Here is a 57,671-nt window from a genome sequence, read left to right as displayed (position 1 = left end):
ATAACCACCGCTCCAGCTCGGGATATCGGTGTGGTTGTCGTATTGCGTGAAGTGCAGTTTGAACAGCGTGCCTTTGGCGCGTCCGTCCTGGACGGTGTACATGGCATCCAGGCTGTAGGCTGACTCTTCCAGACGGGTGTCCGCGTTGTAATAAGCGTCCGGCGTGGACATTCTGCCCGGCTTAGCATCCCAGGCGTAAACATATGATGCGCCAAACGCCCAGCCCGGCATGTTCCAGTTTTTCATGTCATACATCGCGCCGAAGAACACCGCTTTTTCGCCGTTGGCGTTGAAGTCAGAGCGGTTATCCCACCACACATCAAGACGACCGTTGGACGACGCATAGGTCGGGGTCATACGCTGCAGGAAGTAACCCTGCTGGCCGTCGGCTTTCACCCAGGTCCCTTCCAGACGCAGATCGAGCACATCAGCGACCTTATAACCGAAGGTCAATGCCTGCAGCCAGGCGGTGCCGTCGTAAATATCGTTGCTGCCGCCGTTGCTGACTTTGTCACGCGTACCGTAGAACTGGTAGCTGGTGTTTAACGGCGTGCCGGCAATATCAAATTTGTAGCTGGCTTTGGCAAAATACTGGTCGATATAGCCTTCAGCCTGGCCAAACGCCGCTTCCAGCACGAGGTCATTTTTGAAATCGTATTTGGCGCCCAGCGAGTGCAGATAATCGACTTTGGTTTTCTTGTCGTTCTGATAGAACTCATCCATTTCGATGTGCCATGGCGCTTTGTATTCGTTCGTCCACATGTAGGAGAAACTCAGCGCACCGGCGTCACCGTAATCAAAGTTGGCCCCGGCTTCAGCACCCTGGTAAGTACCCGGCATAAAGCTCCAGTGCGGAGCCAGCAGCGTTTGCCCGGTTGGCTGGATATAACCGGCACGCGCCCATACCGGGCCGTATTTAAATTTCGCCGCAGCCTTATACAGGCTGATCCCGCTCTTATCGCCAGAGTAATCTTCGTCATACGTTTTATTTCGTGAAGAGAAGGCAATTTCGTTCGGGTGTCCGCTTTCGCTGCTTTCCGCCATTTCGATGGCGGTGAAGGCCGCCACGTCAAGACCGAACATATCGGCAGCATAGCCGGACTGGAAGTCGAGGTTGGCGTTCCAGGTGGAGTGAGAAAGGTTGGTTTTGTACTGATCGCCGTCGGTCACATCTTTACGGTCACGCTCACGCTGCCAGTAATAGATACCGCCGGTTAATGTGGAATCATCAATAAATCCTGCTGCGCTGGCCTGCGGAACAACGATCCAGCTCGACATCGCGGTGACGGCGGCAATAGCCAACGCCAGCGTACTACGTTTGCCACTAAACGTACGCATGTGCATATCCTCTTTGACGTTTTAAAAGCGGTGCCAAGGGCAAACCGCGAAAAAATAAATAAGACTGCTAAAAAGTGGAGCGGTAAAAATCCGCCTGACCACTATTGATAGACTATTTTTCGTGACGCGAATTATCAATCTCTTTCGCCGACCAAAGCTTAAGATTATGACAAAGCGCACATATTCTATTTCTTTTTGTTACAATATTAGACGTCATACTTTTATCGCGGAAGTGTTTGCAAAATCAGGATAAAATAGAAAATGAAAGCGCTTACAACGGTTTTTCACGCCACTATCGCCGACAGACCAGACGCGAAATTCAACCAGCTGCAAACAAGATTAATTCGCATCACGAAAATAACCAAACCTGCTTTCTTGAGCGTCGCATTAGCGGGAATATTTGCCGTCCCCTCCTCCCTTCGAAATTCAATGCTCTACAGTTAATCTCATCACTGTCTTATAAAAGTTATTCATACCATGCGTTTTGAGTTAACGAGCTATTTTCAGGGGCGATTCTGGCTGCTGCTGGCGGTTTGCGCGGCGCTAATAAGCTATTTCTTACTGCCGCGAGGATTGGGGATGATTCAGCGCGCGTTGATTAGCTGGAACGTGCTGGCGTGGCTGTATTTGCTGTTTATGTGGTTGCGAATGCTGTCAACCAAAGTCAGCGACATACCGCGTATCGCCAGACGACAGGACCAGAGCGCGACTCTGGTATTAACCCTGATGATACTCGCCTGTTCGGCCAGCATCATTACCATCCTCAGCGAGCTTTCCACCCTGAAAGCGCTGACCGGTGGCACCCGGGTACTGCACCTGGTGCTGACGGCAAGCACCCTGATTGCCTCCTGGACTTTATTACCCAGCTCTTTCGCCATGCATTACGCGCACCGGCATTACCTGACCCTCAGCGATGAGGTCACCCCGATGATTTTTGCAGAAAAGCCCGACGCGCCGGGTTATTGGGATTTTCTCTACTACTCCTTCACTATCGCCGTCGCCTCGCAAACCGCAGATGTCGCTACGGGGACCACCGACATGCGTAAAATAACCCTGCTCCAGTCGGTTATCTCATTCATCTTTAATCTCATTATTCTTGGTCTATCGGTAAATGTCGGGGCCGGATTATTAAGTTAGCGACGGAAATGGCCGGCAGGATGCGCCAGACAACGCCTGAGCGGCTGTTGTCAGCAAAGAGGTCGTGACAGGTGAGATAAAAAAACGCCGCTTAGCGCGGCGTTTTTGATGGCGATATGCGACGCGGATTTATGCGCCGATTTTTGCCCAGGTATCACGCAGGCCCACGGTGCGGTTAAACACCAGATGGGTCGCGGTAGCATAACGGCTATCGAGGCAGAAATAACCTTCACGCTCGAACTGATAGGCTTTGCTGGCCTGTGCTTCCGCCAGGCTCGGCTCCGCGAAGCCGTGCTTAATCACCAGCGATTCCGGGTTCATAACCGTCAGGAAATCGTCTTCTGCGCCCGGGTTCGGCACGCTGAACAGACGATCGTAGAGACGGATTTCAACCGGCAGCGCGTGTGCTGCGCTGACCCAGTGGATCACGCCTTTCACCTTACGGCCATCGGCAGGATCTTTGCTCAGCGTATCGGCGTCGTAGGTACAGAAGATGGTGGTGATGGTACCTTCGGCATCCTTCTCTACGCGTTCGGCTTTGATCACGTAGGCATTGCGCAGGCGCACTTCTTTGCCCAGCACCAGACGCTTGTACTGCTTGTTGGCTTCTTCACGGAAGTCGGCGCGGTCAATCCAGATCTCGGCGCTGAACGGAACGTCACGGCTGCCCATCTCCGGCTTGTTCGGATGATTCGGCATCGTCACCATTTCGCTGCCGCCCTGCGGGTAGTTTTCGATTACCAGTTTAACCGGATCGATCACCGCCATCGCACGCGGGGCGTTTTCGTTGAGATCTTCGCGAATGCAGGATTCCAGCGACGCCATCTCAATGGTGTTGTCTTGCTTGGTCACGCCAATGCGCTTGCAAAACTCGCGGATGGACTCGGCGGTATAGCCGCGGCGACGCAGACCGGAAATGGTCGGCATACGCGGGTCGTCCCAGCCTTCAACGTGCTTCTCGGTCACCAGCTGGTTCAGCTTACGCTTGGACATCACGGTATATTCGAGATTCAGGCGCGAGAATTCATACTGACGCGGGTGAACCGGGATGCTGATGTTGTCCAGCACCCAGTCATACAGGCGACGGTTGTCCTGGAACTCCAGAGTACACAGCGAGTGGGTAATGCCTTCCAGCGCATCGCTGATGCAGTGCGTAAAGTCGTACATCGGGTAGATGCACCACTTGCTGCCGGTCTGGTGGTGATCGGCGAATTTAATTCGGTACAGCACCGGATCGCGCATCACGATAAACGGCGATGCCATATCGATTTTCGCACGCAGGCAGGCTTTGCCCTCTTCGAAACCACCGGCACGCATTTTTTCAAACAGCGCCAGGTTCTCTTCCACGCTGCGATCGCGGTACGGGCTGTTTTTGCCCGGCGCTTTCAGCGAACCGCGGTATTCGCGAATTTCATCCGCCGACAGTTCGTCAACGTAGGCCAGGCCTTTGTTAATCAGCTCAACGGCATACTGGTGCAGTTGATCAAAATAATCAGACGAGTAGCAAACTTCCCCGGACCAGTGGAAACCTAACCACTGCACGTCGTTTTTAATCGACTCAACGTATTCGATATCTTCTTTCACCGGGTTGGTGTCATCGAAACGCAGATTGCATTGGCCTTGATAATCCTGAGCAATACCGAAGTTCAGGCAAATAGATTTTGCATGGCCAATGTGCAGATAACCGTTCGGTTCCGGTGGGAAACGCGTGTGAACGGTGGTGTGCTTACCAGTAGCCAGATCTTCATCAATGATCTGACGAATAAAGTTAGTCGGGCGGGCTTCTGCCTCACTCATCGTGGGTTCCTCAAAGCGTAAACAACGTATAACGGCACATGATCTTACAAGCAGGACGTAGTGACAACTATTAGTTACGCAAAATCGCTGTCTGAAGATGATTATGGGGTCATTTGCTGTAAAAAAAAGCGGCGGAGGTTTCCCCCCGCCGCTCAGGCATAAACTCTACTCAGGAGCCTTACTTGCCTTTAATCTCATACAGTGGCGTCTGGCCAGCGATAACCTTACCGGTCGCCAGAATCACCAGCGCGCTGTAATCGTCGCTGTTGCTGCAGACGACCGGGCTGATCATTGAGCGTGCATTGGCATTCAGGAAGTCGAGATCCATTTCCAGAACTGGCTGGCCGGCTTTGACTTCCGCACCCTCTTCGACCAGGCGTTTGAAGCCTTTGCCTTCCAGCGCGACGGTATCGATGCCCATGTGGACAACAATTTCCGCGCCGTTTTCGGTTTCCAGACAGAACGCGTGGTTGGTATTGAAGATCTTAACCACTGTCCCTGCCGCTGGCGCAACCACGGTTTTATCCGTCGGTTTCACCGCCACACCGTCGCCGACGGCTTTGCTGGCGAAGGCTTCATCAGGTACCTGCTCCAGCGCCACGATATCACCGGTAATTGGCGATACCAGCGCCTCGATGGTTTTGGCATTCGCTACGGCCTGCGGTTTTGCGGCAGCCGTCGCTGCGGGTGCGCTTGTCGTGGCTGCTGCTGCGGCAACCGGACCGGTAGTCTTCATGGCGTTAGCAATTTTTTCAGCAACGAAGCCAACGATGATCTGGACGCTGGTTTTGTTCAGGCGAATCACGCCAGAAGCTCCCAGTTTTTTCGCCAGTGCTTCATTCACTAATGCGGAGTCTTTAACGTTCAGACGCAGACGGGTGATACAGGCGTCGATACCGGTCAGGTTGTCAGAACCGCCGACGGCGGCAATGTACTGACGCGCCAGACCTGCAACATCCTGCTCTTTATCACCGCTCACATTCACATCCTGACCATCCGCTTCGCTGCCGGCAACCGCCAGTTCACGACCCGGGGTCATCAGGTTGAATTTAGTGATGGTGAAGCGGAACACCACGTAGTAAATCACGAAGAACACCAGACCCTGCGGGATCAGCATGTACCAGTGAGTTGCCAGCGGGTTACGGGTGGACAGGAACATATCCACCAGACCGGCGCTGAAGCCGAAACCGGCAATCCAGTGCATGCTCGCCGCGATGAATACGGAGATCCCCGTCAGTACGGCGTGGATGAAATACAGCACCGGCGCCACGAACATGAAGGAGAATTCCAGCGGTTCGGTGATACCAGTAAAGAAGGCAGCAAATGCACCCGCCATCATAATACCCAGCACTTTCGCTTTATTCTCAGGACGCGCGCAGTGATAGATAGCCAGCGCCGCACCCGGCAGACCGAACATCATGATCGGGAAGAAGCCCGCCTGATAACGACCAGTGATACCGATTTCCGCTTTACCCGCAGCGATAGACTGTGCGCCACCGAGGAAGTTAGGAATATCGTTGATACCTGCCACGTCAAACCAGAATACGGAGTTCAGCGCGTGGTGCAGACCAACCGGGATCAGCAGACGGTTGAAGAACGCATAGATACCTGCGCCCGCAGAACCGAGTTTCTGGATGTGCTCACCGAAGTTTACCAGACCATCAAAAATGACCGGCCAGACATACATCAGGATGAACGCGACGACAATCATCACAAACGAGGTGAGGATTGGCACCAGACGACGGCCGCTGAAGAACGACAGCGCTTTCGGCAGTTCAACGCCGCTGAAGCGGTTGTACAGTTCGGCGGAGATAATACCGACAAGGATACCGACGAACTGGTTGCTGATTTTACCGAAAGCAGCAGGAACCTGGTCCGCAGGGATCTTCTGGATCATCGCGACCGCAGCAGGAGAACAAAGCGTGGTCAACACGAGGAAGCCCACAAAACCGGTCAGTGCCGCAGCACCATCTTTATCTTTGGACATACCGTAAGCCACACCAATGGCGAACAGTACAGACATGTTGTCGATGATGGCAGAACCGGACTTGATGAACAGCGCCGCAAGAGCGTTGTCGCCACCCCAGCTAACCGGGTCAATCCAGTAACCGACACCCATTAAGATCGCTGCCGCTGGCAGCGTGGCGACCGGCACCATCAGTGCGCGACCAACCTTTTGTAAATAGCCTAGAATGCTCACTTTATTCCCCCTATTAGACCCCGTAAGGCTCGTGTAAAGCCATTTTTTTATTGTGTAACCAGGTCAGATTTTTAACTTACTGGTAAAGTGTGTTGAAAATTAATTCGTATCGCAAATTAATTACGTATTTTTTGTGACTATAATCACCAAATATCGTATTAACCCCTCCCGATGACTGGCTAACTTCGAAAACTTATTTTATCATTCAAAAAATCAACACGGATTGACCCCGGTCGGCGTAGAGACTGCAATACTCTTAATAGTATGCTGGCGCCAATCCGCCAGGTTCTAATTTAACTATAGAGGTGAAGAATGAGACTGATCCCCCTGGTAACCGCTGAACAAGTCGGCAAATGGGCCGCTCGCCATATCGTTAATCGCATCAATGCGTTCAAACCGACAGCAGACCGTCCGTTTGTCCTTGGTCTGCCTACCGGTGGCACCCCTCTGACCGCTTACAAAGCGCTGGTTGAGATGCACAAATCAGGCCAGGTCAGCTTCAAACATGTTGTCACCTTCAACATGGACGAATACGTTGGTCTGCCGAAAGAGCATCCGGAAAGCTATCATAGCTTCATGCATCGCAACTTCTTTGATCACGTTGATATTCCGGCGGAAAACATTAACCTTCTGAATGGTAACGCGCCAGATATCGATGCAGAATGCCGTCGTTATGAAGAAAAAATCCGCTCTTACGGCAAAATTAACCTGTTTATGGGCGGCGTAGGCAACGACGGACACATCGCGTTCAACGAACCGGCTTCTTCTCTGGCTTCTCGTACCCGTATTAAAACCCTGACCCATGACACCCGCGTGGCAAACTCCCGCTTCTTCGACGGCGACGTTGATCTGGTACCAAAATACGCCCTCACCGTTGGCGTGGGTACTCTGCTGGATGCCGAAGAAGTGATGATTCTGGTGCTGGGCCATCAGAAAGCGCTGGCGCTGCAGGCGGCGGTAGAAGGCAACGTCAACCATATGTGGACCATCACCTGTCTGCAGCTGCACCCGAAAGCGGTTGTGGTCTGCGACGAGCCGTCCACCATGGAGCTGAAAGTGAAGACGTTGAAATACTTCAATGAATTAGAAGCCGAAAACGTCAAAGGGCTGTAAGGTAGTCTGGTCCTGCGGCCTGTCCGCGGGACATTTCATTTTTTTGATGCGCCCGCTCCCCTCGCGCTACCCAGGCCTGGCCTGGAGAAGCCAGCGGCAGGAGCGTGCGTGAACCGGGGGTCGTAATGTATGCATTAACCCAAGGCCGGATTTATACCGGTCATGAAATTTTGGATGACCATGCGATTGTTATCGCTGATGGCCTTATCGAACGTATCTGTTCACTGGCTGATTTACCGTCTGGGATTGAGCAACGCTCGGTCAATGGCGCCATTCTTGCCCCCGGTTTTATCGACGTCCAGCTGAATGGCTGCGGCGGCGTGCAGTTTAACGACAGCCCTGATGCGGTCACTGTCGACACGCTGGAAATCATGCAAAAAGCCAACGAACGTTCTGGCTGCACCAGCTATCTGCCGACGCTGATCACCTCCAGCGACGAGCTGATGAAACAGGGCGTGCGCGTGATGCGCGAATACCTGCAAAAACATCCGAACCAGGCGCTGGGCCTGCACCTCGAAGGCCCGTGGCTGAACATGGTGAAGAAAGGCACGCACAACCCGGATTATGTTCGCAAACCGGATGCGGCGCTGGTCGATTTCCTGTGTGAAAACGCCGATGTGATTACCAAGGTGACGCTTGCGCCTGAGCGCGTCGGTAGCGAAGTGATTCGCCAGCTGGTCGCGGCCGGGATCGTCGTTTCCGCCGGGCATTCCAACGCCACATTGAAAGAGGCAAAAGCAGGCTTCCGCGCTGGCATCACCTTCGCCACGCACCTGTATAATGCTATGCCGTATATTACCGGGCGTGAACCGGGCCTGGCAGGCGCGATTTTCGACGAGCCGGACGTCTACTGCGGTATTATCGTCGACGGGATGCACGTCGATTATGCTAACGTGCGAAATGCCAAACGCCTCAAGGGTGACAAGCTGTGTCTGGTCACCGATGCCACCGCCCCGGCGGGTGCAGAGATTGAGCAGTTCATTTTTGCTGGTAAAACAATATACTACCGGAATGGGCTGTGCGTAGATGAAAACGGAACCCTCAGCGGGTCTTCACTGACCATGATTGAAGGTGTCCGGAACCTCGTCGAACATTGCGGTATTGCGCTGGACGAAGTGTTGCGGATGGCAACCCTCTACCCTGCGCGCGCGATTGGCGTAGAACAGCAGCTCGGCAGCATCGCACCGGGAATGGTCGCTAACCTGACCGCCTTTACCCGCGATTATAAAATCATCAAGACCATCGTTAATGGTAACGAGGTCGTCACTGAGTAAGTAAAGTATGACAGCAGGCGGACATGCTCAAATTGGTAACGTTGATCTCGTAAAACAGCTGAACAGCGCGGCCGTGTACCGGCTCATTGACCAGCACGGCCCTATCTCGCGCATTCAGATCGCGGAACAAAGCCAGCTTGCCCCTGCCAGCGTGACCAAAATCACGCGTCAACTGATTGAACGCGGACTGATCAAAGAAGTCGATCAGCAGGCCTCCACCGGAGGCCGCCGCGCCATCTCTATTATTGCGGAAACCCGCAATTTCCACGCGATCGGGGTACGTCTTGGCCGCCATGACGCCACCCTGACCCTGTACGATCTGAGCAGTAAGACGCTGGAAGAAGAACACTTCCCGCTGCCGGAGCGCACCCAGGAAACCCTGGAACATGCCCTGCTCAACATCATTGCTGCCTTTATTGAACGCTGTCAGCGCAAAATCCGCGAGCTTATCGCCATTTCGGTGATTCTTCCTGGTCTGGTTGACCCGGAAAGCGGCGTGATCCGCTACATGCCGCACATTCCGGTGGAGAACTGGGGGCTGGTCGAGGCGTTAGAAAAACGTTTTAAAGTTACCTGCTTTGTGGGGCACGACATCCGTAGTCTGGCGCTGGCAGAACACTATTTTGGTGCAAGCCAGGACTGCGAAGACTCAATTCTGGTGCGCGTGCACCGCGGGACCGGCGCGGGGATTATCTCCAATGGCCGTATTTTTATCGGCCGTAACGGCAACGTTGGTGAAATCGGCCATATCCAGGTCGACCCGCTCGGCGAGCGCTGCCACTGCGGCAATTTCGGCTGCCTGGAAACCGTGGCGGCAAATGCTGCCATCGAGCATCGCGTGCATCACCTGCTCGAACAGGGTTACCAGAGCCGGCTGACCATCGATGACTGCTCGATCAAAACCATCTGCAAAGCCGCCAATAAGGGCGATGCGCTGGCTTGTGAAGTGGTCGAACACGTCGGGCGCCACCTCGGGAAAACCATCGCGATTGCGATTAACCTGTTTAACCCGCAAAAAGTGGTGATCGCCGGCGAGATTGTCGAAGCGGAGAAAGTGCTGCTACCTGCCATTGAAGGCTGTATTAATGCCCAGGCGTTGAAGGCGTTTCGCAAAAATCTACCGGTGGTGCGTTCCACACTGGATCACCGTTCTGCCATCGGCGCTTTTGCGCTGGTGAAACGCGCCATGCTCAACGGTATTCTGCTCCAGCGTTTGCTGGAAAGCTAATGCAGCTATATAGTTTCGCCTTTCTTTTAATGATGTCGGACAGTCGATGACCATTCAAAACGTAATCTGTGATATTGACGGCGTGCTGATGCACGACAACGTGGCCGTACCGGGCGCGGCTGAATTTATCAAACGTATCCTCGATAAAGGGATGCCGTTGGTGATGTTGACCAACTACCCTTCCCAGACCGGGCAGGATCTGGCAAACCGCTTCGCGACCGCCGGGATCGATGTACCGGATAGCGCCTTTTACACCTCCGCGATGGCGACGGCGGATTTCCTGCGCCGTCAGGAAGGCAAGAAAGCCTACGTCGTCGGAGAAGGCGCGCTGATCCACGAACTGTATAAAGCCGGCTTCACCATTACCGATGTTAATCCGGACTTTGTTATCGTCGGTGAGACCCGCTCCTTTAACTGGGAGATGATGCATAAAGCGGCCTTCTTCGTCGCTAACGGCGCGCGTTTTATTGCCACCAACCCGGATACGCACGGGCGCGGTTTCTACCCGGCCTGCGGCGCGCTCTGTGCCGGTATTGAGAAAATCTCCGGGCGCAAACCCTTCTACGTGGGCAAACCCAGCCCGTGGATTATCCGCTCTGCGCTGAATAAAATGCAGGCGCACTCCGAGCAGACGGTCATCGTCGGCGATAACTTACGGACCGATATCCTGGCGGGCTTCCAGGCGGGCCTGGAGACAATCCTGGTGCTCTCTGGCGTCTCGACCCTCGACGATATCGACAGCCTGCCGTTCCGGCCGTCGTGGATCTATCCCTCCGTCGCCGAAATTGATGTTTTCTGAAAAAAACCACGTCTCAGGACGTGGTTTTTCATTTATACCCCACCGAAAACCATCCCCATCTAATAAAAAAGGCTTATTACTGAGGATTCATCAATAAACCAGCTCAAAAGATGTGCTTTTTTTACTATTCAACAATCGTCATTGCGTTTTTTCTTTTAGTGACCCTAAATCCCTTGCGCCCCTCTCTCCTTTGCGGCATTTTCTTATCCATGCACTAAGACATCGCAGTAAGACGACGTCTGCACAACATCACAACACGATAGGGTAATGGAGAAGGTTATGTGTTCAATTTTCGGCGTACTGGATATTAAAACTGACGCGGTCGAACTGCGTAAAAAGGCACTGGAACTTTCCCGCCTGATGCGCCACCGCGGCCCTGACTGGTCTGGTGTGTACGCCAGTGACAAAGCGATTCTGGTCCATGAGCGTCTGTCTATCGTCGACGTTAACGCCGGCGCCCAGCCGCTGTACAACCAACAAAAAACCCATGCCCTGGCGGTCAACGGTGAAATCTACAACCACCAGGCGCTGCGTGCAGAATACGGCGACCGCTACACCTTCCAGACCGGCTCCGACTGTGAAGTGATCCTCGCGCTGTATCAGGAAAAAGGTCCGGCATTCCTCGACGATCTGCAGGGGATGTTCGCCTTCGCACTGTACGACAGTGAGCAGGACGCCTACCTGATTGGCCGCGACCATATCGGTATTATTCCGCTGTATATGGGCCACGACGAACACGGTAACTTCTACGTTGCTTCTGAAATGAAAGCGCTGGTGCCGGTTTGCCGCACCATTAAAGAGTTCCCGGCAGGCAGCTACCTGTGGAGCAAAGACGGTGAAATCCGTGAGTACTATCAGCGCGACTGGTTTGACTATGACGCGGTAAAAGACAACGTCACCGATAAAAACGAACTGCGCCAGGCGCTGGAAGAGTCGGTGAAAAGCCACCTGATGTCCGACGTTCCATACGGCGTGCTGCTGTCTGGCGGTCTGGATTCATCGGTGATTTCTGCTATCACCAAAAAATTTGCCGCACGCCGGGTTGAAGATCAGGAACGCAGCGAAGCCTGGTGGCCGCAGCTGCACTCCTTCGCCGTCGGCCTGCAGGGTTCACCAGACCTGAAAGCCGCGCAGGAAGTGGCAAACCATTTGGGAACCGTGCACCACGAAATTCACTTCACCGTGCAGGAAGGCCTTGATGCCATCCGTGACGTTATCTATCACATCGAGACCTATGATGTGACCACCATCCGCGCCTCCACGCCGATGTATTTGATGTCGCGTAAAATCAAAGCCATGGGCATCAAAATGGTGCTGTCCGGCGAAGGTTCTGATGAAGTGTTCGGTGGCTATCTCTATTTCCACAAAGCCCCGAACGCCAAAGAGCTGCATGAAGAGACCGTGCGTAAACTGCAGTCGCTGCATATGTTTGACTGCGCACGTGCCAACAAAGCAATGTCGGCCTGGGGTGTGGAAGCCCGCGTACCGTTCCTGGACAAGCAGTTCCTTGATGTGGCGATGCGCATCAACCCGCAGGATAAAATGTGCGGCAACGGCAAAATGGAAAAGCATATTCTGCGTGAATGCTTTGAATCCTACCTGCCGGCCAGCGTCGCCTGGCGCCAGAAAGAGCAGTTCTCTGACGGCGTAGGTTACAGCTGGATCGATACGCTGAAAGAAGTTGCGGCGAAACAGGTCACTGACCAGCAGCTGGAAACCGCCAGCTTCCGTTTCCCGTACAACACGCCGTCATCAAAAGAGGCGTACCTGTACCGCGAAATCTTTGAAGAGCTGTTCCCGGTTCCTAGCGCCGCGGAATGTGTACCGGGTGGTCCGTCCGTAGCCTGTTCTTCCGCTAAAGCGATTGAATGGGACGAAGCGTTCAAAACCATGAACGATCCATCAGGACGCGCCGTCGGCGTTCACCAGTCAGCCTATAAATAAGCATTTTGCATCGACAACGGACCCTCAGGGGTCCGTTTTTTTTATGGTTTTTTTTCGCGTAAAAAACGAGAAATAACTAATAATTGCCGATTATTGCATCACGCTGTTCGCAACCTAACCAAACAGTCACATTCCGGCGATTTTCCGTGAAAAAGGGGTTGACGCTCGCAGGCCCAATACGCATAATGCGCCCCGCAACGCCGATAAGGTAACGCGAAAAAAAGATGGCTACGTAGCTCAGCTGGTTAGAGCACATCACTCATAATGATGGGGTCACAGGTTCGAATCCCGTCGTAGCCACCATCTTTTTTTGCGGGAGTGGCGAAATTGGTAGACGCACCAGATTTAGGTTCTGGCGCCGCAAGGTGTGCGAGTTCAAGTCTCGCCTCCCGCACCATTCACCCAAAGCGTTGCACGGATGGGGTATCTCCTGGTTGTAAGATAGCCATAAGGCTACCGGCAATAAGTTTGTAGATACCACTTCCTGGCAGTACAAGATTTTCTGTTGGGGTATCGCCAAGCGGTAAGGCACCGGTTTTTGATACCGGCATTCCCTGGTTCGAATCCAGGTACCCCAGCCATATTTCTTCGATATTTGCGGTTCACCGCGACGGTCATTGGGGTATCGCCAAGCGGTAAGGCACCGGTTTTTGATACCGGCATTCCCTGGTTCGAATCCAGGTACCCCAGCCATCGAAGAATATGATAGTATCTGGCTACGTAGCTCAGCTGGTTAGAGCACATCACTCATAATGATGGGGTCACAGGTTCGAATCCCGTCGTAGCCACCATATAAAGTATTTATTGATTCAGTTCGATAAATCTAAAAAAATTGTTGGGGTATCGCCAAGCGGTAAGGCTCTGGTTTCTGATACCAGCATTCCGAGGTTCGAATCCTCGTACCCCAGCCAATTTAAAAAGTCGTTCACATGTGAGCGCACCCGTTGGGGTATCGCCAAGCGGTAAGGCTCTGGTTTCTGATACCAGCATTCCGAGGTTCGAATCCTCGTACCCCAGCCACTTATTGTAAAAAAGCTCGCTTCGGCGGGCTTTTTTGCTTTCTACGGTCGGTGATTTTAGCGAGCCCCGACGGCGCACAACGCCAGCCGGGGGCTCGGGATCACAACCCTAGCGCATACTTCAGTGCCCGACGCTTAACGACGCCAGCGCGCGCCGCAGCCATTAAACCGATATTACGCAGCACCCGTACAGGCGCCAGATCGTTGCTGAAGCCGGCGTAGAACAGATCCATCCCCGACTGCATCATTAAATTATCTGCCCGACGTCGCGCCTGATAACGCTCAAGCACGGATAACCCCGCCCACGTCTCGCCGTGGCTTTTCGCCTCAGCCAGCACGTCCAACAGCGCATCGACGTCCCGATAGCCCAGATTAACGCCCTGTCCTGCCAGCGGATGAATGGTATGCGCCGCATCCCCCACCAGCGCCAGCCCCGGCTGCACATACTGCATCGCATGGCGGCGGGTCAGTGGAAATGCCCCGGCGTTAAGCGGCGTCACCTGCCCAAGTCGCGAAGGGAAATGACGCATAATCTCCTGCTGTAGCTGCGGCATGCTCATGGCCTGCAGCTGGCGAATGCGCGCGGGCGTGTCGTACCACACCAGCGACGCCCAGTGGTCAAACAGCGGCAGAAAGGCCCGTGGACCCGTTGGCGTAAACTGTTGCCAGGTGCTGTCGCCGGGGTCGTTGGCACACTGCACGCTGATGAGCATGCAGGATTGCTGATACTGCCACGCCTGCACGCCAATGCCCGCCAGCTGACGTACCTGCGAATTTGCGCCATCCGCACCGATCACCAGCGCCGCCGCGCACTCGCTGCCATCGCTCAGACGCAGCGTCGTGCCCGTAGGCTCGCGCTGTATCGCCTGTAACGCAGCCCCTACCCGCAACGTGACCTGCTGATGCGCCTCCAGCGCCTGCCACAAGGCGAGCTGCAGTACGTTGTTTTCAACCATGTAGCCCAGCTCCGGCAGCTTTAGCTCCGCGGCATCAAACGTCACATGGGCGGATTCCCACTCCCAGGTCTCGAGACGACGATAGGCATGCACGCGCATCGCCCGCATCGCCTCCCAGACGCCGAGGCTTTTGAGCAACGCCACCGATGAGGCGCCGATGGCAGAAATACGCACATCCGGCGCTGCTGAAGCGTCAAATGCCGGCGGTGTCGACGGCTCAATGACCGTCACCGTAAACCCGTGTTGAGCCAGCCCCAACGCCAGGGCGCCGCCCACCATTCCGCCACCGACAATGGCGACATCTGTTGCATGAATTGTCATGGTGATTATCCTTAAACCAGAATCCGCTCAGTTTACCGGATTTTCCGTCACCTTGCGGTGATAACGCTCGTACTGGTCAGGGCGCGACCAAAGCATTACAATAGCCGTCCTACAATTCGGGCTTACTCGTCGTCTTTCAAATTGCAGACGTGTTGGCAGCACCCGCCGGCCTCAGTGAGAACGTTTTCTCTACTGCTGTGGCTTTCCGGACTTGCCGCCTTCCTGCAATTCGACATTCACAGAATAAAAAGTATACGTACCCGTCATTTTGAATTTCTATCATTAAGCATGAGCAAGTCGATGACAAAAAAACTCCATATTAAAACCTGGGGCTGTCAGATGAACGAATACGATTCATCAAAGATGGCCGACCTGCTGGATGCCACACACGGGTATCAACTGACCGAAGTGGCTGAAGAAGCGGATGTGCTGCTGCTCAATACCTGCTCAATTCGTGAGAAGGCACAGGAAAAAGTCTTCCACCAGTTGGGACGCTGGAAGCTGATTAAGGCCAAACGCCCGGATGTCATCATCGGCATTGGCGGCTGCGTGGCGTCTCAGGAAGGGAAACTCATTCGCCAGCGCGCGCATTACGTCGATATTATTTTTGGCCCGCAGACTCTGCACCGTCTGCCGGAAATGATCGACACGATTCGCGGCATGCGCGATCATCGTAAGCCAATCATCGACGTCAGCTTCCCGGAAATCGAAAAATTCGACCGCCTGCCGGAACCGAAAGCCGAAGGCCCAACCGCCTTTGTCTCCATCATGGAAGGCTGCAACAAATACTGTACTTACTGCGTGGTGCCTTACACCCGCGGGGAAGAAGTCAGCCGTCCCTCGGACGATATCCTGTTTGAAGTCGCCCAACTGGCGGCTCAGGGCGTCCGTGAAGTTAACCTGCTGGGCCAGAACGTTAACGCCTGGCGCGGGGAGAACTACGACGGCACCACCGGCAACTTTGCCGACCTGCTGCGTCTGGTAGCGGCGATCGACGGCATTGACCGCATCCGCTTTACCACCAGCCACCCGATCGAGTTCACCGATGACATTATCGATGTTTATCGCGATACGCCTGAGCTGGTGAGCTTCCTGCACCTGCCGGTACAAAGCGGTTCTGACCGGGTACTGAATATGATGGGCCGTACGCACACGGTACTGGAATATAAAGCCATCATCCGCAAGCTGTACGACGCCCGCCCGGACATCCAGATAAGTTCCGACTTTATCGTCGGCTTCCCGGGTGAAACCAACGACGATTTCGAAAAGACCATGAAGGTTATTTCTGACGTCAATATGGACGTGAGCTACAGCTTTATCTTCTCCGCACGTCCGGGTACGCCGGCGGCCGATATGGTTGACGACGTGCCGGATGAGGTTAAAAAGCAGCGCCTGTATATTCTTCAGGAACGCATCAACCAGCAGGCCATGGCCTGGAGCCGACGCATGCTCGGCACCACCCAGCGCATTCTGGTGGAAGGCACCTCGCGTAAGAGCATCATGGAGCTTTCCGGGCGCACCGAGAATAACCGCGTGGTCAACTTCGAAGGCTCCCCGGATATGGTGGGCAAGTTTGTCGATGTCGAAATCGTGGACGTCTACACCAATTCGCTGCGCGGCAAAATTGTGCGTACTGAAGAGGAAATGGGGCTGCGTATCGTGGAATCTCCGGAATCCGTTATCGCCCGTACCCGCAAAGAAAACGATCTTGGCGTGAGCACTTACCAGCCGTGATCCGCAGAGGCCTGCCAGACCTGGCGGGCCTTGTTTTTCCTCTCCCTGGCCCAATATTTATCGCAATGCTTGCACCATTTTTCCATGACGTGAATAATTTCCTTACTGGCCGGAGACGTTCGCCGTCCGGCAAAACGTGTAAAGAGGAACAGCTTGAACATAGAAACCCGTGAAATTACCCTCGAGCCCGCGGATAACGCACGCCTGTTGGGGCTGTGCGGCCCGTTTGATGACAACATCAAACAACTGGAGCGCCGTCTGGGCATCGAAATTAATCGTCGTGACAATCACTTCAAACTGACCGGCCGCATGATCTGCGTAAACGCCGCGGCCGATATTTTACGCAGCCTGTACGTCGATACCGCCCCTATGCGCGGCCAGATTCAGGATATTGAGCCGGAACAGATCCACCTGGCCATCAAAGAAGCCCGGGTGCTGGAGCAAAGCGCTGAGAGCGTGCCGGACTATGGCAAGGCTATCAATATCAAGACCAAACGTGGCGTCATCAAGCCGCGTACGCCAAATCAGGCGCAGTACATCGCCAATATTCTCGACCATGATATTACCTTCGGCGTCGGCCCGGCCGGGACCGGGAAAACCTATCTGGCAGTGGCCGCGGCGGTCGACGCGCTTGAGCGTCAGGACGTGCGCCGTATTCTGCTGACCCGCCCTGCGGTGGAAGCCGGGGAAAAACTGGGCTTCCTGCCCGGTGACCTGAGCCAGAAAGTCGATCCGTACCTGCGCCCACTGTACGATGCGCTGTTCGAAATGCTTGGCTTCGAGAAAGTCGAAAAGCTGATTGAGCGTAACGTTATCGAAGTCGCCCCGCTGGCCTATATGCGCGGCCGTACGCTGAACGACGCCTTTATTATTCTCGATGAAAGCCAGAACACCACCATCGAACAGATGAAAATGTTCCTGACCCGTATCGGTTTTAACTCTAAAGCGGTGATCACCGGCGACGTCACGCAGATTGACCTGCCGCGCAGCACCAAATCCGGCCTGCGCCACGCCATTGAAGTGTTGGCCGAAGTCGATGAAATCAGTTTCAATTTCTTCCACAGCGAAGACGTGGTCCGCCATCCGGTGGTTGCCCGTATCGTCAATGCGTATGAAGCATGGGAAGAAGCCGATCAAAAACGTAGAGCAGAACAGGCCGCCGAGCGCAAACGCGAAGCCCAGGAACAGGAGCAAAAATGAGTCAGGTTATTCTCGATTTACAGCTGGCTTGCGAAGATAACAGCGGATTGCCGGATGAAGCCCGGTTCCAACACTGGGTCGACGCGGTGATCCCTCAGTTCCAGGAAGAGTCAGAAGTGACGATTCGCCTGGTTGACGAAGCCGAAAGCCACGAGCTGAATCTGACCTATCGCGGCAAGGATAAGCCCACTAACGTGCTGTCCTTCCCGTTTGAAGCGCCGCCGGGGATCGAACTGCCGCTGCTGGGCGATCTGATCATCTGCCGTCAGGTGGTTGAACAGGAAGCCAAAGAGCAGGAGAAACCGCTGGAAGCGCACTGGGCGCACATGGTTATCCACGGCAGTCTGCATCTGCTGGGCTATGACCATATCATTGATGAAGAAGCGGAAGAGATGGAAGCCCTCGAAACAGAGATAATGCTTGCTCTGGGCTATGAGGATCCGTACATTGCCGAGAAGGAATAACCTGCCGCCGGTCTGACCGGCGAGCAGCACCCGTGCCGTCCGGCGCTGAGCATACGCGCGACGAGCGACATTTAACTAACATGAGAACCCACACGACGCCATGAGCGACGACAATTCACACAGTAGTGACACAGTAAACAGCAAAAAGGGATTCTTCTCCCTGTTACTCAGCCAGCTTTTTCACGGCGAACCAAAAAACCGTGATGAACTGCTGGAGCTGATCCGTGATTCCGGGCAAAACGACCTTATCGACGAAGATACTCGCGATATGCTCGAAGGGGTAATGGACATCGCCGACCAACGCGTCCGCGATATCATGATCCCTCGCTCGCAGATGATTACCCTGAAACGCAACCAGACGCTGGACGAATGCCTCGATGTGATCATCGAATCCGCCCACTCGCGTTTCCCGGTGATCAGCGAAGATAAAGATCACATTGAAGGGATTCTGATGGCCAAAGATTTACTGCCGTTTATGCGCAGTGACTCTGAAGCGTTCAGCATGGAAAAAGTGTTACGCCCGGCGGTTGTCGTGCCTGAAAGCAAGCGGGTTGACCGCATGCTGAAGGAGTTTCGCTCCCAACGCTATCATATGGCGATCGTGATCGATGAGTTCGGTGGCGTCTCTGGTCTGGTGACCATTGAGGACATTCTCGAACTGATCGTCGGTGAAATCGAAGACGAATACGATGAAGAAGAAGATATCGATTTTCGTCAACTGAGCCGCCACACCTGGACGGTGCGCGCCCTGGCTCCGATTGAAGACTTCAATAAAGCCTATGGTACCCATTTCAGCGATGAAGAAGTCGACACCATTGGTGGGCTGGTGATGCAGGCCTTTGGGCATCTGCCAGCACGTGGCGAGTCGGTTGACATTGATGGTTACCAATTCAAGGTCGCTATGGCCGACAGCCGACGTATCATCCAGGTTCATGTCAAACTTCCTGATGACGCACCGCAGCCGAAGCTGGAAGACTAATTACACGGGACGATTAGCCTAAATGGTATTTGCCTCACTTATCGAACGCCAGCGCGTACGTCTGCTGCTGGCGCTATTATTCGGAGCCAGCGGAACGCTGGCTTTTTCTCCTTATGACATCTGGCCCGCGGCGATTGTCTCGTTAATCGGTCTGCAGGGACTGACCCTGAACCGTCGTCCGTTGCAAAGCGCCTCGATCGGCTTTTTCTGGGGGATGGGGCTATTCGGCTCCGGCATCAACTGGGTGTATGTCAGCATTGCGCAGTTTGGCGGTATGCCCGGCCCGGTCAACGTCTTCCTGGTGGTGCTGCTGGCGGCGTATATGTCGCTGTATACCGGGCTGTTCGCCGGGCTGCTGTCGCGCCTGTGGCCGAAAACCAACTGGCTGCGCCTCGCGATTGCCGCACCGGTGGTGTGGCAGATTACCGAATTCCTGCGCGGCTGGGTATTGACCGGTTTCCCGTGGCTACAGTTTGGCTACAGCCAGATTGACGGCCCGCTGAAAGGGCTGGCGCCGGTGATGGGCGTGGAGGCCATTAACTTCCTGTTAATGGTGGTGAGCGGTCTGCTGGTACTGGCGCTGGTGCAGCGCAACCTTAAGCCGTTGATTGCCGCCGTGGTGCTGTTCGCCCTGCCCTTCCCGCTGCGCTATATCCAGTGGTATCAGCTGCTGCCGGAACGTGCCATGCAGGTCTCGTTAGTACAGGGGGATATTCCTCAGGCCCTGAAATGGGATGAAAACCAGCTGGTCAACACGCTGAAAACCTATCTCGACCTGACGCAGCCGCATATGGGGTCATCCCAGTTGATCATCTGGCCGGAGTCAGCCATTCCGGATCTGGAAATTAACCAGCAGCATTTCCTCAGCATGATGGACGACCTGCTGCGCGCCAAAAACAGCTCGCTGATCACCGGTATCGTCGACGCCCGTCTGAATAAGCAAAACCGTTACGATACCTACAACACCATCATCACCCTCGGCAAAGACAACCCGTACAGCTACGACTCCAAGGACCGCTACAACAAGAATCACCTGGTGCCGTTTGGCGAGTTCGTGCCGCTGGAGTCTATTCTGCGCCCGCTGGCGCCGTTCTTCGATCTGCCGATGTCCTCATTCAGCCGTGGCCCGTACGTCCAGCCGCAGCTGGTGGCGCATAACATGAAGCTGACGGCCGCTATCTGCTACGAGATTATTCTCGGTGAACAGGTGCGCGATAATTTCCGCCCGGACACCGACTACCTGCTGACCATCTCAAACGACGCCTGGTTTGGTAAGTCCATCGGCCCGTGGCAACACTTCCAGATGGCACGGATGCGCGCCCTCGAGCTGGCTCGTCCCCTGCTGCGCAGCACCAATAACGGCATTACGGCGGTAATTGGGCCACGGGGTGAAATTCAGGACATGATCCCGCAGTTCACCCGTGCGGTACTGACCACCAAAGTCACGCCGACCAGCGGTCTGACGCCGTATGCGCGTACCGGCAACTGGCCACTGTGGGCGCTCACCGCGCTCCTCGGTTTTGGCGCCCTGATCATGAGTCTGCGTCAACGTCGCCGATAGGTATTCTTACCTGAAACTGTAACCTCTGCGCTGTTAGCCCCAGTCGACATTCGTCACCGGGGCAAATCTCTTCCTCGCCGTAATCTGGCACGCCCCTTGCTTAATAAACTCAGGTCACCACGCCATCGTGTACTGGTATAACCCGGTTGCACCAGCACAATACTGACCCGGCACTAGTTTGGTGCAATGGCCGATTTTTGCCTTTAAATGGTGCGGAGTAGTTCGCAAAAATAAACAATATCACAGCAAAATCTTTACATTAAGCCAAACTAAATGCTAACAAACACATACAAATGCTGCACACAAATATCGCAGCAATAATAACGCACACACACATTCACAATGGGTATCAAAAGCGTCGCTGACGCTGCGGATAAGGAGTTGGATATGCAATTACGTAAACTGACCACAGCAATGCTGGTCATGGGTATGACCGCCGGCCTGGCACATGCGGAAGAGGCAAAACCAGCCGCTGATGCAGGGCAAGCGCCTGCACAACAGCAGATGCCTACCCTTGAAAAAATCGCTAAAAACGATGTTATCGTCGTCGGCCACCGTGAATCATCGGTACCGTTCTCCTACTACGATAACCAGCAGAAAGTGGTGGGTTACTCTCAGGATTACTCCAACGTCATCGTTGATGCCATTAAGAAAAAACTGAACAAACCAAATCTGGAAGTCAAACTGATCCCGATTACCTCGCAAAACCGTATTCCGCTGCTGCAAAACGGCACCTTCGATTTTGAGTGCGGTTCTACCACTAACAACCTGGAACGCCAGAAACAAGCGGCCTTCAGCGACAGCATCTTCGTTGTCGGTACGCGTCTGCTGGTGAAAAAAGGCGGCCCGATTAAAGACTTCGCCGATCTGAAAGGCAAGGCCGTCGTCGTCACCTCCGGTACCACCTCAGAAATTCTGCTGCATAAGCTGAACGACGAGCAGAAAATGAACATGCGCATCATCGGCGCGAAAGATCACGGTGACTCCTTCCGTACCCTGGAAAGCGGTCGTGCTGTGGCCTTTATGATGGATGATGCACTGTTGGCCGGCGAGCGCGCGAAGGCGAAGAAACCGGACAACTGGGAAATTCTCGGCACGCCGCAATCCCATGAAGCTTACGGCTGCATGCTGCGTAAAAACGACCCGGAATTCAAAAAACTGTTAGACGATACCATTGCGCAAGCGCAAACCTCAGGGGAAGCGGCGAAGTGGTTTGATACCTGGTTTAAAAATCCAATCCCACCAAAAGGGATGAACATCAACTTTGACCTCTCCGACGACATGAAAGCGCTGTTCAAATCACCAAATGACAAAGCTCTTAACTAATTAAAAAAACAAGGGGCAAAGCGACTTGCCCTTCCGATTGTTGTGACAGCACGGACAGACTATACGGTGGCTGGTCGTTCCCCAGCCGCCGCGAATACCGAAACAAGCTGAACAATAATCTTCGAGGGTAGCGATGCTACCCTTTTTTTTCCAGGAGTCATTTATGTCAATAGACTGGAACTGGGGAATATTCCTGCAACAGGCCCCGTTCGGCAACACCACCTATCTGGGCTGGCTATGGAGCGGCTTTCAGGTCACTATCGCCTTGTCGATTAGCGCCTGGGTCATCGCTTTCCTCGTCGGCTCGCTGTTCGGTATTTTACGTACCGTCCCCAACCGCTGGTTATCCAGCATCGGCACCTGCTACGTTGAACTGTTCCGTAACGTACCGTTGATCGTCCAGTTCTTCACCTGGTATCTGGTCGTGCCTGAGCTCCTGCCGGAAGATATCGGCATGTGGTTCAAGTCCGAACTGGATCCCAATATTCAGTTCTTTGTCTCTTCTATGCTGTGCCTGGGGCTGTTTACCGCCGCTCGCGTCTGTGAACAGGTTCGCGCCGCGATTCAGTCGCTGCCGCGCGGGCAGAAAAATGCCGGCCTGGCAATGGGCCTGACGCTGCCGCAGACCTATCGTTATGTACTGCTGCCCAACGCTTACCGCGTCATCGTGCCGCCGATGACCTCCGAGATGATGAACCTGGTGAAAAACTCGGCCATCGCCTCAACCATCGGGCTGGCGGATATGGCAGCGCAGGCGGGTAAGCTGCTGGATTACTCCGCTCACGCGTGGGAATCCTTTACGGCGATTACCCTCGCTTACGTGCTGATTAACGCCGTGATTATGCTGATAATGTATGTGGTTGAACGTAAGGTCCGCCTGCCGGGCAATTTGGGGGGCAAATAATCATGTACGATTTTGACTGGAGTTCTATCGTTCCCTCCATGCCCTACCTGCTGGCCGGGCTGGTTATTACCCTGAAAATCACCGTCACCGCGATTATTATCGGTATCGTCTGGGGGACCCTGCTGGCGGTCATGCGCCTGTCGAGCTTCCTGCCGCTCTCCTGGTTCGCGAAAACCTACGTCAACGTGTTCCGTTCGATCCCGCTGGTCATGGTCCTGCTGTGGTTCTACCTGATCGTTCCCGGCTTCCTGCAGAACGTACTTGGCCTGTCGCCGAAGAGCGATATCCGGCTGATTTCCGCGATGGTGGCCTTCTCGATGTTTGAGGCGGCGTACTATTCGGAAATTATCCGCGCAGGTATCCAGAGCATCTCCCGCGGCCAGTCCAGCGCCGCGCTGGCGCTGGGTATGACCCACTGGCAATCCATGAAGCTGATTATTTTGCCGCAGGCGTTTCGCGCCATGGTGCCGTTGCTGCTGACGCAGGGGATTGTCCTGTTCCAGGATACCTCACTGGTCTACGTCCTGAGCCTGGCCGACTTCTTCCGTACCGCCTCCACCATCGGCGAGCGCGACGGAACGCAGGTCGAGATGATCCTGTTCGCAGGTGCCGTGTATTTTGTCATTAGTCTCAGCGCATCGCTGTTGGTCAGCTGGTTGAAGAAAAGGACTGTGTAATGATTACCCTGAAAAACGTTTCAAAATGGTATGGTCACTTTCAGGTGCTGACCGATTGCTCCACGGAAGTGAAGAAAGGTGAAGTGGTGGTGGTTTGCGGGCCGTCCGGCTCGGGTAAATCGACGCTGATTAAAACCGTCAACGGCCTCGAACCGATCCAACAGGGCGAGATCACCGTGGATGGCACCAAAGTGAACGATAAGAAAACCAACCTCGCTAAGCTGCGCTCCCGCGTCGGGATGGTGTTCCAGCACTTTGAGCTGTTTCCACATCTGTCGATCATCGACAACCTGACTCTGGCGCAGGTCAAAGTGCTTAACCGCGACAAAGCGGCCTCGCGGACCAAAGGCCTGAAATTGCTGGAGCGTGTGGGCCTGTCCGCCCATGCCGATAAATTCCCGGCCCAGCTCTCCGGCGGCCAGCAGCAGCGCGTGGCGATCGCCCGTGCGCTGTGTATGGATCCGATCGCCATGCTGTTTGACGAACCAACCTCAGCGCTGGATCCGGAGATGATCAACGAAGTGCTCGATGTCATGGTCGAACTGGCGAACGAAGGCATGACGATGATGGTGGTGACCCACGAAATGGGCTTTGCCCGCAAGGTGGCCAACCGGGTAATCTTTATGGATGAAGGCAAGATTGTCGAAGACTCGGACAAAGAGGCGTTCTTCGCCAACCCGCAATCCGATCGTGCCAAAGACTTCCTCGCAAAAATCCTGCATTAATCTTAGAACCATCCCAGGCGCGCATCGCTCGGTGCGCGCCTGCTACCAACTTAATCAGGGTTCAAAAGGACGGCGCTGGAACTGGTCATGGCCGCATTTCGGGCAGCGTGGCAGCACATCCGGGGTATAGACCGCCAGATGATAATGACAGTGCTCGCACACCAGATTCCCCAGCCCCACGACTTCTCCGCTATGGTAGACCCCGTGATGATTCAGATCCTGGAACACCTCGCGCCATTCCAGCTGGGTTTTATCGGTAATATCCGCCAGTTCCTGCCACAGGCTCTCTTTTATCACCCGCATAAAGACGCTATCCGTCAGCTCATCCTGACTCTCTTCGTAGCTGCGGGCGAACTCTTCCAGGTCACGTCTGACCGCTTTGGTCAGGGTCTCTATTTCGCGGTGCGTTAACTCACCCGACTCGCTAATTTTCGCCCGCGCCTGTTCTACCAGGGCGTCGATATCGCGCTCTCCATTGCGTAGCCGCTCACTGAGCGTCGACACCAGTTCACGGTAGAATTGAGCAACCTTGTTCATCATTTCGCCTCCGGTGTGGTTAACTTCTTCTAATAATAGACCTTATTTGTCATCTGCTTTGCCAGTTAGCCCACAGAGTCGCTAAATAGTCTGTGCCGCTTTTGCCGATGTTAATGTGCGAAAGGCTGTTTTGACGTGGGCGTTTGGGCTATGCTATGGCGATCTGATAACACATCCATTGGCTACACTTTGTAGCGGTTTGAAAACAGGACCACTGGCTGCCATGCAAGAGCAATACCGCCCGGAAGAGATAGAATCGAAAGTCCAGCTTCATTGGGACGATCATCGTACATTTGAAGTAACTGAAGACGAGAGCAAAGAGAAGTATTACTGCCTGTCGATGCTTCCTTATCCTTCTGGTCGACTACACATGGGCCACGTGCGTAACTATACCATCGGCGACGTCATTGCCCGCTACCAGCGTATGCTGGGCAAAAACGTACTGCAGCCTATCGGCTGGGATGCGTTTGGCCTGCCGGCTGAAGGCGCGGCGGTGAAAAACAACACCGCGCCGGCACCGTGGACCTACGACAACATTGCCTACATGAAAAACCAGCTGAAAAAGCTGGGCTTCGGTTATGACTGGAGCCGTGAAGTGGCGACCTGCACCCCGGAATACTATCGTTGGGAACAGCAGTTCTTCACCGAGCTGTATAAAAAAGGCCTGGTGTACAAGAAGACTTCTGCGGTGAACTGGTGCCCGAACGACCAGACCGTACTGGCCAACGAACAGGTTATCGACGGCTGCTGCTGGCGCTGCGATACCAAAGTTGAACGTAAAGAGATCCCGCAGTGGTTTATCAAAATCACCGCCTATGCGGATGAGCTGCTCAACGATCTGGATACCCTGGATCACTGGCCAGACACCGTAAAAACCATGCAGCGTAACTGGATCGGCCGTTCTGAAGGGGTAGAAATCTCCTTCAACGTTAACGACTATGCCGACAAGCTGACCGTCTACACCACCCGTCCGGACACCTTCATGGGTTGTACCTACCTGGCCGTTGCGGCAGGTCACCCGCTGGCGCAACAGGCGGCGGCGAGCAACCCGGAACTGGCGGCGTTTATCGAAGAGTGCCGTAACACCAAAGTCGCAGAAGCTGAAATGGCGACGATGGAGAAAAAAGGTGTCGATACCGGCTTTAAAGCCATTCACCCGCTGACCGGTGAAGCCATCCCGGTGTGGGCTGCCAACTTCGTCCTGATGGAGTACGGTACCGGCGCAGTCATGGCGGTTCCAGGCCACGATCAACGTGACTACGAGTTTGCCAGCAAGTACGGCCTGAACATCAAGCCGGTTATCCTGGCTGCCGACGGTTCTGAACCGGACCTGTCCGAGCAGGCGCTGACCGAAAAAGGCGTTCTGTTTAACTCCGGCGAGTTCGATGGCCTGAGCTATGAAGCGGGTTTCAACGCTATCGCCGACAAACTGGCGGCAATGGGCGTTGGCGAGCGCAAAATTAACTACCGTCTGCGCGACTGGGGTGTTTCCCGTCAGCGTTACTGGGGCGCGCCGATTCCGATGGTGACCCTGGAAGATGGCACCGTGATGCCAACGCCAGCCGATCAGCTGCCGGTTATTCTGCCGGAAGATGTGGTTATGGACGGCATCACCAGCCCGATTAAGGCCGACCCGGAGTGGGCAAAAACCACCGTCAACGGTCAGCCTGCGCTGCGTGAAACCGACACCTTCGATACCTTTATGGAATCCTCCTGGTACTACGCGCGCTATACCTGCCCGCAGTACGACGACGGGATGCTGGATCCAAAAGCCGCCAACTACTGGCTGCCGGTTGATATCTATATCGGCGGGATCGAACACGCGATCATGCACCTGCTGTACTTCCGCTTCTTCCACAAACTGATGCGTGATGCGGGCATGGTGAACTCCGACGAGCCGGCAAAACAGCTGCTGTGTCAGGGGATGGTACTGGCTGACGCCTTCTACTACGTTGGCGAAAACGGCGAGCGTAACTGGGTCTCCCCGGTTGATGCGACCGTCGAGCGTGACGAAAAAGGCCGTATCGTGAAAGCGTTCGACCCACAGGGCCGCGAGCTGGTGTATACCGGCATGAGCAAGATGTCCAAGTCGAAGAATAACGGCATCGACCCGCAGGTGATGGTTGAACGTTACGGCGCGGATACCGTGCGTCTGTTCATGATGTTCGCCTCACCGGCAGACATGACTCTCGAGTGGCAAGAGTCCGGCGTTGAAGGGGCTAACCGCTTCCTGAAACGTGTCTGGAAACTGGCCTATGAACACGCAAACCAGGGCCCGACCGTTGCACTGGATGCGGCCAGCCTGAGCGAAGATCAGCAGGCGCTGCGTCGCGATGTCCATAAAACCATCGCTAAAGTGACCGATGATATCGGCCGTCGTCAGACCTTCAACACCGCGATCGCCGCGATCATGGAGCTGATGAACAAACTGGCGAAAGCACCGCAGGAAAACGAACAGGATCGCGCGCTGATGCGTGAAGCTCTGTTGGCTGTCGTGCGTATGCTCAACCCGTTCACCCCGCACGCGAGCTTCACGCTGTGGCAGGAACTGGGCGGCGAAGGCGATATCGACAACGCGCCGTGGCCGGTAGCCGATGAGAGCGCCATGGTTGAAAACACCACGCTGGTGGTGGTTCAGGTCAATGGTAAAGTCCGTGGTAAAATTACCGTGCCTGTCGATGCAACCGAAGAGCAGGTTCGTGAACGTGCGGGTCAGGAACACCTGGTCGCGAAGTACCTCGATGGCGTAACCGTACGTAAAGTGATCTACGTCCCGGGTAAACTGCTCAATCTGGTCGTTGGCTAAGCACAGGAGGAAGCGTGCGCTATCTGGCAACATTGTTGGTATCTCTGGCGGTGTTAATCACCGCTGGTTGCGGCTGGCATCTGCGTAGTACTACGCAGGTTCCCACCGCGATGAAGAGCATGATCTTTCAGTCGAGCGATCCGAACGGTCCGTTAAGTCGCGCCGTGCGTAATCAGTTGCGTCTGAACGGCGTAGAGCTGATCGATGGCACCACGCTGCGTAAGGACATCCCTTCCCTGCGTCTGGATTCATCGTCCATTCAGAAAGATACGGCCTCTATTTTCCAGGACGGTCGTACTGCTGAATACCAGATGGTGATGACGGTGCAGGCCAGTGTGCTGATCCCAGGTCATGATATTTATCCGATCTCCACCAAGGTCTACCGTTCGTTCTTCGATAACCCGCAGGCGGCGTTAGCGAAAGATGCCGAGCAGGATATGATCATCCAGGAGATGTACGACAAAGCCGCTGAACAGCTGATCCGTAAGCTGCCAAGCGTCCATGTTGCTGATGTCGAAGCGACGAAAGAGGGAGAGACGACGGTCACGCCGTCTCCGGCAACCTCAACGTCTGGCAATCGCGTCTCCACCACGCTGGGTAACTGATGATTCGGTTGTACCCAGAACAACTCCGCGCGCAGCTCTCCGAAGGGCTGCGCGCGGCCTATTTATTACTCGGCAGCGATCCACTGCTGCTGCAGGAAAGTCAGGACGCGATTCGCGAAGCCGCTGCCAGCCAGGGCTTTACCGAACACCATAGCGCGACCATCGACGCCAGCACCGACTGGCCTGCCTTGTTCTCACTCAGCCAGGCGATGAGCCTGTTCGCCAGTCGGCAAACGCTGCTGCTGGTGCTGCCGGAAAACGGCCCCAATGCAGCGATCAACGAACAGCTTGCCACCCTGGTCGGCATGCTGCATGACGATCTGCTGTTGATAGTGCGCGGGAACAAGCTGACCAAAGCCCAGGAGAATGCCGCCTGGGTAACGGCGCTCGCCAGCCGGGCGGTGCAGATCAGCTGTCAAACGCCCGAATACGCCCAGCTGCCACGCTGGCTGGCGGCACGTGCCAAACAGCATAATTTGCAGCTTGATGACGCGGCCAGCCAGCTGCTGTGTTACTGCTACGAAGGTAACCTGCTGGCGCTGGCACAGGCGCTGGAACGCCTCTCTCTGCTGTGGCCGGACGGCAAGCTCACGCTGCCTCGCGTCGAGCAGGCGGTCAACGACGCCGCCCACTTTACCCCTTATCACTGGGTTGATGCGCTGCTGGCCGGCAAGAGCAAACGGGTGCTGCATATCCTGCAACAGCTACGTCTGGAAGGCAGCGAGCCGGCGATTCTGCTGCGCACGCTCCAGCGCGAACTGCTGCTGCTGGTCAACCTGAAACGCCAGTCGGCCCATACGCCGCTGCGCAGCCTGTTTGATAAACACCGGGTGTGGCAAAACCGTCGTCAGCTGTTGAGCGATGCGCTTGCGCGCCTCAGCCCGGACCAGCTGCGCCAGGCCGTCACCCTGCTGGCTCGGGCGGAGATCACCTTTAAGCAGGATTACGGCAGCGACATCTGGCCGGAATTAGAAAGCCTTTCTTTGTTGCTCTGCCATAAAGCGCTGGCAGACGTGTTTATTGATGGTTGATATGACTCAGTTGCAGGCAATGTACGGCGGCACCTTCGATCCGGTGCATTATGGTCACCTTAAACCGGTTGAAATTCTGGCGAACCAGATCGGGCTGGGGAAAGTCATTATTGTGCCGAATAATGTCCCGCCGCATCGCCCGCAGCCTGAGGCCAGCAGCGCCCAGCGTAAACAGATGCTGGAACTGGCTATCGCCGATAAACCCTTATTCGTCCTCGATGAACGTGAGCTTCAGCGCCAGACGCCATCGTTTACCGCGCTGACGCTGGCCGAGTGGCGACAGGAACAGGGGCCGGAGCAACCGCTGGCGTTTATTATCGGCCAGGATTCGCTGCTCACCTTCCCGACCTGGCACAACTACGCCACCATTCTGGATAATGCCCATCTGATCGTTTGCCGTCGCCCGGGCTACCCGCTGGTGATGAAGCAGGAAGCGGATCAGCGCTGGCTGGATCACCATTTAACTCACGATGTAGAACAGCTGCACAACCGCCCTGCCGGGGCAATCTATCTGGCTGAAACCCCGTGGTTTGATATCTCCGCCACCCTTATTCGCCAGCGCCTTGAGCGCGGTGAATCCTGCGCCGACATGCTGCCGGCTGCGGTGCTGGACTATATTCATCAGCACAAGCTCTATTGCTAGACCTTGATTCATGCGTCCCCAGTGCAGCCGGGGGCTTATACTCTCTTACCCACCCTCATTCGCATTGCCAGAAGGCCTGTATACCGTGAGATTATGGTTAGTTCGTCATGGCGAAACCGAGGCCAACGTCGCCGGCCTGTACAGCGGACACGCTCCGACCCCGTTAACCGCGCGCGGTCAGCGCCAGGCGCAGACCCTCGGTAGCTTGCTGCAGGCCGTGCCGTTCGCTCGCGTACTCTGTAGCGCGCTGGAACGAACCCAGCATACCGCCGATCTGCTGCTCGGTAGCCGGGAGATCCCGCGCCAGATTGTCCCCGAGCTCAACGAAATGTTTTTCGGCGACTGGGAAATGCGCCACCACCGGGATTTACAGCACGAAGACGCAGAAAACTACGCCGCGTGGTGCGCGGACTGGCAGCATGCGGCACCGACTCACGGCGAGGACTTCCCGTCGTTTTCCCGGCGCATTGCCGCCTTCGCCGCACAGCTGCCCCACTACGCCCATCTTGACCATCTGCTGATCGTCGGTCATAAAGGTGCCCTTAGCCTGCTAATGACCACCTTAATGAAGCTCCCCGCGCAGGCGATGTGGCATTTCCCAATCGAGCATGGGGCGTGGAGCGCGCTCGACCTGCACTCTGATTTTGTCACCCTGCGGGTACTAAATAGCCAGGCCGTCTGGGCGGGCGAAGAAGAATTCCGTGCAGACCATTGACAGGTCAGAGCAGACTGTTATTCTCCGCAGCCTGAACGCATCCGCTAAACGATGTTTGCAGAAATTGTTTTACAAAAATGGCGATGCAATCGCGGGCGATGGATGGGATGATAGCCGCCTCCAGCGCCTGGCAACCGACATTTATCCCGACATTCAAGTAAGATCGGGTATACTGTCAGGCTGTTTACAATTATCACTCTTCACTCACCCAGGGGGAACTCTTGCAGGGTAAAGCACTCCAGGATTTTGTTATCGACAAAATTGATGACCTGAAAGGTCAGGACATCGTTGCCATTGATGTACATGGCAAATCCAGCATTACAGATTGCATGATTATTTGCACCGGCACGTCCACGCGCCATGTCATGTCGATTGCCGATCACGTGGTACAAGAATCCCGCGCTGCAGGTATGCTGCCGCTCGGCGTTGAAGGCGAAAGCGCCGCCGACTGGATTGTTGTCGACCTTGGCGACGTCATGGTTCACGTCATGCAGGAAGAGAGCCGTCATTTGTACGAGCTGGAAAAACTCTGGAGTTAATGCGTGAAGCTGCAACTGGTGGCCGTTGGCACCAAAATGCCGGACTGGGTTCAGACCGGCTTTAGTGAATATTTGCGTCGTTTTCCAAAAGATATGCCGTTCGAGCTGCTGGAAATTCCTGCTGGCAAACGCGGTAAAAATGCCGATATCAAGCGCATCCTCGATAAAGAGGGGGAAATGATGCTGGCGGCCGCGGGAAAAAACCGTATCGTGACCCTGGATATTCCGGGCAAGCCATGGGATACCCCGCAGCTGGCGCGCGAACTGGAACGCTGGAAACAGGATGGCCGCGATGTCAGTCTGCTGATCGGCGGTCCGGAAGGACTCTCCCCGGCCTGCAAAGCCGCCGCGGAACAGAGTTGGTCGCTCTCTACGCTCACGTTGCCTCATCCACTGGTTCGTGTACTGGTCGCTGAGAGCCTGTATCGGGCGTGGAGCATTACCACCAACCACCCTTACCACCGTGAATAATGATGACCAGGGTAGACTAAGCAGCGAATGAAATTACAGAATTCTTTCCGCGACTATTCGGCTGAATCCTCGCTGTTTGTGCGCCGGGCGCTGGTCGCTTTTTTGGGGATTTTGCTGCTTACCGGCATACTGGTTGCCAACCTTTATAACGTGCAGATCGTTCGTTATACCGACTATCAAACACGCTCAAACGAAAACCGTATTAAGCTGGTCCCGATCCCGCCGAGCCGCGGTATTATCTACGATCGCAACGGTACTCCCCTGGCGTTGAACCGCACTATCTACCAGCTGGAGATGATGCCGGAAAAAGTCGATAACGTGCAGCAAACGCTGGACGCGCTGCGCGACGTCATCGACCTGACCGATGACGATGTCGCCAACTTCAAGAAAGAGCGCGCACGTTCTCACCGCTTCACCTCTATTCCCGTTAAGGTCAACCTCAGCGAAGTCCAGGTGGCTCGCTTTGCGGTCAATCAGTACCGTTTCCCGGGCGTAGAAGTCAAAGGCTACAAACGCCGTTATTATCCCTATAACTCCGCCCTGACCCACGTGATTGGCTACGTCTCCAAAATTAACGATAAAGACGTCGACCGCCTGGATAAAGAGGGCAAGCTGGCCAACTATGCCTCAACCCATGATATCGGCAAGCTGGGGATCGAACGCTACTATGAAGACGTGCTGCACGGCCAGACCGGGTATGAAGAGGTCGAGGTTAACAACCGTGGCCGCGTCATCCGCCAGCTCAAAGAGGTGCCGCCGCAGGCCGGGCGCGATATCTACCTGACCCTCGACCTCAAGCTGCAACAGTATATTGAGACGCTGCTCGCCGGCAGCCGTGCTGCGGTGGTCGTCACCGACCCGCGTACCGGCAGCATCCTCGCGCTGGTCTCCACGCCGAGCTACGACCCGAACCTGTTCGTTGACGGCATCTCCAGCAAAGACTACTCCGGGCTGCTGAACGACCCCAACACCCCGCTGGTCAACCGCGCGACCCAAGGGGTCTATCCGCCAGCATCGACGGTAAAACCTTACGTGGCGGTATCGGCACTTAGCGCTAACGTCATCACCCGCAATACCAGCCTGTTCGATCCGGGCTGGTGGCAGTTGCCGGGTTCTGACAAACGCTATCGCGACTGGAAAAAATGGGGCCACGGCCATCTGAACGTGACCAAAGCGCTCGAAGAGTCTGCGGATACCTATTTCTATCAGGTGGCCTATGACATGGGCATCGACCGTCTCTCTGAGTGGATGAGCAAATTCGGTTACGGCCACTACACCGGGATTGACCTGTCGGAAGAGCGTTCCGGGAATATGCCCACCCGTGAATGGAAGCTGAAACGCTTTAAAAAACCCTGGTACCAGGGCGACACCATTCCGGTCGGTATCGGTCAGGGCTACTGGACTGCCACCCCGATTCAGATGAACAAAGCGCTGATGATCCTGATTAACGACGGTGTGGTCAAAGTGCCGCACCTGCTGCAAAGCACGGTCGAAGATGGCAAGCAGGTGCCATGGGTGCAGCCGCACGAACCACCGGTCGGCGATATTCACTCCGGTTTTTGGGAGATCGCCAAGGACGGGATGTTCGGCGTGGCCAACCGTGGCAACGGTACCGCCCATAAATACTTCGCCAACGCGCCCTATAAAATTGCCGCTAAATCCGGTACTGCGCAGGTCTTTGGCCTGAAAGCCAACGAAACCTATAATGCGCACAGAATCGCCGAACGTCTGCGTGACCATAAACTCATGACGGCGTTTGCCCCCTATAACAACCCCGAAGTTGCGGTTGCCATTATTCTTGAGAACGGCGGTGCTGGCCCGGCGGTCGGTACCATCATGCGCCAAATTCTCGACCACATAATGCTGGGTGACAACAACACAAACCTGCCGAGCGAAAGCCCGGCGGCGACGGCGGGCGAGGATCAATAATGACCGATAATCCGAACAAAAAATCGCTATGGGATAAAATCCATCTCGACCCCACCATGCTCCTTATTCTGCTGGCGCTGCTGACCTACAGCGCGCTGGTTATCTGGAGCGCCAGCGGTCAGGATATGGGCATGATGGAGCGTAAGATCGGCCAGATCGCCATGGGGATTGTTATCATGATCGTCATGGCGCAAATCCCACCGCGGGTGTATGAAGGCTGGGCGCCGTACCTCTATATCTTCTGTATTATCCTGCTGGTGGCGGTTGATGCCTTCGGCGCTATCTCCAAAGGCGCACAGCGCTGGCTGGACCTCGGCATCGTTCGCTTCCAGCCCTCGGAAATCGCCAAAATCGCGGTGCCGCTGATGGTCGCGCGCTTTATCAACCGAGACGTCTGCCCGCCGTCGCTGAAAAACACCGCCATCGCGCTGGTGCTGATTTTCCTGCCGACGCTGCTGGTGGCCGCGCAGCCTGACCTCGGAACCTCGATCCTGGTCGCCCTGTCGGGCCTGTTCGTGCTGTTCCTGTCCGGCCTGAGCTGGCGTCTGATTGGCGTGGCGGTGGTGCTGGTTGCGGCGTTCATTCCGATTCTGTGGTTCTTCCTGATGCATGATTATCAGCGTCAGCGTGTGATGATGCTGCTCGACCCGGAAACCGATCCGCTGGGCGCCGGTTATCACATCATCCAGTCGAAGATCGCCATCGGTTCCGGCGGGCTACGCGGCAAAGGCTGGCTGCACGGCACCCAGTCACAGCTGGAGTTTCTGCCAGAGCGCCATACCGACTTTATCTTTGCGGTCCTTGCCGAAGAGCTTGGCCTGATTGGCGTTCTGGTTCTGCTGGCGCTCTACATCCTGCTGATCATGCGCGGGCTGTGGATTGCCGCCCAGGCGCAAACCACCTTCGGGCGCGTCATGGCCGGTGGTTTAATGTTGATTTTATTCGTTTATGTCTTCGTAAATATTGGTATGGTGAGTGGTATTTTACCAGTGGTGGGGGTACCGTTGCCGCTGGTCAGCTACGGGGGCTCCGCCCTGATCGTATTGATGGCCGGGTTTGGTATCGTAATGTCGATCCACACCCACAGAAAAATGTTGTCGAAAAGCGTTTAAGGGGTTTGCGATGCGTAAGCAATGGCTGGGGATCTGCATAGCAGCAGGGCTGCTGGCGGCATGTTCGGGTGAAGACGTTCAACAGAAAACGGTCAGCACGCCACAGCCGCCGGTTTGTAATGGCCCAAGCGTGGAAATCAGCGGTGCCGATCCGCACTATGAAACGCCCAATGCCACGGCGAATCAGGATTACGAGCGCGATGGGAAAAGTTATAAAATCGTCCAGGATCCGTCTAACTTTACGCAGACCGGTCTGGCCGCCATTTATGACGCGGAACCCAACAGCAACCTGACCGCTTCCGGCGAGGCGTTCGATCCGACACAGCTCACCGCCGCGCACCCTACGTTGCCGATCCCGAGCTACGTGCGGGTCACCAACACGGCCAACGGTCGGATGATCGTGGTGCGCATTAACGATCGTGGCCCGTACGGCAACGATCGCGTCATTTCGCTCTCACGCGCCTCCGCCGATCGACTGAATACTTCGAACAACACCAAAGTGCGTATCGATCCGATCATCGTCGCACCAGACGGATCGCTCTCGGGGCCGGGCATGGCCTGTACTACCGTCGCCAAACAAACCTATGCATTACCTGCCCGTCCTGACCTGGACGGTGGCGGCGGCGCTGTCACAACCGACCCGGCAAACCAGGACAATGTGCGCGCCATCAGCAACTCCACGCTGAAGCCGGAAGACAATATGGGTGCGCCGGTGAACAGCAGCGGTTTCCTTGGCGCGCCGACACCGCTGAACAACGGCGTACTGGAAAGCAGCGAACCGGCGGTGCAAACCGCACCGGTTACCGCACCAGGCTCTGTTCAGGGTAGCGTCACGCCAGCTCCGGCAGCCGCCGCAGCGGCAACAGCAACGACCGCAGCGGTCGCATCGACGGCCAGCGCCAGCGGCGACTTTGTCGTTCAGGTTGGTGCCGTCAGCGATCAGGCTCGCGCACAGCAGTATCAGCAGCGTCTCAGCCAGCAGTTTTCCGTTCCTGGCCGCGTGATGCAAAACGGTGCGGTATGGCGCATTCAGTTAGGCCCGTTCGCCAGCAAAGCGCAGGCCAGCACCGTACAACAGCGTCTGCAAAGCGAAGCCCAGCTGCAATCATTTATTACTCACGCCAACTAAACACGCGGGGTCGCTCTCCGGATTGTTATGCGCATGAAAAAGTCATTAACAAAGTCATGCGCAATCTCGGATGAAGGCCCACAGAGCATTTGTTATAGTAAGGCACTTTTTTAAACTCGATCACGGATGCCGTTGTTCAGACCATGAAGACCTCTTTCACCGCACGTTTACTCGCTACGGCCCTCTCCGTTGCGGCGCTCTCCTCCGCTGCCCACGCCGATGACCTGAACCTCAAAACCATGATCCCAGGCGCACCGCAGATTGATGCAGAGTCCTGGGTCCTTATCGATTACAACTCAGGCAAAGTGCTGGCAGAGAATAATGCCGATGCCCGTCGTGACCCGGCCAGTCTGACCAAAATGATGACCAGCTACGTTATCGGCCAGGCCATGAAAGCGGGTAAATTTAAAGAATCCGATCTGGTCACCGTCGGTAACGATGCGTGGGCGACCGGTAACCCGGTGTTTAAAGGCTCCTCGCTGATGTTCCTCAAGCCTGGTATGCAGGTCCCGGTATCTCAGCTGATCCGTGGTATCAACCTGCAGTCCGGTAACGACGCCTGCGTGGCGATGGCCGACTATGTTGCCGGCAGCCAGGATGCGTTTGTCAGCCTGATGAACAGCTACGTCAACGCGCTGGGCCTGAAAAACAGCCACTTCCAGACCGTTCATGGTCTTGACGCTGAGGGCCAGTACAGCTCCGCGCGCGATATGGCGTTGATTGGTCAGGCGCTGATCCGCGACGTGCCGAACGAATACACCATCTATAAAGAAAAAGAGTTCACCTTTAACGGTATCCGTCAGATGAACCGTAACGGTCTGCTGTGGGATAACAGCCTGAACGTTGACGGCATTAAAACCGGCCATACCGACAAAGCAGGCTATAACCTCGTGGCATCCGCCACCGAAGGCCAGATGCGTCTGATCTCCGCGGTGATGGGCGGTCGTACCTTTAAAGGCCGTGAATCCGAAAGCAAAAAACTGCTGACCTGGGGCTTCCGCTTCTTTGAAACGGTTAACCCGCTGAAAGCCGGTAAAGAGTTCTCTTCCGAGCCAGCCTGGTTTGGCGACAGCGATCGTGCTTCGCTGGGTGTTGATAAAGATGTTTATCTGACTATCCCACGCGGACGCATGAAAGACCTGAAAGCCAGCTATGTTCTGAACAACACCGAACTGCACGCGCCGCTGCAGAAAAACCAGGTGGTCGGCACCATTAACTTCCAGCTGGATGGTAAAACCATCGATCAACGCCCGCTGGTGGTCCTGCAGGAAATTCCGGAAGGCAATTTCTTCGGCAAAATGATTGATTACATTAAGTTAATGTTCCATCACTGGTTTGGTTAAAAATCGAACACTTGAAAGTGTGATTTACATCCCCATATACTAATCATCAAAGTAACCTGATAACTCCCACCCACGTGGGAGTTATTATTTTTTGTCGTAACACCGGAGCTGACATGAAAACCAAACTTAACGAACTGCTTGAATTCCCTACTCCATTTACTTACAAAGTAATGGGGCAGGCGTTGCCTGAGCTGGTTGATCAGGTGGTGGAAGTGGTACAGCGCCATGCGCCTGGTGATTACTCTCCGCAAGTAAAACCGAGCAGCAAGGGTAACTACCACTCGGTCTCTATCACCATCAACGCGACCCATATCGAGCAGGTCGAAACCCTGTACGAAGAGCTGGGCAACATTGAAATCGTCCGGATGGTGCTGTAATCCATTCCCTGACCCGGCCCTGGCGCCGGGTCATCTCTCTCCCGCCCTGCTGTGATATACTCGCCTCCTTAAGTCACTTCTCTCTCTGCGGAGACGTTGTTTTGCAGCATAATAAAATCCTTATCCGTCAACTTGGCCTGCAACCTTATGAACCTGTCTCGCAGGCAATGCATGACTTTACCGACATCCGCGATGAGACAACCCTGGATGAAATCTGGCTGGTAGAACATCACCCGGTCTTTACCCAGGGCCAGGCAGGAAAAGCCGAACACGTTCTGGTTCCCGGTGATATCCCGGTGATTCAAAGCGACCGCGGCGGTCAGGTCACCTATCACGGGCCGGGACAGCAGGTGATGTACGTCCTGCTGAATCTCAAGCGCCGCAAGCTTGGCGTACGCGAGCTGGTGACGCTGCTGGAGCAAACCGTCGTTAACACCCTCGCGGAGTACCAGATAGCATCACATCCGCGCGCTGATGCCCCTGGCGTCTATGTCGGTGAGCAAAAAATCTGTTCGCTTGGCTTACGCATCCGTAAGGGATGCTCATTCCATGGCCTGGCGTTGAATATCGCCATGGACCTGGCACCGTTCCAGCGCATCAACCCCTGCGGATATGCCGGCATGGAGATGGCGCAGATGCGTCAGTGGCAGCCCGATATCACACCGTCAATGGTGGCCCCCCATCTGGTAACCAGCCTGCTGGCCTTGCTCGACCATCCGCCACATGAGTTTGTGACCGCGTAATCATTTTTCTCTCTTTGCGCCCTCCGGGGCGCAATATCCTGCCATCATTTCTCGTTAAGTCATTATATTTGCAATTAAATGCCACTCACGACCGAGCGACTGACCGCTATACTTGCGCTATGCACGATCACAGGAATCACTGAGTGGACAATAATAAGCCTTCACCCGAATTACCCATACCGCAGGAGCGACATCACGACCGCCAGGTACTGCGTGTATTACGCAATGTGGATCTGAACCTGCTGACTATTTTTGAAGCGGTGTATGTTCATAAGGGCATCGTTAATGCCGCAAAAGTCCTGAATATCACCCCCTCAGCCATCAGCCAGTCGATTAACAAACTTCGCACCCTCTTCCCCGACCCGCTGTTTATCCGTAAAGGTCAGGGCGTCACGCCCACGGCTTACGCCACCCACCTTCACCAGTACATCAGTCAGGGGATGGAGTCGTTCCTGAGCGCGCTGGATTTGGCCGGCAGCGCCCATCAGCAACGCGTCATTACCGTGGCGACCTCGCCGAACATCGGGGCCTTAATCCTTCCCGATATCGCTAAGGTGCTGAAACAGCACTTTCCGCAAGTGCTGCTGCATAACGTCGCCATTACCGATGCCACCAGCCAGCTGAATCAACGTCAGGTTGATCTACTGATCGACAGCTTTGCCCACAGCGGCCAGCTTATCGCCCATCATCTGCTGTTTCAGGATCGACTGGTGATGTACTGCCGGGAGGGACATCCGGTTCTGCAGATGCCGTTGAGCGATGAGAACCTGCAGCGCTATGAGTTTGCGCTGATCCTGCCGGAAGGCCAGCGTTACCCCGCCATCCACCGTCAGTTGCAGGAGCATCTGGGGGATCGCCGCTGTGGCTTCAGTAGTTACAATCTGTTTACCCAGGCGGCTATGATCGGCCACAGCGATATGCTTGGCCTGATGCCGGAACGCATGTTTGCCATGATGTCGCAGACCTGGCCGCTTGTGGCGATCGACTACCCACGCCTGCAGCAGGAACGTATTGATGTCTCGCTGCATTACAACCGGCTCAGCGCCCAGGAATCGTTGCTGAATGACATTATCGAGACGGTCCGTCAGGCGTTCCGCCAGGAAAACCCGTGAGGGGAAGCAGAAAACAACAACTATTTTACAATTTGCCGAACGGGCAGGCTGCTTTCTGTCCCGTTTCGATGATATACTGCCTGTCCTTAATTCAAAAATAGTTGATAAATACAACATTTCCTTGAATTGATTCGCTTTCTTTCGTGACTCGCAACTGGAACACGCACGCTATGAGTAAACCCATTGTGATGGAACGCGGTGTTAAGTACCGCGACGCCGATAAAATGGCCCTTATCCCGGTGAAAAACGTGGCAACTGAGCGTGAAGCTCTGCTCAGAAAACCGGAATGGATGAAAATCAAACTTCCGGCTGACTCATCCCGTATCCAGGGTATCAAAGCAGCGATGCGTAAGAACGGCCTGCACTCCGTGTGCGAAGAAGCATCTTGCCCAAACCTGGCGGAGTGCTTCAACCACGGTACCGCAACCTTTATGATCCTCGGCGCGATTTGTACCCGCCGTTGCCCGTTCTGCGACGTCGCCCACGGCCGCCCGGTTACACCGGATGCCAATGAACCGCAGAAACTGGCGCAAACCATCGCCGACATGGCGCTGCGCTATGTCGTTGTAACCTCCGTTGACCGCGATGACCTGCGCGATGGTGGTGCTCAGCACTTTGCCGATTGCATCAGCGCGATCCGTGAGAAAAACCCGACGATCAAGATTGAGACTCTGGTCCCTGACTTCCGTGGCCGTATGGATCGTGCGTTGGATATCCTCACCGTGACGCCGCCAGACGTGTTTAACCACAACCTGGAAAACGTGCCGCGTCTGTATCGTCAGGTGCGTCCGGGCGCTGATTACAACTGGTCGCTGAAACTGCTGGAGCGTTTTAAAGAAGCGCACCCGGAGATCCCGACCAAATCAGGCCTGATGGTGGGTCTTGGCGAAACCAACGAAGAGATCATCGAGGTCATGCGTGACCTGCGCCGTCATGGCGTTACCATGCTCACCCTGGGTCAGTACCTGCAGCCGAGCCGTCACCACCTGCCGGTTCAGCGTTACGTCAGCCCGGATGAGTTTGAAGAGATGAAAGCCGAAGCGCTGGCAATGGGCTTCACCCATGCGGCCTGTGGCCCGTTCGTGCGCTCTTCCTACCACGCCGACCTGCAAGCCAAAGGGATGGAAGTGAAGTAATCTTCACTGCGTCCTTACCGCTGCGTGAAGCCTTTCGCGCAGCGGTCTGTCTTCCCCTTCCCGTTTACCGCCTCCCTGTAACACCTGGTTGCATTTTTGGGCCTTCAGCCTTCATCTTTACCAACACGCGGCCATAAAAAAGGCCACAGCGGTTTGCGCTGCAGCCTCTTCTGACGTTCAGGCTCATGCCTGACGGTTACACCTTCCCGTCGTCGGGGAACGCGCCTTTAATTACTCTTTATGAGAGAGTTTCTGTGCCGGAGCTTCTGCTTCCGCACTGGTTTTTTTCGCACTATCATCGTCATCATTCATGGCTTTTTTGAAGCCTTTGATAGCGGAACCCAGGTCTCCACCCAGCGTACGTAATTTTTTGGTACCAAACACTAAGATAATCAGTGCTGCGACCACCAGCAGTTTGGTAATACTAATCTCACCCATAGCTTACAACCTTCTTCTCTAATACACGCTGCGAATACGCCATCATACACGCGAACAATTAACGGCTATTTGACGCGCGGACACAATAGCAATCTGTAACAAGGTGAATCAAGCCTTGTTTAAAAAAACGTCACAATAATTGCGGTGGCGCAAAGCGCCGGTTCATTAAGACCGGCAAACGTTCGCGTACCTGGCGGAGCACCTCGCCAGAGAGCTCGGCGACAATCATCTGCGGCCGGTCCGTCGCCCCTGCGAGCGTCATCCCCAACGGGTCGACAATCCGGCTTTGGCCGATATTACGGGTGCCGCACTCTCCTGCCGCCACCAGGTAACAGGTCGTATCCAGCGCCCTGGCCGCCAGTAGCGTAGCCCAGTGATGCTCTTTCATCGGCCCACGCACCCACGCCGTCGGTAATACCAGCACGTCTGCCCCCTTCAGCGCCAACGCTAACGCCAGCTCAGGGAAGCGTAGATCGTAGCAGGTCATCAGGCCAACCCGCATCCCGTCAACCTCAATCAGCGGAGGGATCTGCTGGCCCGCATCGACAAGACGCGACTCCTGCATCGAAAAGGCATCATAGAGATGGAGCTTCTGGTACTGCGCGATAACCTCACCCTGACGTATCGCCACCAGCGTGTTGGTTGCTCGTCCTTCACCAGAAGGGACATGCACCGTCAGCACCGTGGTGAGCGCGTTGTTTCGGCTCTCCCCGCACAGCTGCTGCAGAAAGCCCCCATCGATCTCCTGTGCCGATTTAACCGACAAATCAGGATCGCTATCGTCACGAGCCAGTAATGCTTCCGGTAAAACCAGCAAGGATACGCCCTGCCCGGCCGCCTGCTTCATCAACTCTACGCAGGTTTGCGCATTGGTTTTCCAGTCCGGCGTGACGGCAAATTGTCCAGCAGCAGCCAACATCGTGGTCTCCCCTCAGGTATTTCGTAGCCAGCCACGCAGTGTGCGCGCTACACTCGTTCCTATATTAACTAATTAGCAGGGAATGAGTGTGTCACAACTACTTTTAGCCGTTTTTGTTGGTGGCGGCACCGGCAGCGTGTTGCGCTGGTGGCTAGGTATGAAGTTCAATCCAATGCATCATGCGATTCCCATCGGTACGCTGACGGCGAACCTTCTGGGCGCGTTTATCATTGGTGCCGGGCTGGCATGGTTTAACCGCCTGACCGACATTGACCCGATGTGGAAGCTGCTGATCACCACCGGATTCTGCGGCGGGCTGACCACCTTTTCTACCTTCTCCGCAGAAGTCGTGTTCCTGCTGCAACAGGGCCGCTTCAGCTGGGCGCTGCTCAATATCGTGGTCAATTTATTAGGCTCATTTGCCATGACCGCGGCGGCATTCTGGATCTTTTCCCACGCCAGTCGCTGACAACAGGCAAAAAAAAACCCGCTAAAAGCGGGTTTTTATATTCTACTGACGCAATGCTTAGATAGCGTTTACGTTTGCAGCAGAAGGGCCTTTGGCACCGTTAGTGATTTCGAACTCTACACGCTGACCTTCAGCCAGAGTTTTGAAACCGTTGGACTGGATTGCAGAGAAATGTACGAATACATCTTTGCTGCCATCTTCCGGAGTAATGAAACCGAATCCTTTGGACTCATTAAACCACTTAACGTTACCTTTAATCTTAGACATCAAAATTACCTTTATATGAAAAAAAGACACTAATCTGTGTCGGACACCAGTACACCAATTGCAGTGCCTTTTGTCCAGCCTAACTTTGTTAAAAAGTGACAAAAGTCGCTATCTTTTTTAGTGGGCCACGCCTTAGTTGTTGTTTTTGCACAGGAGTGACGGTTTATCTCTTTTACTGCTAAGTTATGCCAGATTTAAAACTGAATACGGGCCCACGCGAAGTAAACGTTGCCGTTATTATAGGTGCCGGGGATATAGGTCATCTGGAAAGTAGCAGGGCCATAACCAATTGATGCCAAAGGTAATATTACCGGGATTGGAATGTAGTTCCAGTTGTCTCGTGCCGTCACGCCCAGCGTGTAGCCGAGGCCCAGATGGAAGTTTTCGTCCGCCAACGGGCGCCAGGTTTTTTCCCAGCCGTAGCCGCCGATGGGCTCCCATTTGTTATATGAGTCTTTAAACGCCATCAGGTACAGGCCATGCCAGTTACCTTTGTCATCCCAACGCGTTACACCAAACCCCGCCCCCCAGGGACGTTCGTTGTACTTATCGGTTTTTTCTTTGTCGTAAGCGAAGCGGGCATGCCAGGTGATCGCGGGAACATACAGATCGTAGTGCTCAGGTTCCTGCCAGGTTTGCGCCACGTTATTGCTTAAGGTGGTGTACCCGTCGCTAATCGTCGAACTAAACGACGCATTCGCCGCGCGGCAAGAGAGCAAGATCCCAAGGAGAACGAGGAAAAACGGTACGATCTGACGTTGTTTCAACACTATTTTATTACCAATGTCTATGCTAGAGCTCACAAAGATAACAAGTGTAAACTTGATATTACCTTAACGAAACCAGGCAAATTCCTGTTTTTGCCTCGAGAAAACCCCCGCATTCGTTTTTCGCATTTTGTGATGATCGCCTCCCCTTCGTTGATGAGCACCGGGTTCTCATCGATTTATTGATTTGCATCAGCATGTTTAGCCCATTTTTTCGGCACATTCGCTCACTTAATTTTTTCTTCAGTTTATTTATTAGCAGATTCTTTTGGTTAAGGGCTTAGGGGTAAATAATGCTTACGCTAGTTGAAATCCTCATTGGGATTGTGGTCATTGTGGGGGTGGCCCGCTATATCATCAAAGGGTACTCCGCCACCGGCGTGCTGTTTGTTGGCGGTTTGACACTGCTGATCGTCAGCGCGTTGATGGGACATAAGATTTTACCGGGTGAGACAAAAAGCACCGGTTATTCCGCCACGGATATTATCGAATACGTCAAAATCCTGTTGATGAGCCGTGGCGGCGATCTCGGCATGATGATCATGATGCTCTGCGGATTTGCCACCTATATGACCCATATTGGCGCCAACGACATGGTGGTCAAGCTGGCCTCAAAACCGCTGCGCTACATTAACTCTCCCTATCTGCTGATGATTGCGGCCTACTTCGTGGCCTGCCTGATGTCGCTGGCCGTCTCATCGGCCACCGGCCTTGGCGTATTGCTGATGGCAACCCTGTTCCCGGTCATGGTTAACGTCGGGATCAGTCGTGGCGCCGCCGCCGCCATTTGCGCCTCGCCGGCCGCGATTATTCTCTCGCCGACCTCTGGTGACGTAGTGCTGGCCGCCAAAGCGGCGGAAATGCCGTTAATCGACTTCGCATTTAAAACCACCCTGCCAATTTCCATCGTCGCGATTATCAGCATGGCCATCGCCCACTTCTTCTGGCAGCGCTATCTGGATAAAAAAGAGAACGTCGTTCATGAAATGCTCGATGTGAATGAAATCACCACCACCGCCCCTTCCTTCTATGCCCTGCTGCCGTTTACGCCGATTATCGGCGTGCTGATTTTTGACGGCAAATGGGGTCCGGAGCTGCATATTATCGCCATTCTGGTAATCTGCATGCTGCTGGCGGCGGTGCTGGAATTCTTCCGCGGTTTCAATACGCAAAACGTCTTCGCGGGGCTGGAAGTCGCCTACCGTGGGATGGCCGATGCGTTTGCCGGCGTGGTCATGCTGTTAGTCGCCGCTGGGGTCTTTGCCCAGGGGCTGAGCACCATCGGCTTTATTAACAGCCTGATTTCCATTGCCACCTCGTTTGGTTCGGCGAGCATTATTCTGATGCTGGTGCTGGTGATCCTCACCATGCTTGCAGCCATGACCACCGGTTCTGGTAACGCCCCGTTCTACGCCTTCGTGGAGATGATCCCCAAGCTGGCCCACTCGTCGGGCATCAACCCGGCCTACCTGTCGATTCCGATGCTGCAGGCCTCCAACCTCGGCCGCACGATTTCACCGGTTTCTGGTGTCGTGGTAGCGGTGGCCGGCATGGCGAAAATATCGCCGTTTGAAGTGGTGAAACGCACCTCCGTTCCGGTGATCGTCGGGCTGATAGTGGTGATTATCGCCACCGAAGTGCTGGTCCCCGGCAGCGCCATGTAATAAACGCGAAAAGGCGCCAGCAGGCGCCTTTTTTGTGCTTTAATATTTTCCTGTAAATCATTGTCATCCACCACCAGGAATAAACATGTTCAGGAAGGAATTCGCCGCCCTTGCCCTCTTATTAACGGCAACCCAGGCCGGTGCTGAACCGCTCACCGCAACGCAATATGGCGATTTTGACCGCTACGTGCTGGCTTTGTCATGGCAAACGGGGTTCTGCCAGAGCATGCATGACCGCAACCGCAGCGAACCAGAAGAGTGCCGTTTGCAGCAGGAGCTGCCCAACAAAGCCGATTTCTTGACGGTTCACGGTCTCTGGCCGGGGCTACCGAAATCCGTTGCGGCCCGTGGGGTTGACGAGCGACGCTGGATGCGTTTTGGTTGTGCCACGCGCCCGGTGCCCAATATGCCGGAAGTGAAAGGCAGTAAAAAATGCCAGGCCGCCGAGACCGGCTTGTCGCTGGAGATGGCCAACAAACTCAATAGCGTGATGCCCGGTGCTGGCGGCAACTCGTGCCTTGAGCGGTACGAATACGCCAAACACGGCGTCTGTTTTGGTTTCGACCCCGATAGCTACTTCGGGACCATGGTGCGCCTTGATGAAGACGTGAAACGCAGTTCGCTGGGCGCTTTCCTGGTGAAACACTACGGGCAAAAGGTCAGCCGTGACGACTTCTATGCGGCAATCGCCCAGACCTACGGTAAGCAAAGCGTCAAAGCATTCAAACTAACCTGTAACGGCAATCCGTCCTATCTGACCGAAATACAAATCGCCATCAAAGCGACCGCCATCAACCAGCCCCTCTCTGCCGACGCCTTCCTGCCCCAGCCACACCCGGGGAATTGCGGCCAGCAGTTTATTATAGATAAAGCCGGTAACTGACCGCAGCGCGGGTAACCTGAACGGATAAATGTCAGCATCACCTCACACTGAACGTGAGTTAATGTGCGTTTAATCACTTCAAACTACCGACAAGTCTCAGTATGATGGGAAGACATTAACCCTTGCCCTTTTCGGTGAGGGTTTTCTTTTACGGACAGGTTCCTGGATAACATGGAGTATGCGATGACCAGACCCGCAATCATCATTAATGAGCTTGATGCCGAACGCATCGACAAGCTGCTGGAGCAGCCGGCTTATGCCAATTCCCCGGTCGCAGACGCGCTGAACGACGAACTGGATCGCGCACAGATGCTGGCACCGGCGGCGATGCCGCACGATGTTGTCAGTATGAACAGCAAAGTCAGATTCCGTGATTTGACCAGCGGTGAAGAACGCGTGCGGACATTGGTGTTTCCTTCGCAGGTCACCGATAGCGCCACTCAGCTTTCGGTGCTCGCCCCCGTCGGCGCAGCGCTGCTCGGGCTGAAAGTCGGCAGCACCATTCACTGGGAATTACCAGGTGGCGCCGCGGCACACCTTGAGGTGCTCGAGCTGCTGTACCAGCCAGAAGCCGCCGGTGAGTTTCATCGTTAATTCCTCCGCTGCCTGAAGCATTACGCTTTATTCAGAGGATGCCCTGCATCCTCTTTCTGCCTCTCGTTTCTGCCCCTCTCCTTGCCCCTACTGACGCCTGACAAAATTTTACGCCCCTTTGCGCCTGAGCCGACAGTTTTGCGACCTGAATGACACTATAAGCTTGTATAATGTGTTGATATAGAAACAGTCGAACAAGGAGGAATGCATATGTATAACACTATCATTATGCCGGTTGATGTTTTTGAGATGGAGTTGAGCGACAAGGCCGTCCGCCACGCGGAGTTTTTGGCCCAGCAGGACGGAATTATTCACCTGCTCCACGTATTACCCGGGTCGTCCAGCTTCACGATGAGCCGCTTTACCGCCGATCTGCGTCGCTTTGAAGAGCATTTACAGCACGAGGCGGAGACCCGGCTGAAAACTATGGCCGGTCATTTCAGCATCGACCCTTCGCGGATAAAAATGCACGTCCGTTTTGGCAACGTGCGCGATATGGTGAACGAGCTGGCGAACGAAATTAAAGCCGATGTGGTGGTTATTGGTTCCCGCAATCCGTCAATCAGTACCCATCTGCTCGGCTCTAATGCCTCGAGCGTTATTCGCCACGCCCATATTCCGGTGATGGTGGTCAGATAAGCGTCTCCGCGCTGACCAGAAAGAAAAGAAAAGAGGCTACCCATGGGTAGCCTCTTTGATATGCAGGTATAGTCTTACGCTTTTTTTTATGCTGTTTTGGTGCGAATCAGATAATCAAAGGAGCTCAGGGATGCTTTCGCCCCTTCGCCCGCGGCGATAATAATCTGTTTGTACGGCACGGTGGTGCAGTCGCCCGCAGCAAACACGCCTTTGACGTTAGTTTCGCATTTCGCATCGATGATAATTTCACCCATCCGATTGCGTTCAATGGTGCCTTCCAGCCAGGTGGTGTTCGGCAACAGTCCGATCTGCACGAAAATCCCCGCCAGCGCCACGTGGTGTTCATCGCCGCTCACCCGGTCGCGATACTGCAGTCCGGTGACTTTGCTGCCGTCGCCGGTCACTTCCGTGGTCTGCGCATTCAGAATGATATCGACATTTTTCAGGCTGCGGACTTTATCCTGCAGCACCTGATCCGCTTTCATCTCCGGAGCGAACTCCAGCAGCGTAACGTGCTCAACCAGCCCGGCCAGATCGATGGCCGCTTCAACGCCGGAGTTACCGCCGCCGATGACCGCCACACGCTTACCTTTAAACAGCGGGCCGTCGCAGTGCGGGCAATAGGTCACCCCTTTGGTACGATACTGGTCTTCACCCGGCACGTTCATGTTACGCCATTTCGCACCGGTGGCAATGATCACGCTGCGCGCTTGCAGCACTGCGCCCGAGGCGGTTTCAACCTGATGCAGGCCGCCTTCAACTGCTGCCGGGATCAGTTTTGCCGCGCTCTGAGAGTCAATCACATCGACGTTATAGTCGTTAACGTGGGCTTTTAACGCCCCGGCCAGCTTCTGCCCTTCCGTTTTCGGTACCGAGATATAGTTTTCGATATCGACGGTATCCAGCACCTGGCCACCGAAACGCTCACCCATCAGACCGGTACGAATACCTTTACGTGCAGAGTAGACCGCAGCAGCGGCACCTGACGGGCCAGAACCAACAATCAGCACGTCATAGGCATCACGTTTGTTCAGCTCTTCTGCCGCCCGTTTTTCCGCGCCGGTATCGACCTTCGCAACAATTTCCGCCAGCGTCATACGACCCTGACCAAACTCATTGCCGTTGAGGTACACCGCCGGCACGCCCATGACGTTGCGATCGGTTATCTCATTCTGGAAGGTGCCGCCGTCAATCGCGGTATGCTTAATACGCGGGTTCAGCACCGCCATCAGGTTCAGCGCCTGCACCACGTCCGGGCAGTTGTGGCAGGAGAGCGAGTAGTAGGTTTCGAACTCGAAATCACCGTCCAGCGCGCTAATCTGCTCCAGCAGAGACTGGGTCTCTTTCGAAGGATGACCGCCGGTCCACAGCAGCGCCAGCACCAGAGAGGTGAACTCGTGTCCCAGCGGCGAGCCGGCAAAACGCGGTCCCTGAAGCGAGCCAGGATTAGCGATCAGGAAAGAAGGCTTGCGGACAGGCAAGCTGTTGTCTTCTTTGAAGGTCACTTTTTCCGACAGTTCGGCGATTTCAACCAGCAGTTCCTTGATTTCCGCCGATTTGGCGCTGTCATCCAGTGTGGCAATCAGCTCAACCGGCTTAGTCAGTTTCTCAAGGTAGGCCTTAAGCTGGGTTTTCATGTTGGTATCGAGCATGGTTCTTCCCTCTCTAAAAACGTCATCATGCAAGCTGCCTTATAAGACAACCTGAATGCGGCTTGCATCATGGTATTTGAAAAAACGGGCACAGCGATGCACCCGTTGAATAAAACGAATTTCCTTTGAATTTCCCGTCAGGGCAAGGCGGCTAGCCTGAGAATCCCCGGAGCTTACTCAAGTAAGTGACCGGGGTGACCAGGTGACGCCAACGCCGCCATGGCGTGAAAGACATGGCAATTTTAGATTTTGCCAACCAGGTCCAGAGATGGAGCCAGCGTCGCTTCGCCTTCTTTCCATTTCGCCGGGCAGACTTCGCCTGGGTGAGAAGCAACGTACTGAGCCGCTTTGATTTTACGCAGCAGGTCAGAAGCGTCACGGCCGATACCTTCAGCGGTAACTTCGATGGCCTGGATGATACCCTGCGGGTCAACAACGAAGGTGGCACGGTCAGCCAGGCCTTCATCTTCACGCATGTTTTCGAAGTTACGGGTCAGGGCGCCAGTCGGGTCACCGATCATCGCATATTTGATTTTTGCGATGGTGTCAGAGCTGCTGTGCCATGCTTTGTGGGTGAAATGGGTGTCGGTAGAAACGGAATACACGTCTACGCCCAGTTTCTGCAGTTCTTCGTAATGGTCAGCAACGTCGCCCAGCTCGGTCGGACATACGAAGGTGAAGTCAGCCGGATAGAAGAAGAATACGCTCCAACGGCCTTCGGTGTCTTTCTCAGTGACTTCGATGAACTCACCGTTTTTGAATGCCTGGTTTTTAAAAGGTTTGATCTTAGTGTTAATCAAGGACATCTATACTTCCTCCGTGTTTTCGTTGAGGTCTAAGTTAACGAACTTTTCCTGATTCGACCAATGCGTTTGCATTATCAAATCAATAAGCGATATCTAACAACCGCAACAAGACAACTTTGTGAACCTGTCGCGATGAACGCCACTTTTCGCTACTTTTGCATCCCACAGCCCTGAACGTAAAAAGGCCACCTTATTCAGGCGGCCCCGTTACCTGAAATACCCGCAGGTAGGTTCAGTGCCAGACAAGCTGGCTATGCGTTGCGCTCTACATTAACCTTAATGTAACAGCAGGCCGATTACACCATCCGTAGATTCAAAGGGCAATCGGCCCATCAGCAGGTCTTACCTATAACTGTAATAGGCTGCACCATGCCTTCACCTTACGCATTGATTTAACAAGGAATAATTATGTTTAAGCGTCTGCTTTTTCTGAGTTTTTTACCCCTTTTTAGCCAGGCAGAAGATCTTCCGGCACCCGTAAAAGCGATAGAAAAACAGGGTATCACCATTATCAAACCCTTCGAGGCGCCGGGTGGAGTGAAAGGCTGGCTGGGGAAATACCAGGACATGGGCGTCGCCATCTACCTGACGCCAGACGGCAAGCATGCTATTTCCGGCTACATGTACGACGAAAACGGCACCAACCTCAGTGAGCAGCTGTTCCAGAAAGAACTCTACACCCCGGCAGGACAGGCCATGTGGAAGAAAATGGAAGCCGCCAGCTGGTTGCTGGAAGGGAAAAAAGAGGCGCCGGTTATCCTGTATGTCTTTGCCGATCCTTTCTGTCCCTACTGCCTGCAGTTCTGGCAACAGGCCCGCCCGTGGGTCGAGTCAGGTAAAGTTCAGATCCGTACCCTGTTAGTCGGCGTTATCAAACCAGAAAGCCAGGCGACCGCTGCCGCGATTCTGGCTACCCCTGACCCGGCAAAAACCTGGCATGACTACGAGCAGTCCGGCGGCAAGGTGAAAATTGATATCCCCGGCAATCTTTCCTCGGAGAAGATGAAGGTCGTCAGCGATAACCAACAGCTCATGGATCAGCTCGGGGCCAACGCTACTCCGGCGATTTACTACATGAATAAAGATAATATGTTGCAACAGGTGGTCGGATTGCCTGAAGCCGATAAATTACCGGCTATCATGGGAGATAAATAGTCCACCTTAAATATCATGCCCCGCCAGGCTCTTATGCTAAAAGAGCCTGGCTAATTAGGCGCGAGTCAGATACATTTGCTATCAGTTATCGCTAGCGCCATGATTAATTCACACAAACAATTATTGAAACCAATAAAATACAAATAATAAATAACACTTAACACCACGACTGAATATGGATATTAGCCATGGCGAATCTGTATGGCCTTAAAAAATTCGACCTTAACTTATTAATTATTTTTGCCTGCGTCTATCGGCATCTGAGCATCAGCCGGGCGGCGGAAACCCTGTTTATTACCCCCTCGGCGGTTAGTCAGTCTTTACAGCGACTGCGTAATCAGTTCAATGACCCTCTTTTTATTCGCAGCGGGAAAGGGATTGCGCCCACCGATACTGCCACCAGACTGTATGCCCGGCTTGAAAAAAACCTGTACCAACTTGAACAGACGCTCAACCACGCCGGCGATATCGACTTAAGAAAGCGCTTTGTTATCTATAGTCCACAGCTCTTTATTACACCTGAATCATCTCGGCTAATCAGAGCTCTGTATCAGTTTCCCACTTTGCAGGTGGAGCACCACGACCTGCAACTAATGGGCGAAACGGTAGAAACGTTACTTTCACAGCGCAAAGCGGACCTGATACTGACGTTATCTCCGCATGCAAGTCCGGAGACCCTGTGCCAGCCTTTTCAGGAGATTGAAATGGCGCTCGTGTGCCGTCAGAACCACCCAAGGGCTGCAGAAATGACCTCCGCGAAGGCGGTTCGCGACGCAAACTTCACAAGCTATATCACCAATGATCCCGGCGTAAAAATATTCCATTCGCAAACAAAAAAATTATTTCCACCACGCACCATCGCCTTTCGCAGCGACTCGTTGATGGCAATCATCGACATGATCAACCATAGCGATTTGATCGGGTTTATTCCAAAAACAGTTTTCGAACATCCACTTTTCAACCTGAATCTGAAAGTGCTGCCTGTAACAGTACCTTCGCTGATGACTTACATCATTTACAGCCGGAACCGGATGAATACGCAGCCCTTCACATCGCTGATAAAAACAAACACAGCAAAAATAAATAAACAACAACTGATAAACCAACCAAATAAATAACAGTAAGACAAGAGCCAGTATTTTCTGATGAAACAGAACAGTAAGCAAAAAAGTAAATAGAACAGTTAATCGTACTCAAGGAATGATAACCGTGACCTTAATAAAACGTCCGTTACCGGAATCCGTACTGCAAGCCACGCAGCAACGTATTGACTGGATAATGGATAATTTCCAGCGTATCTGCGTCTCTTTTTCTGGTGGTAAAGATTCCACCACGATGTTGCACCTGGCCGCACTCCACGCCCGGCAAACCGGGCGTAAAATCAGCGTGCTGTTTATCGACTGGGAGGCGCAGTTCTCCTGCACCATTGCCCACTGCGAAGCGCTGCGCCTTGAGTATCAGGATGTCATTGAGCAATTTTATTGGGTTGCCCTGCCGTTAACCACCCAGAACTCACTCAGCCAGTTCGCCCCGGAGTGGCAATGCTGGGAGCCAGGGGCCGACTGGGTGCGGCAGCCGCCGCCGCACGCCATTACCGACCCACGCTTTTTCTCGTTCTACTACCAGGGAATGAGTTTTGAATCCTTCGTCCGCGAATTCGCCGACTGGTTTTCACACAGTCGACCGGCCATGGTATTGATCGGGATTCGGGCAGATGAATCTCTTAACCGGTTTATGACCATTTCCTCGCGGCGCAAGCAGCGTTTCGCCGACGATAAACCCTGGACCACCGCGGCGCCGGGTGGTCACGCCTGGTATGCCTATCCACTGTATGACTGGAAAACCGCAGATATCTGGACCTGGTTTGCCAAAAGCGGGCTCGCCTATAACCCGCTGTACGATCTGATGTATCAGGCAGGCGTCCCAATTCGCTACATGCGCATCTGCGAGCCTTTCGGCCCGGAACAGCGCCAGGGGCTCTGGCTGTATCACGTCCTGGAACCAGCCCGCTGGGCGAGCATGTGTCAGCGGGTAAATGGCGTGGGCTGTGGCGGGGTCTACGCCGGTCAGGACAATCAGTTTTATGGGTATCGCAAACTGGATAAGCCGGCGCATCATAGCTGGAAAAGCTACGCCCTGTTTTTACTCGACAGCATGCCGGAAAAAACCGCCGAACATTACCGCAATAAAATCGCCGTCTACCTGCACTGGTATCAAAAGCAAGGGATGACGGACATTCCAGACTTCCAGCAGGCGGATATCGGCAGCAAAGATATCCCCTCGTGGCGGCGCATCTGCAAGGTCCTGCTGAATAACGATTACTGGTGCCGCATGCTCTCCTTCAGCCCGACAAAATCCAGCCACTACCAGCGTTACCGCGAACGCATCAACCAAAAACGCCAACAATGGGGGATCCTATGCGACAACAAATAATGCATGACCTTGACCACTACCTGAACACCTTGCCGGAAGCCGATCGCATCGAGGCGCTGAACGCCTTCCGTCAGCTTTTACACCATCACAGCCCGTTCAAATCGCACCCCGTTGACTGTGTGTTATGGGTAAAACAAGAGAGCATTTCACCTAACGATTACAACCCTAACAACCTGGCGCCGCCGGAAAAGCGCCTGCTGCTGACGTCTCTGCAATCGGACGGGTTTACCCAGCCTGTCGTGGTGCTCAGGAAGGATGATACGCGTTACACCATTGTGGATGGATTCCACCGTCATGAACTGGCTAAAGGTAAAACGCCGTTAAAACAACAGCTCAATGGTTATATCCCGATCGCCTGCCTGGAGAGCAGCGGCTCCAGACGTGATGCTTTAATGGCCTCGACCATTCGCCATAACCGCGCCCGGGGCCGCCATCAGATCCATGCGATGTCAGACATCGTCCAGGAGCTGGCGAAACTCGGCTGGTCGGACGATAAAATCAGTCAGGAGCTGGGGATGGATGCAGATGAAGTGTTACGCCTGAAGCAAATTAACGGTCTGGTGGAACTGTTCGGCGACCGGCAATTTTCTCAGGCGTGGACCGTCAAATAACTACAGCTGGCACAGGCGTTCTGCGGCTGCCAGCAGGGTCGCCGGCTGTTTGGCAAAACACAGACGTATCAGCTTGTGCGGGAACGGATCGGCGCAGAATACCGACAGCGGAATGGCCGCCACGCCCACCTCGGTCGTCAGCCAGCGACAGAAGCTCACATCATCGAGATCGGAAATGGCGCTGTAATCGGCCAGCAGGAAGTAGGTGCCCTCGCAGGGTAAAATCTCCAGACGACTGGCGCGCAGCGCTTCCACAAACAGGTCACGGCGTTCACCATAGAACGTCGGGAGCTGGCGATAATGCTCAGGCTCATTACGCAGCATATCGGCGATCGCCAGTTGGGCAGGCGTATTCACCGCGAAGGTCAGATACTGATGCACTTTGCGCAGCTCGGCGCTTATCGCCGCAGGGGCCACGCAATAGCCCACTTTCCAGCCGGTCATGTGGAAGGTTTTACCGAATGACGACACCGCCACCGCCCGCTCGCGCAGCTGAGGATGTGCCAGCACGCTGGCATGTCCGTCCGGCGCAAAACAGATGTGCTCGTACACCTCGTCGCTAATAACATAGATCTCATGCTCAGCTATCGCCTGCCATAGCGCCGTGAAATCCTCGCGCTGCCACACCGTCGCCGACGGGTTGTGCGGGGTATTGAGGATCACCAGCCGGGTCCGCTCGCTCAACGCGGCGGCAAACTGTGACCAGTCCACGCGAAAATGTGGCGGCTGCAGGGCAATGCGTTTCAACACCCCGCCGGATAGCTCCACCGCCGGGGCGTAGCTGTCGTAGCTAGGGTCAAAACAGATCACCTCATCGCCACGACGCACCAGCGCGGTGATCGCCGCATACAGCGCTTCGGTGGCTCCAGCGGTAACGGTAATATCGCTGTTCGCATCCGGGCGATAGCCATACAGCTCTGCGGTTTTATCGGCAATCGCCTCGCGCAGCGCCGGGACGCCGGTCATCGGCGCATACTGGTTCGCCCCCTGTGCAACATGGTGCGCCAGGCGCTCCTGCAGGTAGCGCGGCCCGTCGAAATCCGGGAATCCCTGTGACAAATTAATCGCCTGATGCTGCTGCGCCAGAGCGCTCATCTGCGTAAAAATAGTGGTTCCCAGGGAAGGGAGTTTACTTTCAGGAATCAGTGGCTTATTGCTCATTATGTGATGACCAGTTGTAATGCTGTTGTTGAAGCCACTATAACACGATGTTAATATTTGGCAATCAAGACGCTTAGACGTCTAAATGCTAATGTTATATCGGTTATCGCCTGACGTAGCCCACAGCACGGCGTGCCGCCCACTCTGGAGAGACCATGATCCGCGCTATCGTGACTGACATAGAAGGCACCACCAGCGACATTTCCTTTGTCCATAACGTTCTGTTCCCGTACGCCCGCGAGCGGCTGGCAGGCTTTGTCACCGCCCAGCAATACGCCGACCCGGTGAAGACGATCCTCGATAATCTGCGTACAGAAATCAGCGAGCCCGCCGCCAGCACCGCGCAGCTCATCGAGACGCTGTTCGCCTTTATGGACCAGGACCGCAAATCGACGGCGCTGAAAGCGCTGCAGGGCATTATCTGGCGCGAAGGCTACGTCAACGGTGACTTTACCGGCCATCTCTACCCGGACGTCCTGCCGGCGCTGGAGAAATGGAAGTCACAGGGAATTGATTTATATATATATTCCTCAGGCTCGGTCGCCGCGCAGAAATTGTTATTTGGCTATAGCGATGAAGGTGATATTACTCATCTGTTCACTGGCTATTTCGATACCCTGGTAGGGGCCAAGCGCGAGACGCAATCCTACCGTAATATTGCTGAACAGCTGGGGCAGCATCCGGCGAATATCCTGTTCCTCTCCGATATTCATCAGGAGCTGGATGCCGCAGAAGCCGCCGGTTTTCGGACCATTCAGCTGGTGCGCGGCGACCGCGATGCGGCCAGCCACCATCCGCAGGTTCAGCGTTTTGACGACATTCACCCGGAGCAGATCCCCGCATGAGCGCATTAACGATTTATTCTGACCACGACGCCAGTACGCCTCTCTGGCACAGCGTGAATGGTGATGAAATCCAGCAGCAGCTTAACGCCAAAGGCGTTCGCTTCGAACGCTGGCAGGCCGACCGTGATTTAGGCACCTCCCCGACGGCGGAAACGGTGCTGGAAGCCTATCAGCACGCCATCGCCAGGCTGGTCGCGGAGAAAGGCTATCAGAGCTGGGACGTCATCAGCCTGCGCGCGGACAACCCGCAAAAAGAGGCGCTGCGCGCGAAGTTCCTCAACGAACACACCCACGGCGAAGATGAAGTCCGCTTCTTTGTGGAAGGTGCCGGACTGTTCTGCCTGCATATCGGCAATGAAGTGTTTCAGGTGCTGTGTGAAAAGAACGATTTGATTTCCGTGCCGGCCGACACGCCGCACTGGTTTGATATGGGTTCAGAGCCTGACTTCACCGCGATCCGCATTTTTGATAACCCGGAAGGCTGGGTAGCGCAATTTACCGGCAATGATATTGCCGATGCCTACCCGCGTCTGGCGTAATCCCCTCGCCCACTGAACATCGACGATCATTCTGGCAGCGGTCACATCGCTGCCATCACCTTGCGCGACTCTGTTTCTCAAATACGGGCCACGGGCGATCAGCGATCCGACGGCGCAAAAGCCCCGGCCGCGACCGCATCAGGCGTCACCACGCCGCTGTCGAGCACCCAGCCATCAATCAGCGCCGCCGGGGTCACATCAAACGCCGGGTTGTAAACCGGCGCATTCTCCGGCGCCCACTGCACGGCCCCGAAGCTGCCGGCGACACCGGTCACTTCCGCTGCCGCACGCTGCTCAATCGGAATGGCCTCACCGCTTGGGCAATGACGATCGAGGGTGGTCTGCGGCGCCGCGACATAGAACGGGATACCGTGATACTTCGCCAGAACCGCCAGCGAATAGGTGCCGATTTTATTCGCCACATCTCCGTTGGCGGCAATCCGGTCGGCACCGACCCATACCGCATCAACCTGCCCTTTTGCCATCAGGCTGGCGGCCATCGAATCGGTAATCAGCTGATACGGCACGCCCAGTTCACCCAGCTCCCAGGCGGTCAGGCGACCACCCTGTAACAGCGGGCGCGTCTCATCGACCCAGACCATTTCAACCTGCCCGCGCTGATGGGCCAGGGCAATCACCCCCAGCGCCGTCCCGACCCCTGCGGTAGCCAGCCCGCCGGTATTACAATGGGTCAGCAGGCGGCTGCCCGGTTTCACCAACGCGCAGCCGGTTTCGGCAATCCGGGCGCACAGCTGCTTATCTTCGGCGATCAGGCGCAGGGCTTCATCTTCCAGCGCCTGGATATAGTTGTCCTGCGCCAGCGCCAGCTTCATGCGGTCGAGATTGTTCATCAGGTTCACCGCCGTCGGGCGCGCCGCACGCAACGTTTCCAGCGCCTGCCCGAG

General features: G+C 54.8%; 54 protein-coding genes, 7 tRNA genes and 1 pseudogene (2 of these 62 running past the window's edge). 49 read left to right on the top strand and 13 right to left on the bottom strand.

Annotated features, from left to right (window positions below):
- On the bottom strand, positions 1-1,338 hold the 5' portion of the coding sequence (gene chiP / locus EDF82_RS13085; protein WP_123755966.1) for a chitoporin. Its footprint begins 66 nt before the window's first position; the window shows 1,338 of its 1,404 coding nt (coding positions 1-1,338); its start codon is at positions 1,336-1,338; its stop codon lies off the left edge, out of view.
- A gap of 64 nt (positions 1,339-1,402) precedes the next feature.
- Between chiP and EDF82_RS25455 the strand changes: the two are divergent.
- Positions 1,403-1,588: pseudogene (locus tag EDF82_RS25455) on the top strand (methionine synthase); the annotation flags it as partial.
- Between the two features lie 227 nt (positions 1,589-1,815).
- Positions 1,816-2,475, top strand: a complete 660-nt coding sequence (locus EDF82_RS13070; RefSeq protein ID WP_123755964.1) for a DUF1345 domain-containing protein — start codon at positions 1,816-1,818, stop codon at positions 2,473-2,475.
- A gap of 129 nt (positions 2,476-2,604) precedes the next feature.
- Here EDF82_RS13070 and glnS read toward each other — a convergent pair whose 3' ends face one another.
- Positions 2,605-4,272: a glutamine--tRNA ligase gene (gene glnS / locus EDF82_RS13065; RefSeq protein WP_123755963.1), complete on the bottom strand. Its 1,668-nt coding sequence runs from the start codon at positions 4,270-4,272 to the stop codon at positions 2,605-2,607.
- Positions 4,273-4,450: 178 nt separating this feature from the next.
- The gene (gene nagE, locus EDF82_RS13060) at positions 4,451-6,472 is read right to left on the bottom strand and encodes an N-acetylglucosamine-specific PTS transporter subunit IIBC (RefSeq protein ID WP_123755962.1); all 2,022 of its coding nucleotides are present in this window, start codon (positions 6,470-6,472) and stop codon (positions 4,451-4,453) included.
- 312 nt (positions 6,473-6,784) lie between these two features.
- On the opposite strand from nagE, the gene nagB reads away from it, so the two are divergent.
- From nagB to EDF82_RS13000, 12 genes are all read left to right on the top strand, one after another.
- A complete protein-coding gene (nagB, locus tag EDF82_RS13055; RefSeq protein ID WP_123755961.1) occupies positions 6,785-7,585 on the top strand; it encodes a glucosamine-6-phosphate deaminase in 801 nt (266 codons plus the stop codon).
- Between the two features lie 125 nt (positions 7,586-7,710).
- Positions 7,711-8,859, top strand: a complete 1,149-nt coding sequence (nagA, locus tag EDF82_RS13050; protein ID WP_123755960.1) for an N-acetylglucosamine-6-phosphate deacetylase — start codon at positions 7,711-7,713, stop codon at positions 8,857-8,859.
- 7 nt (positions 8,860-8,866) lie between these two features.
- Positions 8,867-10,087 carry an N-acetylglucosamine repressor gene (locus EDF82_RS13045; protein WP_123755959.1) on the top strand — a complete coding sequence of 407 codons (1,221 nt, stop codon included), beginning with the start codon at positions 8,867-8,869 and terminating at the stop codon, positions 10,085-10,087.
- A gap of 46 nt (positions 10,088-10,133) precedes the next feature.
- The gene (locus EDF82_RS13040; RefSeq protein ID WP_123755958.1) at positions 10,134-10,886 is read left to right on the top strand and encodes an HAD-IIA family hydrolase; all 753 of its coding nucleotides are present in this window, start codon (positions 10,134-10,136) and stop codon (positions 10,884-10,886) included.
- 279 nt (positions 10,887-11,165) lie between these two features.
- On the top strand, positions 11,166-12,830 hold the full coding sequence (gene asnB, locus EDF82_RS13035; protein ID WP_123755957.1) for an asparagine synthase B: 1,665 nt from the start codon (positions 11,166-11,168) through the stop codon (positions 12,828-12,830).
- A gap of 226 nt (positions 12,831-13,056) precedes the next feature.
- A tRNA-Met gene (locus EDF82_RS13030) sits at positions 13,057-13,133 on the top strand.
- Between the two features lie 9 nt (positions 13,134-13,142).
- A tRNA-Leu gene (locus EDF82_RS13025) sits at positions 13,143-13,227 on the top strand.
- Positions 13,228-13,336: 109 nt separating this feature from the next.
- Positions 13,337-13,411, top strand: a tRNA-Gln gene (locus EDF82_RS13020).
- A 37-nt stretch (positions 13,412-13,448) separates the two neighbouring features.
- A tRNA-Gln gene (locus EDF82_RS13015) sits at positions 13,449-13,523 on the top strand.
- Between the two features lie 21 nt (positions 13,524-13,544).
- Positions 13,545-13,621 (top strand) — tRNA-Met (locus EDF82_RS13010).
- Positions 13,622-13,666: 45 nt separating this feature from the next.
- A tRNA-Gln gene (locus EDF82_RS13005) sits at positions 13,667-13,741 on the top strand.
- A 34-nt stretch (positions 13,742-13,775) separates the two neighbouring features.
- Positions 13,776-13,850 (top strand) — tRNA-Gln (locus EDF82_RS13000).
- A 100-nt stretch (positions 13,851-13,950) separates the two neighbouring features.
- On the opposite strand, the gene ubiF is transcribed toward EDF82_RS13000, so the two are convergent.
- On the bottom strand, positions 13,951-15,126 hold the full coding sequence (ubiF, locus tag EDF82_RS12995; RefSeq protein ID WP_123755956.1) for a 3-demethoxyubiquinol 3-hydroxylase: 1,176 nt from the start codon (positions 15,124-15,126) through the stop codon (positions 13,951-13,953).
- A 300-nt stretch (positions 15,127-15,426) separates the two neighbouring features.
- Here ubiF and miaB point away from each other — a divergent pair, with 300 nt between their 5' ends.
- From miaB to EDF82_RS12950, 9 genes are all read left to right on the top strand, one after another.
- Positions 15,427-16,860, top strand: coding sequence for a tRNA (N6-isopentenyl adenosine(37)-C2)-methylthiotransferase MiaB (gene miaB / locus EDF82_RS12990; RefSeq protein WP_123755955.1), 1,434 nt, complete (start codon positions 15,427-15,429; stop codon positions 16,858-16,860).
- Between the two features lie 153 nt (positions 16,861-17,013).
- On the top strand, positions 17,014-18,060 hold the full coding sequence (locus EDF82_RS12985) for a PhoH family protein (RefSeq protein ID WP_123755954.1): 1,047 nt from the start codon (positions 17,014-17,016) through the stop codon (positions 18,058-18,060).
- Entirely contained in the window at positions 18,057-18,524 is a 468-nt protein-coding gene (gene ybeY, locus EDF82_RS12980) for an rRNA maturation RNase YbeY (protein ID WP_123755953.1), read from the top strand. Before EDF82_RS12985 ends, ybeY begins: the two co-directional genes overlap by 4 nt.
- Before the next feature lie 100 nt (positions 18,525-18,624).
- On the top strand, positions 18,625-19,503 hold the full coding sequence (gene corC / locus EDF82_RS12975) for a CNNM family magnesium/cobalt transport protein CorC (protein ID WP_123755952.1): 879 nt from the start codon (positions 18,625-18,627) through the stop codon (positions 19,501-19,503).
- Positions 19,504-19,525: 22 nt separating this feature from the next.
- Complete coding sequence (gene lnt, locus EDF82_RS12970; protein ID WP_123755951.1) at positions 19,526-21,064, top strand: apolipoprotein N-acyltransferase; 1,539 nt, start codon at positions 19,526-19,528, stop codon at positions 21,062-21,064.
- A 387-nt stretch (positions 21,065-21,451) separates the two neighbouring features.
- Positions 21,452-22,390 carry an amino acid ABC transporter substrate-binding protein gene (locus tag EDF82_RS12965; protein WP_123756232.1) on the top strand — a complete coding sequence of 313 codons (939 nt, stop codon included), beginning with the start codon at positions 21,452-21,454 and terminating at the stop codon, positions 22,388-22,390.
- Between the two features lie 163 nt (positions 22,391-22,553).
- Complete coding sequence (locus tag EDF82_RS12960; RefSeq protein WP_123755950.1) at positions 22,554-23,294, top strand: amino acid ABC transporter permease; 741 nt, start codon at positions 22,554-22,556, stop codon at positions 23,292-23,294.
- 2 nt (positions 23,295-23,296) lie between these two features.
- A complete protein-coding gene (gltK, locus tag EDF82_RS12955; RefSeq protein ID WP_123755949.1) occupies positions 23,297-23,971 on the top strand; it encodes a glutamate/aspartate ABC transporter permease GltK in 675 nt (224 codons plus the stop codon).
- The gene (locus EDF82_RS12950) at positions 23,971-24,696 is read left to right on the top strand and encodes an amino acid ABC transporter ATP-binding protein (RefSeq protein WP_123755948.1); all 726 of its coding nucleotides are present in this window, start codon (positions 23,971-23,973) and stop codon (positions 24,694-24,696) included. Before gltK ends, EDF82_RS12950 begins: the two co-directional genes overlap by 1 nt.
- Before the next feature lie 54 nt (positions 24,697-24,750).
- Here the strand turns inward: EDF82_RS12950 and EDF82_RS12945 are convergent, their stop codons facing one another.
- Positions 24,751-25,236, bottom strand: a complete 486-nt coding sequence (locus EDF82_RS12945) for a zinc ribbon-containing protein (protein WP_174508387.1) — start codon at positions 25,234-25,236, stop codon at positions 24,751-24,753.
- Positions 25,237-25,456: 220 nt separating this feature from the next.
- On the opposite strand from EDF82_RS12945, the gene leuS reads away from it, so the two are divergent.
- The 15 genes from leuS to lipA all read left to right on the top strand — a co-directional run bounded on the left by leuS (position 25,457) and on the right by lipA (position 40,924).
- The gene (gene leuS, locus EDF82_RS12940) at positions 25,457-28,039 is read left to right on the top strand and encodes a leucine--tRNA ligase (protein ID WP_123755947.1); all 2,583 of its coding nucleotides are present in this window, start codon (positions 25,457-25,459) and stop codon (positions 28,037-28,039) included.
- Positions 28,040-28,053: 14 nt separating this feature from the next.
- Positions 28,054-28,644: an LPS assembly lipoprotein LptE gene (lptE, locus tag EDF82_RS12935; RefSeq protein WP_123755946.1), complete on the top strand. Its 591-nt coding sequence runs from the start codon at positions 28,054-28,056 to the stop codon at positions 28,642-28,644.
- Entirely contained in the window at positions 28,644-29,675 is a 1,032-nt protein-coding gene (gene holA / locus EDF82_RS12930; RefSeq protein ID WP_123755945.1) for a DNA polymerase III subunit delta, read from the top strand. Before lptE ends, holA begins: the two co-directional genes overlap by 1 nt.
- Positions 29,668-30,318, top strand: a complete 651-nt coding sequence (gene nadD / locus EDF82_RS12925; protein WP_187042996.1) for a nicotinate-nucleotide adenylyltransferase — start codon at positions 29,668-29,670, stop codon at positions 30,316-30,318. The genes holA and nadD overlap by 8 nt, the downstream gene beginning before the upstream one ends.
- A gap of 85 nt (positions 30,319-30,403) precedes the next feature.
- Complete coding sequence (locus EDF82_RS12920; RefSeq protein ID WP_123756229.1) at positions 30,404-31,033, top strand: adenosylcobalamin/alpha-ribazole phosphatase; 630 nt, start codon at positions 30,404-30,406, stop codon at positions 31,031-31,033.
- Positions 31,034-31,254: 221 nt separating this feature from the next.
- On the top strand, positions 31,255-31,572 hold the full coding sequence (gene rsfS, locus EDF82_RS12910) for a ribosome silencing factor (protein ID WP_123755943.1): 318 nt from the start codon (positions 31,255-31,257) through the stop codon (positions 31,570-31,572).
- Between the two features lie 3 nt (positions 31,573-31,575).
- Complete coding sequence (rlmH, locus tag EDF82_RS12905) at positions 31,576-32,043, top strand: 23S rRNA (pseudouridine(1915)-N(3))-methyltransferase RlmH (protein WP_015584895.1); 468 nt, start codon at positions 31,576-31,578, stop codon at positions 32,041-32,043.
- A 27-nt stretch (positions 32,044-32,070) separates the two neighbouring features.
- The gene (mrdA, locus tag EDF82_RS12900; RefSeq protein ID WP_123755942.1) at positions 32,071-33,972 is read left to right on the top strand and encodes a peptidoglycan DD-transpeptidase MrdA; all 1,902 of its coding nucleotides are present in this window, start codon (positions 32,071-32,073) and stop codon (positions 33,970-33,972) included.
- Complete coding sequence (mrdB, locus tag EDF82_RS12895; protein WP_123755941.1) at positions 33,972-35,084, top strand: peptidoglycan glycosyltransferase MrdB; 1,113 nt, start codon at positions 33,972-33,974, stop codon at positions 35,082-35,084. The genes mrdA and mrdB overlap by 1 nt, the downstream gene beginning before the upstream one ends.
- A 10-nt stretch (positions 35,085-35,094) precedes the next feature.
- The gene (gene rlpA, locus EDF82_RS12890) at positions 35,095-36,213 is read left to right on the top strand and encodes an endolytic peptidoglycan transglycosylase RlpA (RefSeq protein WP_123755940.1); all 1,119 of its coding nucleotides are present in this window, start codon (positions 35,095-35,097) and stop codon (positions 36,211-36,213) included.
- Between the two features lie 143 nt (positions 36,214-36,356).
- Entirely contained in the window at positions 36,357-37,556 is a 1,200-nt protein-coding gene (gene dacA, locus EDF82_RS12885; protein ID WP_123755939.1) for a D-alanyl-D-alanine carboxypeptidase DacA, read from the top strand.
- Positions 37,557-37,669: 113 nt separating this feature from the next.
- Positions 37,670-37,933, top strand: coding sequence for a DUF493 family protein YbeD (gene ybeD / locus EDF82_RS12880; RefSeq protein WP_041144576.1), 264 nt, complete (start codon positions 37,670-37,672; stop codon positions 37,931-37,933).
- A 101-nt stretch (positions 37,934-38,034) separates the two neighbouring features.
- Positions 38,035-38,676 (top strand): lipoyl(octanoyl) transferase LipB, encoded by a 642-nt coding sequence (lipB, locus tag EDF82_RS12875; RefSeq protein WP_123755938.1) that lies wholly within the window; start codon positions 38,035-38,037, stop codon positions 38,674-38,676.
- A gap of 143 nt (positions 38,677-38,819) precedes the next feature.
- The gene (locus tag EDF82_RS12870; protein ID WP_123755937.1) at positions 38,820-39,788 is read left to right on the top strand and encodes a YbeF family transcriptional regulator; all 969 of its coding nucleotides are present in this window, start codon (positions 38,820-38,822) and stop codon (positions 39,786-39,788) included.
- Between the two features lie 170 nt (positions 39,789-39,958).
- Complete coding sequence (gene lipA, locus EDF82_RS12860) at positions 39,959-40,924, top strand: lipoyl synthase (protein ID WP_123755935.1); 966 nt, start codon at positions 39,959-39,961, stop codon at positions 40,922-40,924.
- Between the two features lie 231 nt (positions 40,925-41,155).
- Here lipA and tatE read toward each other — a convergent pair whose 3' ends face one another.
- The gene (gene tatE / locus EDF82_RS12855) at positions 41,156-41,362 is read right to left on the bottom strand and encodes a twin-arginine translocase subunit TatE (protein WP_123755934.1); all 207 of its coding nucleotides are present in this window, start codon (positions 41,360-41,362) and stop codon (positions 41,156-41,158) included.
- Between the two features lie 130 nt (positions 41,363-41,492).
- Entirely contained in the window at positions 41,493-42,281 is a 789-nt protein-coding gene (locus EDF82_RS12850) for a deaminated glutathione amidase (RefSeq protein ID WP_123755933.1), read from the bottom strand.
- An 82-nt stretch (positions 42,282-42,363) separates the two neighbouring features.
- Between EDF82_RS12850 and crcB the strand changes: the two genes are divergently transcribed.
- Positions 42,364-42,750 (top strand): fluoride efflux transporter CrcB, encoded by a 387-nt coding sequence (gene crcB, locus EDF82_RS12845; protein ID WP_154143473.1) that lies wholly within the window; start codon positions 42,364-42,366, stop codon positions 42,748-42,750.
- Positions 42,751-42,807: 57 nt separating this feature from the next.
- On the opposite strand, the gene cspE is transcribed toward crcB, so the two are convergent.
- Both cspE and pagP read right to left on the bottom strand, forming a co-directional pair.
- On the bottom strand, positions 42,808-43,017 hold the full coding sequence (gene cspE, locus EDF82_RS12840; RefSeq protein ID WP_004859511.1) for a transcription antiterminator/RNA stability regulator CspE: 210 nt from the start codon (positions 43,015-43,017) through the stop codon (positions 42,808-42,810).
- 194 nt (positions 43,018-43,211) lie between these two features.
- On the bottom strand, positions 43,212-43,787 hold the full coding sequence (gene pagP / locus EDF82_RS12835; protein ID WP_370453884.1) for a lipid IV(A) palmitoyltransferase PagP: 576 nt from the start codon (positions 43,785-43,787) through the stop codon (positions 43,212-43,214).
- 290 nt (positions 43,788-44,077) lie between these two features.
- Between pagP and dcuC the strand changes: the two genes are divergently transcribed.
- From dcuC to uspG, 4 genes are all read left to right on the top strand, one after another.
- Positions 44,078-45,448 carry an anaerobic C4-dicarboxylate transporter DcuC gene (gene dcuC, locus EDF82_RS12830; protein WP_123755931.1) on the top strand — a complete coding sequence of 457 codons (1,371 nt, stop codon included), beginning with the start codon at positions 44,078-44,080 and terminating at the stop codon, positions 45,446-45,448.
- An 85-nt stretch (positions 45,449-45,533) separates the two neighbouring features.
- A complete protein-coding gene (rna, locus tag EDF82_RS12825) occupies positions 45,534-46,331 on the top strand; it encodes a ribonuclease I (RefSeq protein ID WP_123755930.1) in 798 nt (265 codons plus the stop codon).
- Positions 46,332-46,514: 183 nt separating this feature from the next.
- Positions 46,515-46,925 carry a nucleoside diphosphate kinase regulator gene (rnk, locus tag EDF82_RS12820; RefSeq protein ID WP_123755929.1) on the top strand — a complete coding sequence of 137 codons (411 nt, stop codon included), beginning with the start codon at positions 46,515-46,517 and terminating at the stop codon, positions 46,923-46,925.
- 210 nt (positions 46,926-47,135) lie between these two features.
- The gene (gene uspG / locus EDF82_RS12815; RefSeq protein ID WP_123755928.1) at positions 47,136-47,564 is read left to right on the top strand and encodes a universal stress protein UspG; all 429 of its coding nucleotides are present in this window, start codon (positions 47,136-47,138) and stop codon (positions 47,562-47,564) included.
- Between the two features lie 86 nt (positions 47,565-47,650).
- On the opposite strand, the gene ahpF is transcribed toward uspG, so the two are convergent.
- Positions 47,651-49,216 (bottom strand): alkyl hydroperoxide reductase subunit F, encoded by a 1,566-nt coding sequence (gene ahpF / locus EDF82_RS12810; RefSeq protein WP_123755927.1) that lies wholly within the window; start codon positions 49,214-49,216, stop codon positions 47,651-47,653.
- Between the two features lie 242 nt (positions 49,217-49,458).
- Positions 49,459-50,022 (bottom strand): alkyl hydroperoxide reductase subunit C, encoded by a 564-nt coding sequence (ahpC, locus tag EDF82_RS12805; RefSeq protein ID WP_123755926.1) that lies wholly within the window; start codon positions 50,020-50,022, stop codon positions 49,459-49,461.
- 408 nt (positions 50,023-50,430) lie between these two features.
- On the opposite strand from ahpC, the gene dsbG reads away from it, so the two are divergent.
- The 4 genes from dsbG (at position 50,431) to EDF82_RS12785 (ending at position 54,221) form a co-directional block, all read left to right on the top strand.
- Positions 50,431-51,177 (top strand): thiol:disulfide interchange protein DsbG, encoded by a 747-nt coding sequence (gene dsbG / locus EDF82_RS12800; RefSeq protein WP_123755925.1) that lies wholly within the window; start codon positions 50,431-50,433, stop codon positions 51,175-51,177.
- Positions 51,178-51,365: 188 nt separating this feature from the next.
- Entirely contained in the window at positions 51,366-52,295 is a 930-nt protein-coding gene (locus EDF82_RS12795; RefSeq protein WP_123755924.1) for a LysR family transcriptional regulator, read from the top strand.
- Between the two features lie 91 nt (positions 52,296-52,386).
- A complete protein-coding gene (locus EDF82_RS12790; protein WP_123755923.1) occupies positions 52,387-53,610 on the top strand; it encodes a phosphoadenosine phosphosulfate reductase in 1,224 nt (407 codons plus the stop codon).
- Positions 53,595-54,221, top strand: a complete 627-nt coding sequence (locus EDF82_RS12785) for a ParB/RepB/Spo0J family partition protein (RefSeq protein WP_123755922.1) — start codon at positions 53,595-53,597, stop codon at positions 54,219-54,221. Before EDF82_RS12790 ends, EDF82_RS12785 begins: the two co-directional genes overlap by 16 nt.
- On the opposite strand, the gene EDF82_RS12780 is transcribed toward EDF82_RS12785, so the two are convergent.
- Positions 54,222-55,367 carry a pyridoxal phosphate-dependent aminotransferase gene (locus tag EDF82_RS12780; RefSeq protein WP_187043050.1) on the bottom strand — a complete coding sequence of 382 codons (1,146 nt, stop codon included), beginning with the start codon at positions 55,365-55,367 and terminating at the stop codon, positions 54,222-54,224.
- Between the two features lie 170 nt (positions 55,368-55,537).
- Here EDF82_RS12780 and mtnC point away from each other — a divergent pair, with 170 nt between their 5' ends.
- Complete coding sequence (gene mtnC, locus EDF82_RS12775; RefSeq protein ID WP_123755920.1) at positions 55,538-56,227, top strand: acireductone synthase; 690 nt, start codon at positions 55,538-55,540, stop codon at positions 56,225-56,227.
- Complete coding sequence (locus tag EDF82_RS12770) at positions 56,224-56,766, top strand: acireductone dioxygenase (protein ID WP_123755919.1); 543 nt, start codon at positions 56,224-56,226, stop codon at positions 56,764-56,766. Before mtnC ends, EDF82_RS12770 begins: the two co-directional genes overlap by 4 nt.
- A 98-nt stretch (positions 56,767-56,864) precedes the next feature.
- Here EDF82_RS12770 and mtnA read toward each other — a convergent pair whose 3' ends face one another.
- Positions 56,865-57,671: the 3' portion of an S-methyl-5-thioribose-1-phosphate isomerase gene (gene mtnA / locus EDF82_RS12765; RefSeq protein ID WP_123755918.1), read on the bottom strand. It continues 222 nt past the right edge of the window; only the last 807 of its 1,029 coding nucleotides appear in the window; the start codon falls outside the window, past its right edge — the gene reads right to left on this strand; it ends in the stop codon at positions 56,865-56,867.

The sequence above is a fragment of the Klebsiella sp. BIGb0399 genome (assembly GCF_003752615.1).
GTDB classification, from domain to species: domain Bacteria; phylum Pseudomonadota; class Gammaproteobacteria; order Enterobacterales; family Enterobacteriaceae; genus Klebsiella; species Klebsiella lignicola.
This window is presented reverse-complemented; position numbering and strand designations above follow the sequence as displayed.

Coding starts and splice junctions, on each gene's coding strand:
- ybeD (WP_041144576.1), top strand. CDS start 37,670: ATGAAAACCAAACTTAACGAACTGCTTGAATTCCCTACTCCATTTACT.
- uspG (WP_123755928.1), top strand. CDS start 47,136: ATGTATAACACTATCATTATGCCGGTTGATGTTTTTGAGATGGAGTTG.
- lipA (WP_123755935.1), top strand. CDS start 39,959: ATGAGTAAACCCATTGTGATGGAACGCGGTGTTAAGTACCGCGACGCC.
- holA (WP_123755945.1), top strand. CDS start 28,644: ATGATTCGGTTGTACCCAGAACAACTCCGCGCGCAGCTCTCCGAAGGG.
- nagA (WP_123755960.1), top strand. CDS start 7,711: ATGTATGCATTAACCCAAGGCCGGATTTATACCGGTCATGAAATTTTG.
- gltK (WP_123755949.1), top strand. CDS start 23,297: ATGTACGATTTTGACTGGAGTTCTATCGTTCCCTCCATGCCCTACCTG.
- mtnC (WP_123755920.1), top strand. CDS start 55,538: ATGATCCGCGCTATCGTGACTGACATAGAAGGCACCACCAGCGACATT.
- EDF82_RS12945 (WP_174508387.1), bottom strand. CDS start 25,236: ATGATGAACAAGGTTGCTCAATTCTACCGTGAACTGGTGTCGACGCTC.
- glnS (WP_123755963.1), bottom strand. CDS start 4,272: ATGAGTGAGGCAGAAGCCCGCCCGACTAACTTTATTCGTCAGATCATT.
- dsbG (WP_123755925.1), top strand. CDS start 50,431: ATGTTTAAGCGTCTGCTTTTTCTGAGTTTTTTACCCCTTTTTAGCCAG.
- rna (WP_123755930.1), top strand. CDS start 45,534: ATGTTCAGGAAGGAATTCGCCGCCCTTGCCCTCTTATTAACGGCAACC.
- asnB (WP_123755957.1), top strand. CDS start 11,166: ATGTGTTCAATTTTCGGCGTACTGGATATTAAAACTGACGCGGTCGAA.
- ahpF (WP_123755927.1), bottom strand. CDS start 49,216: ATGCTCGATACCAACATGAAAACCCAGCTTAAGGCCTACCTTGAGAAA.
- EDF82_RS12795 (WP_123755924.1), top strand. CDS start 51,366: ATGGCGAATCTGTATGGCCTTAAAAAATTCGACCTTAACTTATTAATT.
- mrdB (WP_123755941.1), top strand. CDS start 33,972: ATGACCGATAATCCGAACAAAAAATCGCTATGGGATAAAATCCATCTC.
- miaB (WP_123755955.1), top strand. CDS start 15,427: ATGACAAAAAAACTCCATATTAAAACCTGGGGCTGTCAGATGAACGAA.
- EDF82_RS12960 (WP_123755950.1), top strand. CDS start 22,554: ATGTCAATAGACTGGAACTGGGGAATATTCCTGCAACAGGCCCCGTTC.
- nagB (WP_123755961.1), top strand. CDS start 6,785: ATGAGACTGATCCCCCTGGTAACCGCTGAACAAGTCGGCAAATGGGCC.
- EDF82_RS13070 (WP_123755964.1), top strand. CDS start 1,816: ATGCGTTTTGAGTTAACGAGCTATTTTCAGGGGCGATTCTGGCTGCTG.
- cspE (WP_004859511.1), bottom strand. CDS start 43,017: ATGTCTAAGATTAAAGGTAACGTTAAGTGGTTTAATGAGTCCAAAGGA.
- dacA (WP_123755939.1), top strand. CDS start 36,357: ATGAAGACCTCTTTCACCGCACGTTTACTCGCTACGGCCCTCTCCGTT.
- dcuC (WP_123755931.1), top strand. CDS start 44,078: ATGCTTACGCTAGTTGAAATCCTCATTGGGATTGTGGTCATTGTGGGG.
- EDF82_RS12850 (WP_123755933.1), bottom strand. CDS start 42,281: ATGTTGGCTGCTGCTGGACAATTTGCCGTCACGCCGGACTGGAAAACC.
- EDF82_RS12770 (WP_123755919.1), top strand. CDS start 56,224: ATGAGCGCATTAACGATTTATTCTGACCACGACGCCAGTACGCCTCTC.
- EDF82_RS12950 (WP_123755948.1), top strand. CDS start 23,971: ATGATTACCCTGAAAAACGTTTCAAAATGGTATGGTCACTTTCAGGTG.
- ahpC (WP_123755926.1), bottom strand. CDS start 50,022: ATGTCCTTGATTAACACTAAGATCAAACCTTTTAAAAACCAGGCATTC.
- rlpA (WP_123755940.1), top strand. CDS start 35,095: ATGCGTAAGCAATGGCTGGGGATCTGCATAGCAGCAGGGCTGCTGGCG.
- rnk (WP_123755929.1), top strand. CDS start 46,515: ATGACCAGACCCGCAATCATCATTAATGAGCTTGATGCCGAACGCATC.
- nadD (WP_187042996.1), top strand. CDS start 29,668: ATGGTTGATATGACTCAGTTGCAGGCAATGTACGGCGGCACCTTCGAT.
- EDF82_RS12785 (WP_123755922.1), top strand. CDS start 53,595: ATGCGACAACAAATAATGCATGACCTTGACCACTACCTGAACACCTTG.
- EDF82_RS13040 (WP_123755958.1), top strand. CDS start 10,134: ATGACCATTCAAAACGTAATCTGTGATATTGACGGCGTGCTGATGCAC.
- ubiF (WP_123755956.1), bottom strand. CDS start 15,126: ATGACAATTCATGCAACAGATGTCGCCATTGTCGGTGGCGGAATGGTG.
- mrdA (WP_123755942.1), top strand. CDS start 32,071: ATGAAATTACAGAATTCTTTCCGCGACTATTCGGCTGAATCCTCGCTG.
- lnt (WP_123755951.1), top strand. CDS start 19,526: ATGGTATTTGCCTCACTTATCGAACGCCAGCGCGTACGTCTGCTGCTG.
- EDF82_RS12965 (WP_123756232.1), top strand. CDS start 21,452: ATGCAATTACGTAAACTGACCACAGCAATGCTGGTCATGGGTATGACC.
- tatE (WP_123755934.1), bottom strand. CDS start 41,362: ATGGGTGAGATTAGTATTACCAAACTGCTGGTGGTCGCAGCACTGATT.
- ybeY (WP_123755953.1), top strand. CDS start 18,057: ATGAGTCAGGTTATTCTCGATTTACAGCTGGCTTGCGAAGATAACAGC.
- crcB (WP_154143473.1), top strand. CDS start 42,364: ATGAGTGTGTCACAACTACTTTTAGCCGTTTTTGTTGGTGGCGGCACC.
- corC (WP_123755952.1), top strand. CDS start 18,625: ATGAGCGACGACAATTCACACAGTAGTGACACAGTAAACAGCAAAAAG.
- EDF82_RS13045 (WP_123755959.1), top strand. CDS start 8,867: ATGACAGCAGGCGGACATGCTCAAATTGGTAACGTTGATCTCGTAAAA.
- leuS (WP_123755947.1), top strand. CDS start 25,457: ATGCAAGAGCAATACCGCCCGGAAGAGATAGAATCGAAAGTCCAGCTT.